Raw genomic sequence first — 56,643 nt, forward strand, 5'->3', positions numbered from 1 at the left:
TGAAAATCGCCTCGACCGCGCCCGCCGCACCCAACAGGTGACCGGTCATGGACTTGGTCGAACTGACCGCCAGCTTGTAGGCATGATCGCCGAACACGGACTTGATCGCACAGGCTTCGGCGAGGTCGCCAGCCGAGGTCGAAGTGCCGTGAGCGTTGATGTACTGAACCTGATCGCTATTGATCTTCGCATCGCGCAGGGCATTGGTGATGCAACGCGCAGCACCCGCGCCATCGGCCGGTGGCGAGGTCATGTGGTAAGCATCGCCACTGGTGCCGAAACCGATCAACTCGGCGTAGATGGTCGCGCCACGGGCCTTGGCGTGCTCCAGTTCTTCGAGCACCAGTGCGCCGGCGCCATCGGACAGCACGAAGCCATCACGACCCTTGTCCCATGGACGGCTGGCGCGGGTCGGCTCGTCGTTGCGGGTCGACAGTGCGCGGGAGGCACCGAAGCCGCCCATGCCCAGACCACACGCGGCCATCTCGGCACCGCCGGCGATCATCACGTCGGCTTCGTCGTACATGATGTTGCGTGCCGCCATGCCGATGCAGTGTGTACCGGTAGTACACGCGGTGGCGATGGCGTAGTTAGGTCCCTGTGCCCCCAGATGGATGGACAGGAAACCGGAAATCATGTTGATGATCGAGCCAGGCACGAAAAACGGAGAAATCCGTCGTGGGCCGGAATCATGCAGTGTGCGGCTGGTCTCTTCGATATTGGTCAGGCCGCCAATACCCGAACCCATGGCCACGCCGATCCGCTCGCGATTGGCGTCGGTGACCTCAAGGCCTGCGTTACGCACGGCTTGAAAACCTGCAGCCAGACCATATTGAATGAACAGGTCGAGTTTGCGAGCTTCCTTGACCGACAGGTATTCCTCGACATTGAAGCCCTTTACCGAGCCGCCAAAACGGGTGGAATAGGCAGAAAGGTCGGTGTGTTCGATCAGACCAATGCCACTGCGGCCAGCCAGAATGCCCTGCCAGCTGCTCGGCACATCCGTGCCCAGTGGCGACAACATACCCATACCGGTGACTACGACGCGTCTACGCGACACAGCACTCTCCTTTTTCAAATGACGACTTTGCATCAGGCCTAAAGAAAAAACCGCACGCCAGGATGGCAGTGCGGTTTTTCCATGACAGCGAGCGACGACTAAAAACTATTACGCCTGGTGGCTGGTAACGTAGTCGATTGCTGCTTGTACAGTAGTGATCTTCTCAGCTTCTTCGTCAGGGATTTCGGTCTCGAATTCCTCTTCCAGAGCCATCACCAGCTCAACAGTGTCAAGGGAGTCGGCACCCAGGTCTTCAACGAAGGAAGCAGTGTTGACCACTTCTTCTTCTTTAACGCCCAGTTGCTCAGCAACGATTTTCTTGACGCGCTCTTCGATGGTGCTCATACCTTGTTTTCACTCCTAATGGACAAATTCAGGCAGCTGGCCGGTGGGTAAGTGTATAGAAAGACTTTTCAGTTTTTCAACTGAAAGCTTCACTCCTCAAACCCGGCGACCCTCTGTCTATAAATAGATTGCAGCTTTATAACGGATTTTAGACAGCTCGTATGACATTTTTTTGAAGCAATCCGTCACATTTAACTCATGTACATCCCGCCGTTCACCGGGATTGTAGCCCCAGTAACGTAAGCCGCACCGTCGGATGCAAGAAAAGCGACCACAGACGCGATCTCTTGAGCTTGCCCCAGACGACCCAGCGGAATCTGCGTCTGCAAGGCTTCACGCTGCGCCTCGGGCAGTTCACGGGTCATATCGGTGTCGATGAACCCTGGGGCCACCGAGTTTACCGTAATCGAACGCGAACCGACTTCACGCGCCAATGCACGGCTGAAACCTTCCAGACCGGCCTTGGCGGCAGCGTAGTTTACTTGGCCTGCGTTGCCCATGGCACCCACAACCGAACCAATACTGATAATTCGTCCCCAACGGGCTTTGGTCATGCCGCGCAAAACGCCCTTGGACAGGCGGAACAAGCTGTTCAGGTTGGTATCGACAACGTCATGCCATTCGTCGTCTTTCATGCGCATCATCAGGTTATCGCGGGTGATACCGGCATTATTGACCAGGATCGCCGGCGCACCGAATTGCTCCTGAATGCTCGCCAGCACGGCCGCTACGGACTCATCGCTGGTGACATTGAGTTCCAGGCCTGTGCCCTGAATACCATTTTCTTTCAGGGTCGCAGCGATACGCTCGGCCCCCGAAGCGGAAGTCGCGGTGCCGATAACAACGGCACCCTGACGACCCAATTCCAGAGCGATAGCCTGGCCGATGCCACGGCTGGCACCGGTGACCAGTGCAACTTTACCTTGCAGACTCATGCAAGCTTCTCCTTGTTCAGGCCAGCGCTGCGCGGGCGGCAGCGAAAGCGTCTGGGGTATTGAGGTTAGAGGTCGACACGCCTTCGGCGCAACGTTTGTTCAGACCGGCAAGCACTTTACCAGGGCCGCACTCGACCAGTTGGGTCGCACCCTTGGCGGCCAGCGTCTGGACCGATTCGACCCAGCGTACAGGCTTGTAGAGCTGTTCGAGCAGATCGCGCTTGAGGGTTTCCAGATCGGCCGGCACGGTGGCGCTGACGTTCTGTACCACAGGGATCTGCGGCGCTTGCCAGTCGATCGCCGCGATCGATTCGGCGAACCGCTCGGCGGCTGGGCGCATCAATTCGCAATGAGACGGCACGCTGACAGGCAATGGCATGGCGCGCTTGGCGCCCCGCGCCTTGCAGCCTTCGATGGCGCGCTCGACCGCCGCCTTGGCGCCAGCGATCACTACCTGGCCCGGGGAGTTGAAATTGACCGCGCTCACCACTTCGCCTTGCGCCGCTTCGGCACAGGCTGCCAGCACGTCGGCATCTTCCAGACCAAGGATCGCGGCCATGCCGCCCTGCCCGGCCGGAACAGCCTCTTGCATCAGCTGACCGCGACGCTCTACCAGTTTCACTGCGTCGCCCAGGCTCAGACTGCCTGCAGCCACCAAGGCGCTGTATTCGCCCAGGCTGTGACCGGCAACGTACGCCGGACGCGCGCCGCCTTCAGCCAGCCACAGACGCCACAAGGCGATCGAGGCGGTCAGAATGGCCGGCTGGGTTTTATCGGTTTGATTGAGTTGTTCTTCCGGCCCTTGCTGGGTCAGTGCCCACAGGTCGTAACCCAGAGCATCGGAAGCTTCTTTGAATGTTTCGAGGACCACCGGATGTTGCGCGCCCAACTCGGCCAGCATGCCGAGGGACTGCGAACCCTGTCCTGGAAAGACGAATGCGAGGGAAGCAGACATGTAACAAGCCCCTAATGATCTTGTCGTCGGAGAATGACGTCCCGTTTCCGGAACGCAAGAAACTCACAGTTGGATGGCCCATTGAACTGAGCGGTCACATTTAAGCATTGTCCGACGAAAACGCCTAAGGCAACAAATCTTCCAGGCGCCCATGAAGCCGCTCCGGCAGGTTTTCCTGGATCTCGATCAGCGCTCGCTGTATCGCACTCTGAAAACCCTGCACCCCCGCCGAACCGTGGCTTTTCACGACAATTCCCTGCAAACCGAGGAAACTTGCGCCGTTATGTCGTGCCGGCGCCAGCTCAGCCTGCAAGCGTTTCATCAGCGGCAGCGCCAGCGCACCCACCACTTTGGACGCGAAATTTTTCTTGAATAACGCCTCGATGCGCCCGGCAATCATGGTCGCCAGGCCTTCGCTGGACTTGAGCAGGATATTGCCGACAAAGCCGTCACACACCACCACATCCGCCTCGCCACGGTACAAGCCGTCACCTTCGACAAACCCGATGTAGTTGATGCCACGAGCATTCTGCAACAACGTAGCCGCCAGTTTGACCTGCTGATTGCCCTTGATGTCTTCCGTACCGATGTTCAGCAATGCGACCCTCGGGCGAACGATGCCCAGGGTTTCTGCCGCGACCGAACCCATCACTGCAAACTGCAACAAGTGCTCGGCAGTGCAATCGACATTGGCACCCAGATCGAGCAACTGGCAGTAGCCCTTCTGCGTCGGAATGGCCGCGATCATTGCCGGTCGATCAATGCCCGGCAAGGTCTTGAGCACAAAACGCGACAACGCCATCAGCGCGCCGGTATTGCCGGCACTGACGCAGGCCTGGACCTTGCCGTCTCGCAGCAACTCCAGCGCCACGCGCATCGACGAATCGGGCTTGCCACGCAAGGCCTGGGCAGGTTTTTCGTCCATGGTGATGACTTCGGACGCCGGCACAATCGACAGGCGCGCGCGATCCACAGCCGATTGGCCAGAGAGCAGTTCTTCAAGAAGGGAGGGTTGACCGACGAGGGTCAGGTGCAGCGAGGGTGTAGCAGACAGACAAGCAAGGCTGGCCTGAACAATGCTGCGGGGACCGAAGTCCCCGCCCATTGCGTCAATCGCGATGACTTGAGCGGACAAGTGATTACTCGTCAGCGCCCTTGTCGATCACTTTACGGCCACGGTATACGCCTTCTGGCGATACGTGGTGACGCAGGTGAACTTCACCGGTGGTTTTTTCTACAGACAGGGTGCTAGCCTCGAGAGCGTCGTGCGAACGACGCATGTCACGGGCAGAGCGGGATTTTTTGTTCTGCTGAACAGCCATAATTGATTAACTCCTAAACGTTTGGGTCACGCTTTAACTGCGCCAATACACTGAACGGGTTGGACCGCGTTACCTCGTCCTCGCTCGGTTCGGGCTCATCGAGACCCGCCGGCTGCTGGCATTCTTCCGGATGATGAGCAGGCACAATGGGCAAGGCGAGCAAAAGCTCCTCCTCGATCAGTGACTGCAGATCCAAAGGATCTTCGCCCAGTTCCAGCACGTCATAACCTTTCGGCAACGACTGGGTATTCGCACCCTCCTTCACCACAGCATAACTGCATTCGCTATGGATCGGCAGGGTGACCAGCTCAAGACAACGCTGGCAAACCATTTTGACTTCGGTGTCGATAAAACTGTGAATTACCACAGATTTACGTTCATCTCGTTCAAAAACGAATTTAGCCTGCACCGTACCGACAGTATCGGAAAGCGGGTCGCAGAGTCTCTCCAAATCGGCCAGCAGCAGTTCACCTTGAAGGGTGGTGCCACGGTCAGCCAATTTGCGCGGGTCAACGTGAGGTGGAATCGGGTCATTCAACATAGGCGCAGCATTATAGGGATGCCCCCAGCCATGTCAAAGGAAATTCAGCCCTGCCCGTCACTTGAGCCTGCGCTAGAATTCGCCCCTGCCCTTTGGAGATGCGCATGCTGCCTTTATTACTCGCTTCAAGCTCGGCCTATCGCCGGCAATTGCTGGCCCGTTTGCAGTTGCCGTTCACGTGCAGCTCGCCGGATATCGACGAAAGTCATCGCCCGGGCGAGTCAGCCATCGAACTGGTAAAGCGCCTCGCCGAAGAAAAAGCCCGCGCACTGGCAGGCAGTCATCCGGCCCACCTGATCATCGGCTCGGATCAGGTCGCGGTACTCGGCGAGCGGATCATCGGCAAGCCTCACACCTTCGAAAAGGCCCGTGAACAACTATTGGCATCCAGCGGCGCGAGCGTGACCTTCCTGACCGGCCTGGCACTGCTCAACAGCCAGACCAGCCACTGCCAGGTCGACTGCGTGCCCTTTACCGTACACATGCGCGCACTCGACGCAGCGCGCATCGAACGCTATCTGCGCGCTGAACAGCCCTATGACTGCGCTGGCAGCTTCAAGGCCGAAGGTTTGGGGGTGAGCCTGTTTCAAAGCACCGAAGGCCCTGACGCCACCAGCCTGATCGGCCTGCCGTTGATACGCCTGATCGATATGTTGCTGGCTGAAGGCGTGCAGATACCTTAAAGATCAAACGAGGCTGCGATCTTTTGACTTAAAAAAAACCGGCAAAAGCCGGTTTCTTTATGCAGCCAGACGATCAGCGCAGCGAAGGCCCCTGGAAGCCCATCCACATTGCCAAATGCTCAGCCACGCTGGCCCCGAGCTTTTTCGAGAAGCGATCGAATGGCGACTCCTCAACAGTGAAATCCACCAGCTCTTTCTCGCCGATCACATCACGGGCAACCGAACTGGCATTGCCCAACCCATCGATCAAGCCCAGCGACAGGGCCTGCTCACCCGACCAGATCAGCCCGGAGAACAGCTCCGGATGCTCTTTATCCTTCAGGCGATCACCACGACCCTTCTTGACGCTATTGATGAACTGCTGATGGGTGGTATCGAGCACGCTCTGCCAGAATTGGATTTCCGCGGGCTTCTGCGGCTGAAACGGATCGAGGAACGATTTGTGCTCACCAGAGGTGTAGGTACGACGCTCGACACCCAACTTCTCCATGGTCCCGACAAAACCGTAGCCGGCCGCCGTCACACCAATGGAACCCACCAGGCTCGCCTTGTCGGCGTAGATCTGATCCGCGGCGCTAGCGATGTAATAGGCACCGGAAGCACCCAGATCCGAGATCACCGCATAAACCTTGGTATCTGGATGCAGGCCGCGCAAACGACGGATCTCGTCGTAGACATAACCCGACTGCACCGGACTGCCGCCAGGGCTGTTGATTCGCAGAACCACACCCTTGACCTTCTTGTCCTCGAAGGCTGCACGCAGACTGCCGACGATATTGTCGGCACTGGCCGGCTCTTTGTCGGCAATCATGCCCGTTATATCGATCAGCGCCGTGTAGCCAGAGCCGAGGGCGGCGCCTTTCTCCATGCTTATCATCGGCGATAACAGAACCAACAAGCCGAACAGGTACAGAAAAGTCAGCGACTTGAAGAATATCCCCCAGCGACGGGACCGTCGCTGTTCCTGCACGCCAGCGAGCAAGGTTTTTTCCAGTAGCTTCCAGCTTTTCTCGTCGCCCGTTTCCGCACTCGCCTTGGCGGGCGCTTTCCATTCGTCGGTCATGCCATATACCCCAGCAAAAAAACCCATTAAACCCGCTGATTCAGCCAGGCGTGCAACTCTGAAAAACGATCGATGGCCAGTTTCGGTTCGAACAGCTTCAAGGCTTCGATTGATTGAGCGCCATAGCTGACCGCCACCGAATCCACGCCCGCGTTGCGCGCCATCTGCAGGTCGAACGACGAATCGCCGACCATCAGCGCCTGCTCCGGACGAACCTCGCAATGGGCGAGAATCTGCTCAAGCATCAGCGGATGGGGCTTGCTGGCGGTTTCATCAGCGGCGCGGGTGACATCGAAATAATCCTCCCAGCCGTGAGACTTCAGCACCCGATCCAGCCCACGACGAGCTTTGCCGGTCGCTACTGCCAGATGATACCCCTCGACACGAAACGCTTCGAGAGACTCGACAACGCCCTCAAACAGTGGCGAAGGCACGGCTTCCGACGCAATGTAGTGATCCGCATAGTGCTGACGGAATGCTACCAGTTCGGAGTCGCCAATCTCGGGATACAGGGTGCGAATCGCTTCCGGCAAGCCCAGACCGATAATGCCTTTGACGGCAAAATCATCACGCAACTGAAAACCGGACCGCTCGGATGCGACATGCATCGCCTCGACAATCCGACCAATGGAGTCAGCGAGTGTGCCGTCCCAATCGAAAATCAGCAGCTTGTAATCAGTAGGGTGCACTCAAGCGCTCCACGGTTTTGGCCCACATCTCGTCGACCGGCGCCTGCAACTTGAGCTCACCGCCATCAGGCAGCGGCACCGTCAGCATGTAGGCGTGCAGAAACAGACGCTTGCCGCCGAGATCACGAATCTCTTTGCTGAAACCTTCATCGCCGTACTTGGTATCACCAGCAATGCAATGTCCGGCATGCAGAGTATGGACGCGAATCTGGTGAGTGCGACCCGTGATCGGCTTGGCTTCGATCAGGGTAGCGAAGTCGCCAAAACGACGCAGGACCTTGAACACGGTCACAGACTCCTTGCCCTCCTCCTCGTCCACTTCGACCATCCGCTCGCCGGAGCGCAGATTGCTCTTGCCCAGCGACGCACGGACTTGCTTGATCGAGGTCGCCCAGTTGCCGCGCACCAGCGCCATGTAGCGCTTATCGACGCCATCGCCGCGCAATGCCGTGTGCAAGTGGCGCAACATGCTGCGCTTTTTGGCAATCATCAGCAGGCCGGAGGTATCACGATCGAGACGATGAACCAGCTCGAGCTCCTTGCAATCGGGACGCAACTGACGAAAGGCTTCAATCACGCCGTAGGTCAAGCCACTGCCACCATGAACCGCAATGCCGCAAGGCTTGTTGACCACGATCAGCGCCTTGTCTTCATAGACAATCGCGGCCTCGAGCCGCTGCAGCAGACCTTGGGCCAGCGGCACAGGTTCGTCGCGCTCAGGCACGCGAACCGGCGGCACGCGCACGATATCGCCCGCCTGCAGCTTGTATTCGGGCTTGATCCGACCTTTGTTCACCCGCACTTCGCCCTTGCGCAAAATGCGGTAAATCAAGGTCTTGGGCACGCCTTTGAGCCGAGCGAGAAGGAAGTTATCAATACGTTGGCCGGCATATTCCGGCGAGACCTCCAGCAGTTGTACGGCTGGGGTCGAAGGGGCAGTAGTCGTCATGGTGCGGATGATAACAATTTTTTATGGAATTGAAGCACTTAATCATTGCTGCTATAGTCGCGAACGCCGCCAAAAGTGGCCTGGACAGCGGACTAACGGTCAAAAACCGGCCCTGACCAACGCAATTCACGAGGACGAGAGGCCGTCCTACGGGGCTTTCGCTACGTAACGGCAGAGTTTGCAGTTGTAACGAGCGCAGGTGACATAAGGCCTGAATCATGCCGCAAAGCAGAGTTTTCACTCGCCTTCCGAGCAAATATTCACGGCCAGTTCACAAAGTGCAGTCAGCTGCGAACGACCCCGAGCGAACGCTTCGGAAACACCGCCTAAATTAGCCATGATGCGTGACCTCCCCTTTCGGAGCTCACGGTAAATGCCAACCCGCTGCGGATTCTGCGCGCGGCAGCACCCGAATTATCAGGGATACGTGTAGGGTGGAGATGCACAACCGCTGGACTGTGTAGCAATAGGCTTTATCAAGACGCTTCATCTCGTCCACAGCCGCCGGTTGATTCCTCCTCCTGACTGAGTGCTTAAGTAGCCACAGCAAGCAGGACGCGTACGTCGCGACACCGGCCCAATTGGCCGGGGTTCGCTAGACACTGGAGTGGCCAACCACTCCTGACGCACCTGACACCGACCGTGAGAAGTCGTGTGTGCCGAACGCCGTTTCCGGCAGCCCGGAAACCGACGGTACTACATGAAAAGAATGCTGATTAACGCAACTCAACCCGAAGAGTTGCGTGTTGCACTGGTAGATGGCCAGCGCCTCTACGACCTGGACATCGAATCCGGTGCACGCGAGCAGAAGAAGGCCAACATCTATAAAGGCCGGATTACTCGCATCGAACCAAGCCTTGAGGCTGCCTTTGTCGATTTCGGCTCTGAGCGCCACGGCTTCCTGCCCCTCAAAGAAATCTCCCGCGAATACTTCAAGAAAGCCCCCGAAGGCCGCGTCAACATCAAGGACGTCCTGAGCGAAGGCCAGGAAGTCATCGTTCAGGTCGAAAAAGAAGAACGTGGCAACAAGGGCGCCGCCCTGACCACTTTCATCAGCCTGGCCGGTCGTTACCTGGTGCTGATGCCGAACAACCCGCGTGCCGGCGGTATCTCCCGTCGCATCGAAGGTGAAGAGCGCAACGAACTGCGTGAAGCCCTGAACGGCCTGGTTGCCCCGGCCGACATGGGCCTGATCGTTCGCACTGCCGGCCTTGGCCGCAGCAGCGAAGAAATGCAGTGGGATCTCGATTACCTGCTGCAACTCTGGACCGCCATCAAAGAAGCTTCGCTGGATCGCTCCGCGCCGTTCCTGATCTACCAGGAAAGCAACGTGATCATCCGCGCCATCCGCGATTACCTGCGCCAGGACATCGGCGAAGTGCTGATCGACAGCGTTGAAGCCCAGGACGAAGCCCTGACCTTCATTCGCCAGGTGATGCCGCAGTACGCCAGCAAAATCAAGCTGTACGAAGACAGCGTTCCGCTGTTCAACCGTTTCCAGATCGAAAGCCAGATCGAAACCGCCTTCCAGCGCGTCGTCGAACTGCCTTCCGGCGGCTCCATCGTTATCGATCCGACCGAAGCCCTGGTGTCCATCGACATCAACTCGGCGCGCGCCACCAAAGGCAGCGACATCGAAGAAACCGCACTGCAGACCAACCTTGAAGCCGCCGAAGAAATCGCCCGTCAGTTGCGCTTGCGCGACATCGGCGGCCTGATTGTCATCGACTTCATCGACATGACCCCTGCCAAGAACCAGCGCGCCGTGGAAGAAAAAGTCCGCGAATGCCTGGAAGCCGACCGCGCTCGCGTGCAAGTCGGTCGCATCTCGCGCTTCGGCCTGCTGGAAATGTCCCGTCAGCGCCTGCGTCCATCCCTGGGCGAAAGCAGTGGCATCGTCTGCCCGCGTTGCAACGGCACCGGCATCATCCGTGACGTTGAATCGCTGTCGCTGGCGATCCTGCGCCTGATCGAAGAAGAAGCCCTGAAAGACCGCACCGCCGAAGTTCGCGCACAAGTGCCGATTCCGGTTGCAGCTTTCCTGCTCAACGAAAAACGCAACTCGATCACCAAGATCGAACTGCGCACCCGTGCCCGCATCGTCATTCTGCCGAACGATCACCTCGAAACGCCGCACTTCGAAGTTCAGCGCCTGCGCGATGACAGCCCGGAAGCTGCCGTCGGCCAGTCCAGCTACGAAATCGCCGCTGCCGCTGCCGAAGTCGAAGAAGTCCAGCCAGCCGCCGCGACCCGCACCCTGGTTCGCCAGGAAGCCGCGGTCAAGACGGCTCCGGCCCGCGCCAACGCTCCGGTTCCGACCGAAGTCGTCGCGGCTCCGGTGGCTGCACCGGCCGTTGCCCCAGAGCCAAGCCTGTTCAAAGGCCTGGTGAAGTCGCTGGTCAGCCTGTTCGCCACCAAGGAAGAGCCTGCTGCGCCGGTTGTGGTTGAAAAGCCAGCCACCGAACGCCCTGCTCGCAACGAAGAGCGCCGCAACGGCCGTCAACAGAGCCGCAACCGTAATGGTCGCCGCGATGAAGAGCGCAAGCCTCGTGAGGAACGTGCACCGCGTGAAGAACGCGCACCACGTGAGCCACGTGAAGCCCGCGAAGAAGCTCCAGCAGTTGCCCAGGAACGCGCTCCGCGCGAAGAGCGCGCACCACGCGCCCCTCGTGAAGAACGTGCACCGCGCGCCCCGCGTGAAGATCGCAAGCCACGTGGCGAGCGTGAAGAACGTCCGGTTCGTGAATTGCGCGAGCCTCTGGATGCCGCTCCGGCCGCCGCTGCCAGCGCTGAAGAGCGTCCAGCCCGTCAGCCACGTGAAGAACGCGCTCCACGCCCACCGCGTGAAGAACGTCAGCCACGTACCGAGCAAGCCGCTGCTGCCGTTGCTGAAGAAGAGTTGACCACCAACGAAGAGCAACTGCAGGAAGACGGTCAGGAAGGCGCCGAAGGCGATCGTCCACGCCGCCGCTCCCGTGGCCAGCGTCGTCGCAGCAACCGTCGTGAGCGTCAACGCGATGCCAACGGCAATGTGATCGAAGGTTCGGAAGAGTCCGAATCGGCTGAAAACGCCGAAGCGCCAAGCGCTGCCGATCTGGCCGCCGGCCTGGCTGTTACCGCAGCCGTTGCCAGTTCCGTGATCAGCGCACCTGCTGAAGCACAAGCCAATGAGCAAGCTGAACGCGCCACTGCCGCCACGCTGGAAACCGCTCCGGTTGAAGCTCCAGTGGTTGAAGCGACCACACCTGTAGAAGTCACCGCTGCTCCGGAAATCGAAGTAGCACCGGTTCGTGAAGCACAGCCTGAAGTTGAAGCTGCCGCCGAGCCGGCCGTCGTCGCTGAACCAGTGGCTGCTACCGAGCCTGTGGTTGAAGCGCCGGCTGAACCGGTCCGTGAAGTTCGCGAAGAGCAAACCACGTTCAACTGGGTTGCCGAACCACCTGTAGCGGTCGAAGCTCCAGCGCCAGCCGCTGAAGCCCCGGTTGCTGAAGCCATGGTCTCCGAGCCAGTGGTCACAGCTGCCGAGCCTGCTCCGGTGGTTGAAGCGCCTGTGGTTGCCGAACCGGTGGTTGAAGCCGCCCCTGTCAGTGCCCTGACCCCAAGTGGCCGTGCGCCGAACGACCCGCGTGAAGTACGTCGTCGCAAGCGTGAAGCCGAGCGTCTGCAGAAGGAAGCCGAACTGGCTGCCGCTGCTGCTCCGGCCGCTGCCGAGCCAGCCCCGGTTGTTGCTGAAGTTGTCGAGGCAGCCCCTGCCCCGGCCGCTGAAGTCGCTGCCGAACCGGTTGAATCCGCGATCGACGAAGCACCGCGCTCCGTTCAGGAAGCGGTAGAGCAACACGAGCAAGCCCAGGAAAAAGAGCACGAGCCTAAACCCCTCGCCTGATTCCATCGGCCACTAAAAAGCCCCGCCTGGTGATCCAGGCGGGGCTTTTTTATGTTTGCAGGGAAGCAGCGGGACCGCGTTTTCGTTCATCGCGGGCAAGCCACGCTCCCACAGGTTTGTGGATCGTTCCCACGCTCTGCGTGGGAATGCAGCCCGGGACGCTCCGCGTCCCAAGCGGACGCAGAGCGTCCATTGAGGCATTCCCACGCAGAGCGTGGGAACGATCATCCATCAAGCGAAGATCAACGCCTCAGGCACATCCACATCCCACAACACCCCGGGATCCTCCACCGCCACCTCAACCACCCTCGCCTGCGCGAACAGCGACTTGGCGCCGTGATCACCGGTCAACGCCATCAACCCTGGACCGAAGCTTCGCCCGAACCCCACCGGATGCCCATATTGACCCTCATGTACCGGCACGCTGATCGCATCATCGGCAATATTCGCGACAACCCGCTCAATACTGGACGGCAGGATAAACGGCATATCCCCCAGCACGATGAGCCAGCCAGCGAGTTGTGAGCACGCCGCCACACCCGCCGCAATGCTGTCGCCCAGACCGGTCGACTCGATCCGCACAATCTCGCAGCCATAGGCCTGAGCCATGCGAATCACTTGTGGGCGATCCGCGGTGGTCACCAGTACGCGCTTCTCCAGCGTGGCCGGCAGATTCACCAGCACCTGCTCGATCACCGAATGCACGGTGACGCCGTCACGAGCGGTGCAGTCCACTAGCAGCTTGTCCTTATCGTCACCCGCCACCTGTCGAAACCGACTGCCCTGCCCTGCGGCCAGAACGATAACGCCGATGGAGTCGCTCATACGCCCTCCTGCAACGGCCTCTTCTGTTTCAGCTCGACGCCGTTCTTGATCGCCACAATTTCGGCCAGCAGCGACAAGGCGATTTCCGCCGGTGTATGGCTGCCGATGTGCAAACCGATCGGGCCGTGCAAGCGCTCGATGGCCTGTTGTGACAAGCCTAGCTGAGCCAGGTTGTCCCGGCGCTTCTGGCTATTGACCCGCGAACCCAGCGCACCGACATAAAACGCCTTGGAGTCCAGCGCCGTGAGCAGCGCCATGTCATCCAGGCGTGGGTCGTGGGTCAGCGCGACAATGGCTGTGCGCTCGTCGGTCTGGATGGTCAGCACCGCTTCGTCGGGCATGCCCGGGACGAAGCGACCATGTTGCTCTTCCCAGCCATAGACGAACTCGGTGCGCGGATCGCAGATCAGCACTTCGAAATCCAGCAGCCGCGCCATCTCGGCAACGTAGCGCGACAGTTGGCCGGCGCCGATCAGCAACAGCCGCCAGCGCGGACCATAAATGGCGCGCAAGGTCTGTCCGTCAAACACCAGCACATCAGTCTTGCTCGCTGGCTGCAGAATCACTTCACCGGTCGCCAGGTTCAGCTCACGCGCAACGATTTCATGGGCCTCGCAGCGCGTCAGCAATTCGGCAACCCACGCCGGATCGCCGACGCGCTCCTCGGTCAGGCGCAACGTGCCGCCGCACGGCAAACCAAACCGTGCGGCCTCCTCACGGGTGACGCCGTAGGTAATTAACTGCACCGGCGGCCCATCGGCCGGAATACGGCCATCGTGCAGCCGGGCAATCAGATCATCCTCGACGCAGCCACCGGACACCGAGCCAATCACCACGCCGTCTTCACGCAAGGCCAGCATGGCGCCAGGTGCCCGGGGCGCAGTGCCCCAGGTCTGGACCACGCTGTACAACATCACCCGCTGACCGGCGCGACGCCATTGCAGCACGCTGCGCAGGACGTTCAGATCGACGCTGTCCATCAGGCTTGCGCCTTCTGCCAGCCTTGCAGCTGATAGCGTACCGGCAGATTGCGGATGCGCTTGCCGGTGGCGGCGAAGATTGCGTTGCACAGCGCTGGCGCGATCGGCGGCACGCCCGGCTCACCGACTCCGCCCAACGGCACATCGCCCGGTGGCGTGACCAGATGCACGGCGACTTTTTTCGGCGCTAGAGACATGCGGGCCACTTCGTACATGTGGAAATTGTCCTGCTGGACCTTGCCGTCCTTGAAGCTGATTTCCCCCAGCGCCGCGTTGCCCAGCCCCATGACGCAGGCACCTTCGAACTGCGAGCGAATCCGCTCGGGGTTGATCTGCGGGCCGCAATCCACGGCGATGTCTGCCTTGTGCACGATCAGCGTGCCATCGTCTTTGACTTCCACCTCGATCACCGCCGCCACATAAGTGACAAAACTATAGTGCACCGCCAGGCCCAGACCTCGGCCCTTGGGCAACTCACGGCCCCAACCGGCCGCTTTGGCGGCGGTTTCCAGTACGGTGCGCATCCGTGCAGTGTCGATTGGATAACGCTCGGGAGATTCGCCGTAGTTCCACTCTTCACTCAAGGTGCGCGGATCGATCTGACGGTCCGGGCCGAGCAATTTGATCTGGTACTTGAGTGGATCCTGGCCAGCCTTGTGGGCCAGTTCATCGACAAAGCTCTGAATCGCAAAGCCGTGGGGAATGTTCGACACCGAGCGATACCAGCCGACCCGGGTATGGACTGTCGCTTCAGGGTTTTCCAGGCGCACGTTGGGAATCGCATAAGCCATGTTGGTAAAGCCCATGCCCAGTTCGAAAGCCGCCTCATGGTTCATGCCCGGCGCGAACAGTGCGGTGATACTCGGCGCCACCGTGCGGTGCAACCATCCGGACGGCAGGCCGTCCTTGTTCAGGCTGGCCTTCAGGTATTCGGCAGACACGGTGTGGAAATAGGAGTTGTGGATGTCGTCTTCACGGGTCCATTGCACCCGCACAGCCTTACCCGGGAACTCCTTGGCCAGGATCGCCGCTTCAACGACGAAGTCTGGCTTGGATTTGCGACCGAAACCGCCGCCGAGCAAGGTGACGTTGAACGTGACGTTATCGAATGGAATGCCGAGGCGCTCGCCGATCCGTTCGCGGGTGACTTGCGGGGCCTGGCTTGGGGCCCAGGCTTCGCACACGCCGTCCTTGAAGCGGGCGATGGCGACCATCGGTTCCATTGGCGATTGCGCCAGGTGCGGCAGGTAGTAAGAGGCTTCGAGGGTGCTGTCGGCGCTGCTCATGGCCTGGTCGATGCTGCCGGTATTGCGCACCACTTTGCCGGGTTTGAGCGACGCGGCTTCGAGTTCCTTGCGGTAGGCGATTGAGTCATAACTGGCGTTGGGGCCGTCATCCCACTCGATTTTCAGCGCTTCGCGGCCCTTGATCGCTGCCCAGGTATTGCTGGCCACCACGGCCACGCCGCCCAGAGGCTGAAATTCGGACGGCAATGGCCGGCTTTCGATTTGCAGAACCTTGATTACGCCCGGGACTTTCATCGCGGCGCTGGCATCGAAGGATTTGACCTTGCCACCGTAGACCGCTGGACGCGCGATGGTGGCGAAAAGCATGCCGTCGAAATGCACATCGGCGCCGTAGACTGCCCGGCCGTTGACGATGTCCGCACCGTCGATGGCTTTGGTGCCTTCCTTGCCGATGTAACGGAATTCCGATGGCTGCTTGAGCCGCAGGCTGTCGCGGGCCGGTACCGCCAGTGCCCCGGCAGCAGCGGCCAATGCGCCGTAGCCCAGTTCACGACCAGTCGGTTTGTGAATGACTTTATGCATTTGCGCACGACACTCGCTGACCGGCACTTTCCACTGCGCGGCGGCGGCTTGCTCAAGCATGGTCCGCGCGGCAGCACCGCAACGGCGCATCGGCTCGTACCAGTGACGCATGCTGCGCGAACCGTCAGTGTCCTGGTTACCGAAACGCACTTCGTCGCCCGGGGCCTGTTGCACTTTGACCAGCGCCCAGTCGGCGTCCAGTTCATCGGCCACCACCATGCTCAGGCTGGTGCGCACGCCCTGGCCCATTTCCGAGCGGTTGCAGACCACGGTCACGCTGCCATCGGCGGCGATGCTGACATAAACCTTAGGATCATCGATCCAGCCATTGGGCATGCCGTCGGCGCCGAACTTCTTGTCTTTTTCGGCGGCGAGCGCGTCCTGCCAACCCCAGCTGGCTGCCAGCACCAGCGCACTGGTGGCGCCCACGCCTTTGAGGAAACCACGGCGGCTGAGGTTGCTCAGCGCAAAATCATTCGGTAACCGGCTCATGCCTTGGCCTCCTTCAGGTGATTGGAGGCCTGGCGGATGGCGGTCTTGATCCGGTTGTAGGTGCCGCAACGGCAAATGTTACCGACCATTGCCTCTTCAATCTGCTCGTCGCTGGGGTTCGGATTGGTTTTCAGCAGCGCGGTGGCGGACATGATCTGCCCGCCCTGGCAGTAACCGCACTGGGCCACGGCGCTGTCGAGCCAGGCTTGCTGGACGATTTTGCCAACCGGGTCGTTGTGCAGCTCATCTATGGTAGTGACATTTTGCCCGGTCACGGAACTGATGGGCGTGATGCACGCCCGTGCGGGCTGGCCGTCGACATGAATCGTACAGGCGCCGCACAGACCCATGCCGCAGCCGAACTTCGTGCCGGGATGGCCCCCCGCCACATCGCGAATGGCCCACAGCAGTGGCATCTCGTCCGCTACATCCATTTTGTAAGGTTGACCGTTGAGAATCAGAGTATTCATGGGCACGCCCGCATAGTTATAGAGGTTATGGGGTCGAGCAATCTGTCGCCGGTTCCTTCACGCAGATCGACTCAGGCTAATGGGCTCTCTTACGCGGACGACAACGTCTGCATCGGGCCTTTGGTGGAGCAAATGCTTGCATCGTTAGGTGGCTAAGTTAACTGAGCATTAACAAAAAAGCCCTGCACATTGAAGATGTGCAGGGCTTTGGAATCAGCCTGAAAGCGTAGCCTCAATACTGATTGGGTTCCATTTCCAGGTCGACCTTGAATCGCTCCGAAATATCTTTCTGAATACGTTGCGCCAGGTTCAGCAATTGCTGGCCTGTTGCGCCGCCGTAATTGACCAGCACCAGTGCCTGTAATTTGTGTACACCGGCATCACCGTCGCGAAAGCCTTTCCAGCCGGCCCGTTCGATCAGCCAGCCCGCCGCCAGTTTCATTTGCCCGTCGGGTTGCGCGTAAGCCACCAGCTCCGGGTATTGCTCCTTGAGTTGCGCCACTAATGTCGCCGGCACCAAGGGGTTCTTGAAGAAGCTGCCGGCATTGCCGAGCACCGCCGGGTCCGGGAGCTTTTCGTTGCGAATGCTGCAAATGGCCTGGCTGACATCGGTGGCCGTCGGGTGATCGATACCCTGTTCAGTCAGGCGCTGACGCACCGGGCCGTACTCCAGATGCAGGTGTGCGGCGTGATCCAGGGCAAAACGAACGCGCAGGATCAACCACCGCCCCGGTTCCTGTTTGAACAGGCTGTCGCGGTAGGCGAAGTTGCACTCGGCCAGCGAGAAGTCGCGCAGCTCGCCGGTCTGGCGATCGAGGGCCGTCAGGCCGGCAAACACGTCTTTGATTTCGACGCCGTAAGCGCCGATGTTCTGCATCGGTGCCGCACCGACAGTGCCGGGGATCAAGCTGAGGTTTTCCAGCCCCGACAGCCCTTGCGCCAAGGTGTGCTGCACAAACGGATGCCAAGGCTCGCCGGCCTCGGCTTCAATCACGACCTTGCTGCCGTCATCACTGAGGATGCGAATCCCGCGTGTAGCCATGCGCAGTACCAGCGCCTGCACATCAGCAGTCAGCAGCAAATTGCTGCCGCCGCCGATCACCAGCACGGGCACATCATGTTCCAACCCATAGGCCAGGGCTTCGCGCACGTCAGTATCGCTATGCGCCTCGGCAAACAGCCGGGCCTGAACGTCCACACCAAAGCTGTTGTACGGCTTGAGCGAAACCTGGGGTTGAAGCTGCAAACTCATAGCCGTCCCTTCAATTCGATCACCAGCAAATCGCTGGCGCGCTCGATCAGGTCCAGTACCAGCTCGAAGCCCTGGTCGCTGTCGTGATAAGGGTCCGGCACTTCATCGATTTCCGACTGGTAGCGACGAAGGAACAGGTCCAGCTCGGCCTTGCCCTTGGCCGGTTGCAGGGCCTTGAGGTGGCGCAGATTGCTGTTGTCCATCGCCAGAATCAGGTCGTAGGTGGCGAAATCGGCGCGGGTCACTTGCTGAGCGCGCTGGGCGGACAGGTCGTAGCCGCGCAGTTTCGCCGCGGCCTGGCTGCGCTTGTCCGGGGGCTTGCCGACGTGCCAGTCACCGGTGCCGGCGGAGGCCACTTCGACTTGATCGGCCAGCCCCGCCTCACGCAGTTTGTGCCGCAATACGCCTTCGGCCGTGGGCGAACGGCAGATGTTGCCCAGGCAGACGAACAGAACCCGCATCAGGCCTCCAGCAAGCGACGAACGCGCTCGAGGTCTTCAATGGTATCGACACCGGTAGGCGGTGCGATCAGCGCATCGGCGACGTGAATCCGCACACCGTGCCAGAGCGCCCGCAGTTGCTCCAGAGACTCGGTGTTTTCCAGCCAGCACGGGCCCCAGATGACGAAGTCCTGCAGGAAACCGGCGCGATAGGCATAAATGCCGATGTGGCGGCGATACGGCACGCCTTCCGGCAATTGCTCGCGGCTCTTGGCGAACGCGTCGCGAGCCCACGGCAAAGTGGCACGACTGAACGTCAGCGCCAAGCCATTGAGGTCGCTGACCACCTTGACCACGTTGGGGTTGAACAAGGTTTCCACGTCTTCGATCGGCTCGGACAGGGTGGCCATGCGCGCTTCGGTGTGGGCGGCCAGGTTGGCGGCGACCTGATCGATCACGCTCGGCGGAATCAACGGCTCGTCACCCTGAACGTTGACCACAATGGCGTCCGGGGCCAGGCCCAGTTTCGCCGCGACTTCGGCCAGACGGTCGGTGCCGGAATTATGGTCTTCGCGCGTCAGCACCACGTCGGCACCAAAGCTTTTGCAGGCCTCGACAATGCGCGCATCGTCAGTGGCAACGACCACTTGCTGGGCACTGCTTTTGCTCGCTTGTTCCCAGACGTGCTGGATCATCGGCTTGCCGGCGATCAGCAGCAGGGGTTTGCCCGGCAGACGGGTGGAGGCATAGCGCGATGGAATGACAACGGTAAAGGCTGTGGTCATTTATCCAGACGCTCGTCGGTGGTCAGGGTGCGCGCTTCGCTTTCGAGCATCACCGGGATGCCGTCGCGAATCGGGTAGGCGAGGCCGGCGCCCTTGCTGATCAGCTCGGTTTTGTCGGCGCTGAGCTTGAGCGGGCCTTTGCAGACCGGGCAAGCGAGGATATCGAGCAATTTGGTGTCCATGAACATTCCCTGGATAGAAACGGATTTAAGGCAAAAGACGAGCCGGCAACAGGCGCATCAGCTGCGTATCGAACCAGGCCACGAAGGCCGGCGATGGCGCAGCATCGACCGCCAGGTACCACCAATCGGCGGCGGCGAAGGCACGGCACTTCACCGCGTCCTTTTCCGTCATCACCACTGGCAATGACGGTGTGAAATTCAAGGCCTGCACGCTGTACTCGGCGTGGTCGGCAAATGCATGCGGCACTGGCCGCCAGTGTAGCGTTTCGAGGGTCGTGAAGAAACGCTGGGGATTGCCGATCCCGGCCACGGCGTGAATAGCCTGGCCTGAGGGGAAGTGGTCAAGGGGCCGGCGTTCGCCGCTTTGCAGGTTCACCAGTGCCGTGGGTTGCAGCTGGAAGGCAAAACCGTCGATGCGGTCGGCCGTGGCACCGTTGTAAAGCACCGCATCGACGCTTTGCAGACGCTCGATCGGTTCGCGCAACGGCCCGGCCGGCAGGCAACGCTGGTTGCCCAGCCCCCGGGCGGCATCGATCAGCACCAGTTCCAGATGCCGGGCCAGCCGATAATGCTGCATGCCGTCGTCGGAGAGGATCAGGTCCAGCGGCTCGCTCGCCAGCAAGGCTTTGACTGCGCGGCTGCGGTCCGGATCGATCATCAGAGGCACGCCGGTGCGCTGGACGATCAGCAATGGCTCATCGCCCGCCACGTCCGCGCCTTGATCCGCCTCGACCCGCCACGGCAATTGCGCGGGTTTGGCGCCGTAACCACGGCTGACGACGCCAACGCGCAAACCGTTGCGCTGGCAATGCTGGATCATCCATAGAATCAGCGGCGTCTTGCCGGTGCCGCCCACCGTGATGTTACCGACCACGATCAACGGCACCGGCGGCTGATAGATCTCGCCCTCACCCGCCAGAAAGCGCTCGCGCTTGCCGATGACCACACGCCGATACAGCCATTCCAGAGGCTGCAGCAGCTTCAGCGCCGGATGGCCTTCGTACCACGCAGCGAGCAATCGATCGGACATGGCCATCAGGATGCCGGCGCCGCCTCGACAGTGGTCATGCGCAAGTGACTGAAACCGAGTTTGCCGGCAGCGTCCATTGCGGTGATGACGGACTGGTGGGGGGTCTTGCCATCAGCGCTGATGGACAACGGCAGGTTGGTATCGCCATTGGATTCTTTCTGGAGCGCTTCCATCAGGCTGGTCAGGTCATTCTTGGGCAACAACTGGTTGTTGACCGAGAACACCCCTTCAGCGCTGATAGCGATGTCCAGTTGCTTGGCCTGCTGGTCTTCGGCCGGGGAACCGCTGACCGCTTCCGGCAGGTCGACGCGCAACTGGGTTTCACGGGTGAAGGTGGTGGTTACAACGAAAAACAGCAGCAGGATGAACACCACGTCGATCAACGACGCGAGGTTGATGTCTATCGTTTCCCGTGGTTTACGACGGAATTTCACGCTTTACCCTCAGCCAGATCCACGTCGCGGTCACCCTGCACCACCTCAACCAGCTTGATCGCTTCCTGCTCCATGCCTACCACCAGCTCATCTATGCGGCGTTGCAGGAAGCGGTGGAAGAACACGGCCGGAATACCGACCATCAGGCCTGCAGCGGTGGTGATCAGCGCCTTGGAAATACCACCGGCCAGTACCGAGGCGTTGGTGCCCATGCCCGTGCCCATGAATGCACTGAAAATATCGATCATGCCCAGCACCGTACCCAGCAGACCCAGCAACGGGGCCATGGCAGCAATGGTGCCGAGGGCATTGATGTAGCGTTCGAGCTCGTGAATCACCCGCGCAGCGGCCTCTTCGATGCACTCTTTCATGATCTCGCGACCATGCCTGGAGTTCGCCAGACCGGCGGCCAGGATCTCGCCCAACGGAGAGTTGGCACGCAGTTCCTTGAGTTTTTCCTTATTGAGTTGTTTGTCCTTGATCCAGACCCAGACCTGCCCGAGCAAGTGCTCCGGGGTCACGCGGCTGGCACGCAGGGTCCAGAGACGCTCGGCAACGATCGCCATGGCGGCGATGGAACTCAGAATGATCGGCAGCATCATCCAGCCGCCGGATTTGACCAATTCCCACACAGTGACAGTCCCCTCGAAAAGTGCGCCACTCTAACATAGGGGGTGGACGCACCGAAGACCGCGATGTCGTATCCGGTCGGGCTTCGACAGTTCGGGTTACTGGCTGGATGGTGGCGGATCGCGCCAGAAGCGCCGTTCTTGAAGCATCGTCCACGGCGGCTTGAAGCGTCCCAGTTGCAGACGAATGGCACCTTGCTCGGCGCTGTCGTAGATCGCCACACCGCGTTTTTGATACCGCGCCACGACCGTGGGATGGGGGTGGCCGAAAGAATTGCCGTTGCCACGGGAGATCAGCACCGCGTTGGGTTGCAATGCGCTGAGCAACGCCATCGAAGATGAACTGCGACTGCCATGGTGTGGGGCCTGCAACCAATCCGTCGGCACCGCCAATGGACCGTCGAGCAGCGCCCGCTCGGCCGCGCTATCGATATCGCCAGTCAGCAGCAACCGCTCGCCATTGGCTTCGATCTGCAGCACACAGGACTTCTGATTGCTGTCGATGGCAGACGGCCACTGCCAGAGCTGAAACTTCACATCGTCCCAGGCCCATTGCCGACCGCTCTCGCAGCTCTCGGCGTGCAGTTCGTCTGGCAGGGCCTGGTGATCGCCGCTCAGTATTTGCTTCACCGGTATTCCATTGGCAATTGCTCGCGCACCGCCGGCGTGATCGGCGTCGGCATGACTGATCAGCATCAGATCGAGCCCGTTCACACCCAGTTTGTGCAATGACGGCAACACCACCCGCTCACCCAGATCGATATCGCCGAACCGTGGGCCTGCGTCATACAGCAAGGTGTGATGGCGGGTACGCACCAGGATTGCCAAACCCTGACCGACATCCAGTTGCCAGACCTCGGCCATGCCTTCAGGCAACGTGTGCCGGGGCGAAAAAACCAGTAACAGCAGCATCGGCCAGCCCAACGGGCGCAACGGCACGCCTCGCGGCAGTAACAGCAGAAAGGCGCCTAGCGTGCCGAGCGCCCATACCCACAACGGGACTGCCACCGGAACCCACGCGGGTAATTGCCCGGCGATCAACGCCAACCCCTTGAACAAAAGATCGATCAGACCGCCGGCCAACCACAGCAATCCTTCGCCCACATAAGGAACGGGCAACAACATCGTCCCAAGCAAGGCCGGCGGCAGGACAACCAGACTGACCCAGGGCACCGCCAGCAAATTGGCCAGCGGCCCGCTGAGACTGATCGGCAACCCCAACACCAACAGCAGCGGGCACAGACCGATCGCGATCAGCCATTGAGCGCGGGTCCAGGTTTGCCACCAGCGCCACGCCCCCAATCGCCCGCCAAAGGTGAAAATCAGCACCGCGACCGCCGCAAAGGACAACCAGAAACCCGGTTGCAGGCTCGCCAGCGGGTCCAGCAGCAAAACTCCATCAAGCGCCAGCAACAGCGGCCACCATGCGCCAAGGTGACGAAACCGTAGTCGCCACAACAGCACCAGACCGATCATCAGGCAGGCCCGCCGCACCGGCACCTCGAAGCCGACCAGCAACCCATAACCGAGCGCCGCCGCGAACGCCAGTCCGCATGCCCATGGCAGCCACGGCAAGCGCTTGGGCCACAAACCATAACGCGCCAACCCGGCAATCAGCAGATACACCACTCCCGCCAGCAAACCAATGTGCTGCCCGGAAATCACCAACAAATGCACGGTGCCGGTGTCTTGCAGCACCTGCCAGTCCTCACGACTCAACCCGGCGCCATCCCCCAGCACCAACGCCGTCAGCGCACCCGTTCGTCCCTGGGCATCCACCGCCTGCAAACGCTGACGGATGCCGTCGCGCCAGGCCCATTGCGCGTCCATCAGTCGCTGGCCATCCTTGACGGTCCCGGTGGCGCCGATGTGCCGGGCCAACAACCAGGCGTCGTAATCGAACCCATGCGGGTTGAGCAACCCGGCAGGACGCTTCAATTTGACCGCCAGCCGCCAATGCTCGCCGCTGTTGACGGGCGGCCCGCCATACCAGGCCAGACGCAAGTGCCGAGGCAGTCTGGTGCGACGCGACTGACTTTCCGTCAGTTCGAAACGCACTACGCCCTCGGCCTGCTGCGGTAATCCGGTCACACGACCTTCGAGCCAGCGAGTCTCGCCATCGAGCGTCGCTGCCAGGCGATCATTCAGCACCCACTGTGCATTCACGCCCGCCCAACTGAAACCAAATAGCAAGAACGCCAGGGGGAAGGTGCGAAACGGCAGCAACATCAAACCCACTACCGGCAACAACAACCACAACCCTGCCGGCGGTAATACCGGTAAAAAACGCAGCGCCAGCAAACCCAACGCCAGCGCCATCATCCCTGTGCGCATAAGCCCGTCCTTGAGAGTCCCCTCCCTAGGCTTAGCCGGTGCGCCGCACGTACGTCGTTATCAATTGTCACAAAGTCTGAATGGGCGGTTCGTAGAATCCAGACATACTTGCCGCCTGAACCGACCGAGAAGCCTTATGCCCCGGCGCTTATTCAAACGTTACATGCCAGACCCGACCAGCATCAGGGAACACAAATCCTTACGCTTTCTCGGCACCCTGCTGCATGACCCGAACCTCTGGCACCTCAATCGCCACTCCGTCGCGCGGGCCATGGCGGTCGGTCTGTTCGCGGCATTCCTGCCCGTCCCGTTGCAGATGCTGTTAGCGGCCATCCTTGCCATTGTGGTGCGCGGCAACATGCCGATTGCCGTCAGCCTGGTCTGGCTGACCAACCCGATCACCATGCCGGCGGTGTTCTTCTGTACTTACCAGACCGGCGCCTGGCTGATGGACGTCCCCGCCCGCAGCCTGCCGGATGAGCTGACCTGGGAATGGATCAGCGGCGAACTCTCGAGCCTGTGGCAACCGTTCTTGCTTGGTTCGGTGGTGACGGGGTTGGTGCTGGGTGCCCTCGCTTATTGTCTGGTGATGATGTATTGGCGCTGGTGGGTTGGGCGGCAGTGGAAGCGGCGTAAGAAAAGTCGAATGTGAGAATGTAAAACGGCCTCCGCTTGGGAGGCCGTTTTTTATTGGTCGGGGACATATCCATTGTCGCGGTGACGGCGGCTCTTTGGTTGCGTACATATCCGTTTCTGCGGTCACGGCGGCTGGTGGTTTCGTTTTTACAGCGAGTCACTTTCGAAAAGCGCGAAAGTAACCAAAGCGCTTTTTGCCCCGCCATTCGGTGCCTCGCTTAGGCTCGGCATGCCATAACGAAGGCATTGCTCCGGGGGCCCGCCGCCATCGGCCATCCATGGCCGGGGGCGGCTACCGCGGCATCCTTGCCGCGGTGCCCCCTACGCAATGCCTGCGTTCGGCCTCTGGGAAAGGGGCGGCAGATCAAGATCAAAAGCCAAAGCAACGGCAACGGCAACGGCAACGGCAACGGCAAGATCAACAGCTTCGCGAGCAGGCTCGCTCCCACAATTGGACTGGGTACATCCGGGGAAGATTGGTCGGTTGACAGGCCGCCATCGCAGGCAAGCCAGCTCCCACAGGGGATGATGTGCATCCGCAAGAGACTGGTCGGCTGTCAGGTCGCCATCGCAGGCAAGCCAGCTCCCACAGGGATCATGTACATCTGCAAGAGACTGATCGGCTGTCAGGCCGCCTTCGCAGGCAAGCCAGCTCCCACAGGGATCATGTACATCTGCAAGAGATTGGTCGGCTGTCAGGCCCCCTTCGCAGGCAAGCCAGCTCCCACAGGGATCATGTACATCTGCAAGAGACTGGTCGGCTGTCAGGCCGCCTTCGCAGGCAAGCCAGCTCCCACAGGGATGATGTACATCTGCAAGAGATTGATCGGCTGTCAGGCCCCCTTCGCAGGCAAGCCAGCTCCCACAACGGAGCGGCGTACCACGGCGCTTTTCACCACTCAACAGGCCGAGCGTTAGCTCGCCTGCAGCTTTTGATTTTGACGCACCGCCCCCTCGAGAGGCTGAGTGGAGGTTCTGCGCAGTGGGCAACCCGGCATGGATGCCGGGTTAGCCGCGCACGGCCATGGATGGCCGATCGCGGCGGGCCCACGGAGCAGGACCGGAGCGAGGGCATGCCGAGCCTGGGCGAGGCACCGAACGACAGGGGCAGAAGCGCTTTGGTTACTTTGGCGCTTTTCCAAAGTGACCCGCTGTAAGAGCGGAACCGTTAGCCGCCGTTACCGCAGTAATGGATATGTACACCATCAAAAACCACATCGCCTGACACCCAGCCTTCGCGGGCAAGCCTCGCTCCTACAAGACCTTTAGGAGCGAGGCTTGCCCGCCACGGTATAGATCAGGTACGCATCCCGCGCCCACTCACCAGCAACCGCGCACAACCGATATACAGCACAACGGTCGCTATCAGCATGAAGGTGATCGCCACGCTGATCCGGATATCCGACACACCGAGGATGCCGTAACGGAAAGCGTTGACCATGTGCAGCACCGGGTTGGCCAGCGACACGGTCTGCCAGAACGGTGGCAGCAAGCTGATCGAGTAGAACACCCCGCCCAGGTAGGTCAACGGCGTCAGTACGAACGTCGGGATGATCGAGATATCATCGAAGTTGCGCGCAAATACCGCGTTGATGAAACCCAGCAGCGAGAAAATCGTCGCCGTCAGCACCACCACCAGAACGGTCACGCCCAGGTGATGCACCTGCAATTGAGTGAAGAACAACGACAGCAGGGTCACGATGATCCCGACCATCAACCCGCGCAGCACGCCGCCCAAGGTGTAGCCAATCAGAATCGTATGCGGCGACACCGGCGACACCATCAATTCTTCGATGGAACGCTGGAACTTGCTGCCAAAGAAACTCGACACCACGTTGCCGTAGGAGTTGGTGATCACCGACATCATGATCAGCCCCGGCACGATGTACTCCATGTAGGTGAAACCACCCATGTCGCCGATCTGCCGACCGATCAGGTTGCCGAAGATCACGAAGTACAAAACCATGGTGATGGCCGGCGGCAGCAGGGTCTGCGGCCAGATCCGGGTGAAGCGCCTGACCTCACGGTAGACGATGGTATTGAGGGCAACGAGGTTAGGTTGCAGCTCGGAACTCATACCGCCACCTTCGACAGATTTTTCTCCACCAGGGACACGAACAACTCCTCGAGGCGATTGGTTTTGTTACGCAGGCTCAACACTTCGATGTTCTGCTGCGCCAATTGGGTGAACAGCGCGGTAATGCCCATGGCCTTGTCGACCTGGACTTCCAGGGTATGACTGTCGATCAGTTTGGCCGGGTAACCGAGCAACTGCGGGACCACTTGCAAGGTGTTCTTCAAATCCAGCAGGAAGGTTTCGACATGCAGTTGGCTGAGCAACTGCTTCATGCTGGTGTTCTCGACAATGGTGCCGTGGTCGATGATGCCAATGTTTCGGCACAACTGCTCAGCCTCTTCCAGATAGTGGGTGGTGAGGATGATGGTGATGCCTTTCTTGTTCAGCTCGGTGAGGAAAGTCCACATCGAGCGACGCAATTCGATGTCCACCCCCGCCGTCGGTTCGTCGAGGATCAGCAGTCGCGGTTCGTGAACCAGCGCTCGGGCGATCATCAGTCGGCGCTTCATGCCACCGGACAGAGAGCGCGACGGCACATCGCGCTTGTCCCATAGGCCCAGTTGGGTCAGGTACTGCTCGGCACGTTCCTTGGCGATTTTCGCCGGGATGCCGTAGTAACCGGCCTGGGTCACGACAATATCGAACGTCTTTTCGAACTGGTTGAAATTGAATTCCTGGGGCACCACACCAATGGAGCGCTTGAGCTGCGCAGGATTCTTGTCCAGGTCGTGACCGAAGATATTCACCGTCCCGCTGGTCTTGTTCACCAGGGTCGAGAGAATGCCGATGGTCGTGGATTTGCCGGCGCCGTTGGGGCCGAGCAAGGCGAAAAAGTCACCTTCGGCGACGTCCAGATCGATACCACTCAAGGCCTGGAAACCGTTGCCGTAGGTTTTGGTTAGCTGCCGGATGGACAGAGCGGAACTCATATCGGATTACGCACCAAGAAGGGAAGAAAGGAATAAATAAGGGCGGGCGGCGAGCAATACAACCGCGGCGCATGAGCGCAATGGTGCTTGTCGCTGCCGCACAAGTACAGTCAAGTGTGTCGATAGTGAGTATTAAGTCAACGCGGTCATGACCGCCTTCTGATAGGCCGGACGCTGTTTCAATCGCGTATACCAGGCTTGGAGATGAGGCTGCGGCGCGCGCTCGATCGGCATCTCGAACCAGGCATAAATGAAACTGCCCAGGGGAATGTCGCCCATGCCGATCTCATCGCCCGACAGATACGGTTTGGCCGCCAGCGCTTGATCGGCCATCGACAGCAGATCGTCGCACTCCTTGATCGCAGCCTTGATGGCCGGCCAGTCCTGCTGGTCTTCCGGGGTGCGCAACACGCCCCAGAACACCGTGCGGAACGGGGCGGCAAAACTTGAGGTGGTCCAGTCCATCCACTTTTCGGCAGAGGCTCGGGCTTGCAGGTCTGTCGGATACCAGGCAGTACCGCTGGCATGACGGGCCATCAGGTAACGGACGATGGTGTTGGATTCCCACAGCACAAAACCGTCGTCTTCGATCACCGGCACGCGGCCGTTGGGATTCATCGCGCGGTACTCAGGCGTGTCGACTACACCAAAGGCGCCACCGGCATCGATGGCTTCATAGGCCAGGCCCAGTTCTTCGGCCGCCCACAATGGCTTCCTGACATTCGACGAATTTTTCCGACCCCAGATCTTCAGCATGACCGCCCCTTTTTGGATGAATGCGCAGGCAGCATACGCCGGATCAGGCGCGACTCAAATCGCTCTGCATATCCCCCAGCAGCACCGGCAATTGCTCGCCGAACAGATGCGGATAGCACTTTTCCAGGTGTTCGAAAAAGAACGCTTCCGGCACATCGGTGAACTGGCCGTGATCGATCAGATATTCCATCAACTGCTCGCCGTCACGGTTGTAGGGGTGGAACACACTGTCATTGATCCCGTCGAACTCCAGCGGCGCGACATTGAACAGTTCGCAGAGTTGTTGATTGAAAGCCGGCGTGGCTTTGACCCAACGATCGTTCAGATATAACTCGGTGTAGCCGTGCATGGCGAACACATCGCTTTTGAGCAGTTCGAGCAGACGAGGCGTCGACAGATGATTACGCACATCTGCCAGACCGATACGCGCCGGGATCCCGCAATGCCGGGCTACACCTGCCAACAGCGTGGCTTTGGGCACGCAATAACTCTCCCCCGCCGCCAGCGCATAGCTGCCGCGCAAGGTTTCTGGGTCGCGGCTGAAGGTGTAAGGGTTGTAGCGTACGGCCTCGCGCACCGCGTAATAGAGATTGATCGCCTGTTCGAGCGGATCGCGCCCGGCGCCACGATGTTTTTCGGCGAACGCCATCACCGAGGGATGGTCACTGTCGATGAAGCGGCCGGGGCTCAGATACGCATGCATGGCAACAATCTCCAGGGGGAAGCCACGAGTCTAGCGACACCTTCAGCACAGAGATAACGACGTTTCGGCCAAAGATCAGCGTTTACCGCGCTGTCGATAACAGCGCTTAACCGTCCGCCCTCGAAATAACTGACGAATTTCAGCCGTTGCTTCCTACACGCTCAGACTCATGCTCTGGCCCCCCACTTTTATGGATGCCGTCTAAGCTCTGAAAGTGGTTTTGCCCCTGGCTTCATGGAGAATTGAATATGTTGCTGTTGTGGATACTGGTTCTGGTGGTCGGGATTGCCTACCTGGCACATCGCCGCACCGCGCCTCTGCCCGCCTTGGGCATCATTGCGGCCTATCTGCTGGCGATGGGCATCTTCAGCCATGCCCCCGTCTGGCTCATGCTGATTTTCTGGGTGCTGCTCGCAGTCGTGGCCGCTTTCCTGTTGCTGCCGGATCTACGCCGAAAACTCTTCACGGCGCCAATATTTGGCTGGTTTCAAAAAAACCTGCCGCCGATGTCGCAAACCGAACGTGAAGCCATTGAAGCTGGCACGGTCTGGTGGGACGGCGAGTTGTTCAACGGCCGCCCGGACTGGAACAAGCTGCTGGCCTATCCAAAAGCGCAGCTGAGCGAAGAGGAACAAGCGTTCATCGATGGCCCGACCGAAGAGCTCTGCGCCATGGTCAGCGATTGGCAGATCAGCCAGTTGATGGATCTGCCGCCCAAGGCTTGGGATCACATTAAACAACATGGCTTTTTTGCCCTGATCATCCCCAAGGAATACGGTGGCAAAGGCTTCTCGGCTTATGCGCACTCCCAGGTAGCGATGAAACTGGCCACCCGCAGCGGCGACCTGGCCTCGACCGTCATGGTGCCCAATTCCCTCGGCCCGGCGGAACTGCTGCTGCATTACGGCACCGACGAACAACGCAATCACTACCTGCCACGGCTGGCACGCGGCGACGATATCCCCTGCTTTGCCCTGACAGGCCCGATGGCGGGCTCCAACGTCGGCGGGATGACCGACACCGGGGTGATCTGCAAAGGTGAATGGGAAGGCAAGGAAACCCTCGGCCTGCGTCTGAACTGGGAAAAACGCTACATCACCCTCGGCCCGGTGGCGACCTTGATCGGCCTGGCGTTCAAGGCTTATGACCCGGACCATTTACTGGGCGACAAAGTCGACCTGGGGATCAGTCTCGCCTTGATTCCAACCCAGACCCCCGGTGTAGAAATAGGTCGGCGTCACCTGCCGCTGGGCGCCTCATTCATGAACGGCCCGAACTCCGGCAAGGATGTATTCGTACCGCTGGAATTCATCATTGGCGGTCAGGAGATGCTCGGCGAGGGCTGGATGATGCTGATGAACTGCCTGTCGGTCGGGCGTTCCATTTCGCTGCCTGCCATCGGTACCGCTGCGGGCAAGTTCACCAGTCTGGTGACGGGCCAATACGCGCAGGTTCGCGAACAATTCAACGCACCGCTGTCAGCCTTCGAAGGGATTCAGGAAGCACTGGCGCGGATCGGCGGCAGTACCTGGCTGATGGACAGCGCACGGATGCTCACCGCCAACGCGGTCGATCTCGGTGAAAAGCCGTCGGTACCTTCGGCCATTATCAAATACCACCTCTCCGAACGCGGCCGCGAATGCATCAGCCACGCCATGGATGTTCACGGCGGCAGGGCCATCATCATGGGCCCGAACAACTACCTGGCGCGTAGCTGGCAAGGTGCGCCCATTTCCGTCACGGTCGAAGGTGCGAACATCCTCACACGCAATTTGATGATCTTCGGCCAGGGCGCTATTCGCTGCCATCCGTTCGTGCTCAAGGAAATGGCCCTCGCCCACCGCGAAGACAAACAACAGGCACTGATCGAGTTCGACGCACTGCTGCTCGACCACATTGGTTTTGCCGTGAGCAACGCCGCCAGCACGCTGGTGCTGAACCTCGGCCTCGGGCATTTTGAACACATGCCCGGGGACAAGCTCAGCCAAGGCTATTTCCGTGCCCTCAACCGTCAAGCCGCGGCCTTTGCGCTGCTTGCAGACCTGAGCATGATGCTGCTGGGCGGCGAACTGAAACGCCGCGAACGGCTGTCCGCACGTCTGGGCGATGTACTCAGCTACCTGTATCTGGCCTCCGGCGCACTCAAGCGTTATCACGATCTCGATTCGCCGGAGCATATGCGTCCGCTAGTCGCCTGGGCCATGGAAGAGAGCCTCGGCCAGTCCGAACGTGCGCTGGACGAACTGCTGACCAACTTCCCGAACAAGGTACTTGGATGCCTGCTGCGGGTGATGGTGTTCCCGTTCGGTCGTCGCCACAGAGGCCCGTCGGACAAGCTGGCGGCCGAAGTTGCAGCCGTCACCGGCCGCGCCAAGGGCGACCCAACCCTTGAGGAGTTACTGGGCGGCTGCTATCGCCCGCAATCGCCAGAGGATTCGGTCGGCGCCCTGCAGCACGCCTGCGACTTGTTGAACGCTGCCAAGCCGCTACAGAAAAAACTCAATACCGCACTGAGAAGTCGCCAGGTCAAACCCACCATCGGAGAATCGGCCATCGATGCCGCCCTGGAGGCTGGTGTCTTGCAACCACTTGAAGCCCAGACCTTGCGCGAGGCAGAAGCGGCGCGACGCAAGGTGATCGATGTCGATGATTTCGATCCAAAGGAGTTGGTATTGGCCAAAGGCAAGGTCCGCTGATCCGGCGGACCCTGTGTCTTGCATGGGGCTCTTTAATATGTGAAAAGGGGCTCAGGAGCTTTATACTCCTGCGCCCGTTTTGCTCTTGAGGACTTATCTCGTGTCCAATGTCGTTGCCGATCATCTCGTCTTGCTCGACCACCTGCGCAGCATCCTGGTCGCTGTAGGTGAGGCCGAACAGGTTCCCGAAGAAAGCCATGCCTTGTTCCTGGAGCGCTTCGACGAACTGCGTGCATTGCTGCCGGTCGACCCGATCGAAAGCCAATACCTGGGCCAGGACATCCTGTGTCAGGTGATCACTCGCTACCCGCAAATCGCCCACCTGGTCCCGCGCGACCTGCTGTGGTACTTCGCCGGCGACTGCCTGCATTACATGCCCGATGATGAAATCGACCTGTACCAGGCCCTTGAAGAACGTCGCTTCGAAGCCGAACAGAACGACGAACCGTTCGACTGGAATCAGGAAAAACAGCTACTGGCGATGTCGAACCAGGACAGCAAGCACTGATCCCACTGTCAGCAAATGCAAAGGCCCGCATGGTTATTCATGCGGGCCTTTTTTTTGTGGCATTTGCCGAGTGATGTGGTGTTTGGGCTGCCGTCTTCGCGAGCAAGCCCGCTCCCACATTTGATCTTCAGTGGACACAGATTCTGTGTACGAGAGAAATCCACTGTGGGAGCGGGCTTGCTCGCGAAAGGGCTCTTCAGAGCAACCCATCACTCTCGGGCAACTCATACTCTGCCGCGACCTTGCCCAACGCACCCGGCTTGTCCGGCCTGCTCAAGGTCGGTTCCTTCTCCAGACACTCCACCAGGTAGTCGATGAGCACCCGTAACTTGGGCGGTAGATAGCGGGTGGGCGAATGCAGCAGCCAGGCGCCTCCGTGGTAGGACGCCAGAAAAGTCCAGTCCGGCAAAACCTGCACGATCAGCCCTTGTTCCAGCGCATAACGGGCGGTGAAGTACGGCAGGCTGCCGATTCCAATGTGTTGCAATACCGCGCCCAGTCGCACGCCCGTGTGATTGGCGGCATAACGGCCGCGCACGCCGACAGTCACGGCTTTGCTGCCTTTCTTGAATTTCCAGCGCGCATCGCTCGGGGTTTCCCCCAGATAGATACAGCTGTGGTTGAGCAAGTCGTGGGGATGAGTCGGGGTGCCGTGTTCGGCCAGGTACTGCGGCGTTGCACAGAGTAGATGATCGATGGTCAGCAACTGCCGCCCCACCAGCCCCGCGGGCGGGCGGTCGGTAATACGGATCGCCAGATCGACGTTGTCGTCGATCAAATCCACCTGACGGTCCTCGAGCAACAACTCCACATTCACTTTGGGATAGCGCCGCAGAAATTCGGGCATGTGCGGATGAATCACGAATCGCCCGACGGCCTTGGGCACGCTGACACGCACCAGCCCTTCCGCCTCATGGGTGAACTGACCGCTGATTTCCATCACCGACTTCGCCGCGCTGACCATCTCCTGGCAACGCTTGAACACCTCCTCGCCACCGTCACTCAGGCGCAGCTTGCGCGTGGTTCGCTGCAGCAGCCGCGTGGCGAGTGCCTTCTCCAGCCGCGAAATGCTGCGACTTACCGCCGAGGGGGAAGAACCTAATTGGCGTGCCGCTTCGGAGAAACTGCCGGTCTCGACAACCTTGACGAAAATCGCCATTTCACCGAGCAGCGGCAGGGGAAGATTTATGCTCACAGCGCAACAGTCCTTTGATGATTGAACGGATTATCACGCAATTCCACGGTTCATATAATAAAAATAGAAACTTTAATAAGGGCATGGAATATGACGCTTCGCCTCTTTTTCCATAGTGATGACCTCAAGGCCAATGTGGAAGTCCTGGATTGCACGCCCTACGAGAACGAATTCGCAGTAGTGCTGCGCGCCACACTGTTTCACCCCCAAGGCGGTGGGCAACCCTGGGATACCGGCTGGATCGGTGAAAGCCAGGTGCTGCGCGTGGTTCAGGATCCGGACCGGATCATCCATTTCGTCGACCACCCGGTAAAACTCGGCATGACCCAGATTCGGGTCGACGAGCAACGCCGTCAGTTCAATACGCGCATGCATTCGGCGGGGCACCTGATTGGTCACTTCGTCCAGGCGATGGGCTGGATGCCGATCAAGGCTCATCACTGGCCCGATGAAGGACGCGTTCAGTTCAAACCGGGTGATAGCGCGCAGGAGGTCGATGCGCAGACGATTCAGCACGGCATCAAGCAATGGATCGCCCATGACCTGCCGCGCCTGACGTCGTTGCGCGAAGGCGCCCGGGAAATCGGTTTCGGTGAACTGCCCGCCTACGGTTGCGGCGGCACCCATGTACGGAGCCTGAAGGATTTGGGCACGGTCACGATCGCTTCCCTTTCACAGAAAAAGGGAACGCTGTCAGTCCACTACAGCGTGGACTGAACATTTGGGCGATGTCGGCCCCGTCATCGCCTGACGCCGGGGGAGTCTGCGTTCGCGGGCTCTGTTGACTATCGATAGATGGACCTAAAGACATGATGCTTGACGTCGAGCGTCTCGATGAGACGTGCATACAAAAACTGGCCAATGAAGAAGTCCTCGCCATTCGCGTCAAAGGCTTGTTGCCTGGGCCGCTGGCGATCCAGATCGGCGACAAGATCCTCGCCCCCGGCTTCGAAGGCTACATCAACGCGCCGAGCATCGGTCGTATTGGCATGGCGTTTTATGAAGCGGAAAACCAGCCGCTGCTGATCGAGGATTACTTCGAGCGCGCCACCAGCAACATCGCCGAATTGCGCAGCCGTTGTGCGCCCTACTCCTCTCCTGTCGACACGTTGCGCTGCATGCTCGACGAGTCCTGGCCGGCGGGGGCGCACCTGGAAAATCTGTATGGCCGCAAGATGTATGTGGGCCTGTCCCGGGTCGTGAAGCCCGGGGTGTGCTTCCTCGCCCATCACGACATTTTCGCCAAGGACGCCCCGGACAGCTTCCAGGCCAGAAGCCTGGAAGCGCAGTTCGCCTGCAACGTCTACCTGAACATGCCGACCGAGGGCGGCGCATTGCAGATGTGGGACCACGACATTTCTCCAGACCAGTTCGACGAAATGCGTGGCGACAGTTACGGCATCGACCCGGCATTGCTAGGCCCTCCGACCCTGGAGATTCGTCCTGAGCCGGGTGATTTCATCATGTTCAATTCGCGCTGCATGCACTCGGTGACCCCGGGGGTGGACGACCCGCGATTGAGCCTTTCCTTCTTTGTCGGCTATCGCGGCAATGCTTCACCCCTGACTTTCTGGAGCTGAGATGTTTTCGAATTACCTGGGCGAGTTTCTGGCGCTGGCAACCATCCACTTTCTGGCCGTGGTCGCCCCCGGACCGGATTTTGCCGTGACCATCCGCCAAAGCGTGCGTTTCGGTCGCTTAGTGGGGATTTGCACAGCCCTGGGCATCGGCGCGGGCATTTCCGTGCATGTGCTTTACACCTTGCTCGGCGTCGGTGCGCTGATGCACACCACGCCCTGGTTGTTGACGGTGGCCAAGGTTGTGGGGGGTGCCTACATTTTGTACCTCGGCGTGAGCCTGATACGCAGCAAACCCAAATCAGCGATTGAAGGTGACAAGGGCGCAGAAACGTCAGCTGAACGGCAGACCTTGTTCAAGGCCTTCAGCACGGGGTTTCTGACCAACGCCACCAACCCCAAGGCCACCCTGTTCTTTCTGGCAATCTTCACGACCATCATCAGTGCCACGACACCGCTGCAGATTCAGGCGCTGTACGGCCTGTGGATGTGTTTCGTGAATGCCTTGTGGTTCGTGATCGTGGCGCTGTTTTTTTCCAGCGCCCGGGTACGGTTGCTGTTCATGCGCATGGGGCACTGGTTCGAACGAACCATGGGGGTGATCCTGATTCTGTTCGCTGGCCGGTTGATTCTGTCGATGTAAAACAAACGGCCCGCCAGTCTGACTGGCGGGCCGTCGATATCATTTCCTCGATAACCCAGACACTTACCAAAGCGCCAAGGTATAGCTGACGATCAAGCGATTCTCATCCAGATCATTGCCAAAGTTCGAACGCACCGACGCGTTGCGCCATTTAAAGCCCAAGCCTTTCAACGTACCGTCCTGCACCACGTAAGCGATATCGGTGTCGCGCTCCCACTCCTTGCCTTCACCCGCGGCACTGCGCTGCACGTTATCGCCCGAGATATAGCGGGTCATAAAGCTCAACCCCGGCACACCCAATGCGGCGAAGTTATAGTCGTAGCGCGTTTGCCAAGAGTGTTCGTCAACGTTGGCGAAGTCATTGATCTGCACGAAGTTGACCAGGTACGGATCGCTGCGGCCGATGTACGGAAACGGATCATCGCCGCTCATGCGCTGGTAGCCGAAGCCCAGCGCGTGACCGCCGCGACTGTAGGTAAACATCGCACCAAAAGCCTGGTTATCGAGGTCACGGAAGTTGCCATCTTCGATGCTGCGCGCATAGCGCACGTCGCTCTTGAGCGACTGGCCGCCCCCCAGATCCAACAGGTGGACCAATCCGAGGTAGTTTTGCTGGTAGATATTTTCCAGCTTGCCGTAGCGGTACTGCGCTGTCAGGTTCGGCAGGAATTGATAGTCAGCCCCGGCGAACTGGAATTTGTCGCTTTGCCCGCCGATGCGATTGGCGGTCATGTCCTGATAGTCAGTGGAATCGACAAAATTGATCTGCGTGAGTTGACCGGCGGTGAGCTTCAAACGGTCGATTTCCTGCACATTGACCAGGCCGCCCTTGAAAGTTGACGGCAACAGGCGAGTGTCGTTGGAGTTCACCACCGGATCCTTGATCTGCAACGTCCCCAGCTTCAGGGTGCTCTTGGATAAACGCACTTTGGCGGTCAGGCCCAACTCGCCATAGCGATCCTGCGAGCCGCCCGACGAATCCGGCGGCAACAGATTGGTGCCCGCCGTGCCGCCGCCGGAGTCCAGTTTAAAACCGGCCATGCCCAGCGCATCCAGACCAAACCCCAGCGTGCCAGCGGTATACCCGGACTCCATCCGCAACAGAAAACCCTGTGCCCATTCCTCGGCTTTGTCTCGCGAGCCTTCCTGGCGGAAATCGCGATTGAAGTAAAAGTTGCGTGCTTCCAGGCTGCCTTTACTGTCGGTAATGAAATCCGCCTGAGCGGCCGGTGCGCCGAGCAAGCTCAACCCGAGCAATGTGCCGACCGGGAGGTACAACCGTTGGGTGGAAAGCGAATAGTTCATGCCTGCTCCTGTTACGGGCGCGAGCGAGCCCTCTCGGGGGCGTTGCGATCGCGGCCGATGTTTGTCGATTAGCAATGGATCAGCGACGTCTGGGCACAATGGCCCAGACGTGTCGGGGTTCAGGATTCGAGTTGGCGACCGCGGGTTTCCGGCAGGCTTAACGCGGCCAGAATCACCACGCCGTAGGCACCGGCAGCGAAGATTCCGATCCCCGTACCAATCGGCAACGTTTCGCTCAGCGCACCGATGAACAACGGAAACAGCGCCGCAATGGAACGCCCGGCGTTATAGCAAAAGCCCTGGCCCGAACCGCGCATGCGGGTCGGAAACAACTCGGTCAGAAAAGCGCCCATGCCGGCAAAAATGCCCGAAGCGAAGAAACCCAACGGAAAGCCCAGCCAGAGCATCCAGGTGTTGTCGATGGGCAGTTGGGTGTAGGCCAGAACGATCGCCATGGAGCCGACGGCAAACAGGATGAAGTTCTTCTTTCGGCCGATGGCATCGGTCAGCAATGCACTGGTCACATACCCAATGTAGGAGCCGACGATCACCATCGCCAGATAGCCGCCAGTGCCGAGCACGCTCAGGCCTCGCTCGGTTTTCAGGTAGGTCGGCAACCAGGTGGTGATCGCGTAATAACCGCCCAGCGCGCCAGTGGTCAGCAACGAAGCGCGCAAGGTGGTACTAAGCATCCGAGGCGCGAAAATTTCGAAGAAGGCCCAACGCGAATCCTTTTCAGGCTTGGCCTTGCGCTCAATGCAGGCCTGCTCGAAAGTGTCCGACTCCTTGACCAGCCGGCGGATCACCAATACGAATAGCGCTGGCACCAACCCGATCATGAACAGCGCCCGCCAGGCCTCTTCTGGTGGCAGAAAGCTGAATAATCCGGCATAGAGCAATGCCGTCAGCCCCCACCCCAGCGCCCATCCGGCCTGCACCATGCCCACTGCCTTGCCGCGATCCTTGGAACGAATCACCTCGCCAATCAGCACCGCACCCGCTGTCCATTCACCACCGAAACCAAAGCCCATCAAAGTCCGGGCCACCAGCAGTTGCTCGTAGTTCTGTGCCAGCCCGCAGAGGAAAGTGAAGAAGGCGAACCACAGCACCGTCAGTTGCAAGGTGCGCACCCGACCGATGCGGTCAGACAGTATTCCGGCGATCCAGCCACCCGCCGCCGAGGCCAGCAGCGTGCAGGTGCCGATCATCCCGGCATCGCCCTTGGAGATGCCCCAGGTGGCGATGAGGGTCGGAATGACGAAACTCAGCATCTGTGTGTCCATGCCATCCAGGGCATAGCCGATCTTGCAACTCCAGAAGGTACGCTTTTCATTTTTCGACAGGGGGCCGTACCAACTGAACGGGCCGGTGCGGCCCGAACCTGAAAGCACGTGGTCAGTCATGGTCTTTTCCATGGGAGTTCCTGCGGCAGCAAGCGAAGATGACGGACACGCCTCATTATTTTTTTGTGAAGGCGTTGTCGTGGGGGGCAGACGCAGTGGCAGCGTCGTGGAGCGGATTCTTCGCGCCAAGGCCAAACTGCGTCAAACGGGAAAAAAACGAGGTTATGCATAAGAAAATTTGATACCCCCGGCGACGAACTCTGGAGTAACAATTACTGCACCCCCACCACGGTTCTCTGTGGAAAAACAGTGAACGCCCCACCACGAGAACCGCCATGAACCTCAAATTTCTCGAAACCTTCGTCTGGGTCGCACGCCTGCAAAGCTTCAGCCTTACCGCCGAGAAAATGTTCAGCACTCAGGCGGCTATCTCCAGCCGGATTGCCTCGCTGGAAGAAGAGTTGGGCCTGCGTTTGTTCGTGCGCGATTCGCGCGGGGTATCACTAACGCTGGAAGGCCTCAAAGTGCTCGACTACGCCGAGCAGATGCTCGAGGTTCAGCGAGCATTGAAACACTCACTGGATAACACCAACCCGCAACAGGGCCTGGTGCGCATCGGTGTGATGGATACGGTGATCCACACCTGGCTCAGCCCGTTGATGTCGACCTTGATGCAGACCTTCCCCGCCGTGGAAATCGAGATCACGGCCGACGCCGCACGCAATCTGTGCGATCAGCTGCAAAAGGGCTATCTGGACATCGTGTTCCAGACGGACCTGATCCGCCACGAAAGTGTGCGCAACCTCGAACTGGCGCACTACCCCATGCACTGGATCGCCGCCAGCAATTCAATCTATGCCCGCCCCTATGCTTCGCTGGCCGAAATGGCCAGCGAGCGCATCATCACCTTCGTCAAAAACTCCCGGCCGCATCAGGATGTACTCAACCTGCTGCACGCCCACGGCATCAGCACGCCACGCGTCAGTTGCGTCAACTCGGTGTCGGCCATGACCCGGCTGATTCGTGACGGCTTCGGCATTGGCGCCTTGCCGGCCGCGCTGGTGGCCAAGCCCTTGGCCAGCGGCGAGCTGATTCAGCTGGAACCAGGCACTCGCTTGCCGCAGCTGGATGTCGTGGCTTCATGGCGCGCCGGCGTCGGCCTGGAGTTGATCGAGAGCATCGTCGACATGAGCCGCCAAGTGGTCTCCCAATACGCAGCGGATGTCGGCCCGCTTCGAATGGTTCCGGCACCCGGTCTCAACAGCCGACGGTCCCTTGAATAACTTTTAGTTGTCGGGGGGTAACAACATTCCTGGTTGGACGGCATCGTCATGGTTTTCTAAAAAGGGTCATCGAACCTGAAGAGATGCCGTGATGAGCCAACCCACCCTGTCGTTCGAACAACTGAAGCACAGCGTTCCACAGGCCCTGCGCCAATGCATCGCTGCCGGACAATATCAGGGCCACACCAGCGGCTTGGCCCAAGGTCGGGTGCAAGCCAATATCGTGATTCTGCCCAACGATTGGGCTAACGAGTTTCTGCGGTATTGCACGCTCAATCGGCAGGCTTGCCCGGTGCTCGACGTTACCGAACCGGGTGATCCGTATTTTCGCAATCTCGGCACAGCCATTGATATCCGCCACGAGGTGTCCCGATACAGGGTCTATCGCCATGGCGAACTGAGCGAAGAACCGTCGGATATCGGACATTTGTGGCAGGACGATCTGGTGGCCTTCGCCATCGGTTGCTCGTTCTCCTTCGAGCAACCGCTGCTGGATGCCGGCATCGCCCTCAGGCACATCGATCTGGGGCTCAATGTTGCCATGTACCGAACGAACATAGACACTCGCCCTACCGCTCGCCTGAGCGGCAAGCTGGTGGTGAGCATGCGCCCGATGAAGGCCGCCGCGGCGATCCAGGCGATCCAGATCACCGCACGCATGCCCAACGTCCACGGCGCGCCTGTGCACATCGGTGATCCGGCGCTGATCGGCATCGACTCACTAAGCAGCCCGGACTACGGCGATGCCGTGCCAGTCGAAGCCGACGAAATCCCGGTGTTCTGGGCCTGCGGTGTGACCCCGCAATCGGTGGTACAAACTTCACGTCCGCCGCTGTGCATCACCCACGCCCCCGGATGCATGCTGGTAACGGATGTGTGGAATAGCGCTTTGTAAATGAGGGCGGGCTCGCGTGGAGGAGTAACGTGAGCCCCGGATAAGGATGTTCTCAACCTGATAGGGATTCGACGGACAAACAATGAACACTGCTCAACTATCGATTCGACAGTACATAAAAGCCAAGGACAGTAATCGCCCACATTTGTTACGCCAGGCCTTTGCGCCAGACGCGATACTGGACATGGTCGTGCACACCGGATCTATCTCGTTTCCACCCCACGTTGAAGGCCTCGGATCTATCGGCGATGTACTCGTCAGGCGATTCGGCCAGACTTTCGAAAACGTCTATACCTTTTGCCTGGGACTCCCACCTGAACCGCAGACCAAAACATTCCAGTGCAAATGGCTGGTCGGCATGTCCGACAAGAGCTGCGGCGAAGTCCGAGTCGGTTGCGGTCTGTATGAGTGGCAGTTCAGCCCCGAGTCGGGGCTTGTCGAGAGGCTCACTATCACCATTGAGCACATGAAAACCCTGCCGGCGACTGATCTGCACTGCATCATGGAGTGGGTATCGCAACTGGATTACCCATGGTGCAGTTCGCAAGCGTTAGTGAACAATGCTCCTGACATAGACACGCTTGAAGAGGTGATCCAGTACCTTACGGCCAATACTCCAACCTGCACTTGGCAGGTGTAGAGCTACACAATCAGTCGTATTCAGCTTTCTAGTCATATCCCGCCAGATGCCATTGTTACGATTGGTCAGCATTCGAAAAGTACAAACCGGCACGCCTGAAAACGCCACTCAATGAGTGGTGTTTTTGTGAAATATGCAGCGCAAAACCCAAAGAAAAACTCGCGGGCCCGTGGAGCACCCCTTATTTCATCAGCATCCGCCGCATTTCCAATGATTGCGTGGCCTGACCGTGGCTTTCAGAAAAAAACCAGTATCTGTATCGAAAGTTTTCGTTCAAAGCATGGCGCTTTGCCTTGGTTGAACTACCTTTCAAACAAGAAGAAGACATAACGGTTCGAAATGCCACGTTAGGTTCAGCGATCAGATAGCGGATTGGCAAAAGGAGTTACCTCACTATGATCCTGACAAGCGTTTTCCGGCTCAGTGCGTTAATTGCCGGTTGCTTTTTAGGGGAGTCAGGTCGGCGCACAGTGCCGTCTTTAGCTGCTGCTGTCGAGCCTGCGTATATCGTTCGGGTTGACAGCCCAGGCATCTGGATCACTAAAAACCGTTATAGCGAAGGTCGCTCGCCGTTCAGTCAGAACAGCGTATTGCAGCTGTTTGCATGTAGCACCAAGGAATATTGCCGGGGCCATTAGTCAGGGGTCTGGCGGGGTAGAGGGCCGACCGAGGCCCCTTGTAGTGATCCGAGGCAACCTGGTTTTGCCTCAAAGATGGCCTATTCAGCGAGGATGCACTTAATGAGCTATCGTACCGTGCCCGCTTTCAAGCGAATTATCCATGGTCTGTTCTGGATGGGCCTTGGTGTGGATGCGGCTCAGGCCGCGGCGGCCAATTGTTCGCAGTTGGATAACTTACCGGCAACGTTCGAGGTCGGTCAGGGACTTCAGAACGAACTGCGCGTCCCCGTCCCGGTGACACAGTTGGCGGTAGGCGACCCGAAGATTGCCGACGTGCAATCCAGCGGCAGCAACGCCTTCATACTCACGGGCGTCGCGCCGGGGGCCACCAGCCTGATGGTCTGGACCGCCTGTTCGAAAGAGCCGCGCCAAAGCATGGTGTTCGTCAAGGGCAAGGCCACCGCTGCGCTGACCAGCATCTCGACAGTGCCTTCCGAAGACCCGCTGTTGCCGATCCAGGTGCAAACCGACATCCGCTTCGTAGAAGTCAGCCGGACCAAACTCAAGGAAGCCAATGCCTCGATTTTTGCCCGTCAGGGCAACTTCCTGTTCGGCTCGCCGAGAACCTTTCCCACCATCGACGGCATTGTCACGCCATCGTTGCCGGTGAACAACGGCATGTTCAACTTCGCTTTTGCGTCCAGCGATACGCTGGTGTCGATCAACGCACTGGAAGGCAGCGGTTTCGCCTACACCCTGGCACGGCCAAGCCTGGTAGCGCTCAGCGGGCAGAGTGCGAGCTTCCTGGCCGGTGGTGAGGTGCCGATTCCGGTACCCAGTTCAGGCAGCGATAACGTGTCCATCGAGTACAAGGAATTCGGTATCCGCCTGACCCTGACGCCGACCATCATCGGGAAAAACCGTATCGCGCTGAAGGTGGCACCGGAAGTCAGTGAACTGGACTTCACCAACGCCGTGAGCATCGCCGGTACCATTGTTCCAGCGCTGACCATACGCCGTACCGATACCAGCATCTCCCTGGCCGACGGCGAAAGCTTCGTCATCAGCGGCCTGATCAGCACCCGCAACAATTCCCAGGTGAACAAGTTTCCGGGGCTGGGCGATATCCCGATTCTGGGGGCGTTCTTTCGCGACAACACCGTCAACCGTGAAGAGCGTGAACTGCTGATGATCGTTACCCCGCATCTGGTCCAGCCACTGGCTGTCAACGCACAACTACCGTCATTGCCTGGCGAACAGCTGCGCAATTACGACCCGAACTTCTACCGCATGTTCTTCCTTGAAAATGGCGACTTCGACAGTCGCTCCGGGCTTTCGCAATGAGCCAGAGCAGCCTGAATCTCGCCCTCATTCGTAACGGTGACCTTGAGCGCTTGCCGGGCCAGCTTTCCTGCCATTGGCCAGGCGTTCAACGTGTTGTAGCCAAAGGACATTCGATGAAAGCAGTCATTGCAGTCATGGCGACATTGATGCTCGCAGGTTGTGCCACTAATGGTTTGTCTTCGCGACCGGCTATCTGTGCCAAGCCCGATTCGGAACAAGAGTTGGCCCTGAGTCTGGCCGACAACATGGCCAACGATGGCCGTTTGTATGCCAGCCTGGCGAATCTGGAAGGTTTGCCCGAGAACCTGGTTCAGGTTCGCCTGCGCAAGGCTCGGGTGCTGCGCTTGATGGGGCGTAACGAGGCGGGGCCGTTGTATCAAAGCTTGCTCGGCACCTGTCTGGCCGCCGACGGGGAGCATGGCCTGGGCCAGTTGGCCGCGGCCAAAAATGATTACGCCACCGCGACCAAACACCTTGAGCGTGCGGCCAAGATGGCCCCCACCGATGACAAGATGCGCAATGACCTGGGGGTCGTTTACCTCAATCAACGACGTATCCCTGAAGCACGCTTCGAGTTCATGACCGCCATGGAGCTCAAACAGTCCAATTCATTAGCGGCACTCAATATGGTGACGCTGCTGATCTATCAGGATAACTGGAAGTCGGCTGCCGAACTCGCGAACCGTGCCAGCTTGAGTCCCCAGCAAATCGCCGAGGCTCAAAGCCGCGCGGAAAAACTCAAGGCCTCCGCAAAAAAAGTGGCGGCTTCGCAGGACAATCGTAGAACTGAGGTAGCCACTGCCTCATCCAGTGCGACCAAGTAAAACGTACGAGGAGTCGAGATGAATACCAAGAGGCTGTTGATCGTGTGCATGGCTTGCCTGTCCACCAGTGCCTGGGCTATTGAACCGGGTCCCTCTTCGAAGGAGCAAAAAGGCACCGAGCAGTGGTTGGTGTTACAGAGTCGCGGTGTAGTTGCCTCCCCTAAACTGCAAACCGCTTCGGCCACCGAACGTGACTTGGCCATGCAGCGTTGGCTGAACAGCTTCAACTACCCGATTCCGGAGTTTTTTGACCAGGATGCAGCGGGTGAAATGACCACCGGTGACTGAGGCGCATCAATGAGTGAGCAGTCTCTGGCGTCGTCTAAAGTGGCCTGGCTTGCAAAGCCGGGCTAGACGTCGTGTGCAAGTAAAGCAGCGGCATCTGCGCATTATCCAAGCCTGGCCGGATCACCCTAATGTGGAGCTGCCGCAGGCTGCAATCTTTTGCTCTTCAGCGATTCCACGGCCATCAAAATCAAAAGATCGCAGGCTTCGCCAGCTCCTACGCTTGACTGCAGTGTTCGTTAAAGGGGGACTTGGCAACCATTGCTTGCGCCTTGACCAACCTGTCACCGAGCGTATCGCGACAATCAGCGCCAGGTCGTGATGAACAGACGTACGCAAATCTCTGTAGGAGCTGCCGCAGGCTGCGATCTTTTGCCCTTCAGCGATTCCTCGGCCATCAAAATCAAAAGATCGCGGGCTTCGCCAGCTCCTACGCCTGACCGCGGTGCTCCTTAAAAGAGTGCCTGGCAACCATTGCTTGCGCCTTGACCAGCCTTTCACCGAGCCTATCGCGACAATCAGCGCCCGGTCGTGATGAACAGATATACGCAAATCCCTGTAGGCGTTGCCGAAGGCTGCGATCTTTTGACTCAGAGGCCTGGGCAACGAATTGCCTGCCAGAAAAATCAAAAAATCGCAGCCTTCGGCATCTTTTACAGGGATGTGGATCTATGTGAAGGAAAGTGCAGATCAGGGTCGGGCGAAGGCCATCGTACTCGACAGCCTTCGCCCGTTATTTCACCCGAAGGCTTTCATTACTCCAATCATGGCCGGGCCAATGGCTATCAGAAAGAAGCTCGGCCAAAGGCAGAAAATCAGCGGAAATATCAGCTTGGTACCGATTTTCGCCCCCATCTCTTCGGCAGCCTGCATACGCCGGTCACGGAACTCATCGGCATAGATGCGCAGGGTATCGGCCACGCTGGTACCGAAGCGAATACTCTGCGCCAGCAGGCTGACCAACCCTTGTACATCATCCAGCCCAGTGCGCACGGCCAGTTGCTTGAGCGCCTCGGTACTGGAAATGCCGGCGCGGATTTGCGCATTGACCAGGGCCAGTTCTTCAGCCAGTTCGACCTGACTGACCGACATTTCTTCAGCCACCCGCTCGATGGTCGTGGGCAGGGCCAGACCCGACTCCACGCACACCACCATCAGGTCCAGTGCATCCGGAAACGCGGCGCGCAGCCGGTTTTGACGCGCCTGCTTGCGCTTGCCGACATACAGGGCCGGCAGCAGCCATCCGATACCCGCCATCAAGAGCACCAACAGCAGGCCAATGGTCAGCGAAACCTTGGGGATCAAAGGCAATAGCAACAATGCAACGCCAACCAGCAACAGCGGTAACATCAAACGCACCGCCCAGTACATCTGCACCGCCGAAGCAGAACGGTACCCCGCGTGCGTCAACAAGGTCTGCGTGGCGGATGCCTGAGCCGATTCGCTCGAGGCAAAGCGTTGACCGACCCGCTCCAGCAACAATTGCAGATTACCCGGAGCCTCCTGCCCGCTCGTATTGCCTAAATGACCACGCTTGATCAACGCCAGGCGACGCTGCACCGGGTCTTGAAGGCCCAGCATCAGCAAGATCACGGCGACCATCGCAAGCACCGTACTGATCCCAATGGCGCCGAGAAACAACAGACGCCCCATCTCCTCGTTTCCCGTGACCCGACTGAACAACCCGAGTAAAAAGTCCATGAACTGTACCTCCCGGTAGCGAATACCGCTTTAAACCTGAATCCGGATGATTTTTTTTATCCAGAAAATCCCGATCAACATGGCGCAGAAAGCCCCGATGATCAGCTTGTGTCCTATGGGATCATTGAGCAGCACAGGCATGTAGGTGGGGCTTGTAACGATGATCGCGATCGCCAGCACGAAGGGAATGGCCACCAGTATCCAGGCCGACATCCGCCCTTCGGCCGACAGGGTTTTGATCTTGCGCTGGAAGCGGTAACGCCCGCGAATCAGCCGGCTCAAACGCTCCAGCACTTCTGTCAGGTTGCCGCCGGTCTCGCGATGGATAAGGATCGAGGTCACCAGCATCATCACCGTCATGCTTGGCATACGCTCCAGCAGGCCGAGCATGGCCCGGCGCACATCATTGCCATAGTTGATATCGGAGAAAGTCAGGCCGAACTCATGAGCAACCGCTCCCTTATGCTCCTCGGCGACCAGGCGCAAGGTTTCGTTGAACGGGTGTCCGGCGCGCAGGGCCCGGCACATGGCATCCAGCGCATCCGGCAGACCTTCCTCAAACTCAGCGAAACGTTTGCCACGGTCACGAGAAATTTTCAGCAGGGGTAACCAGAACACCCCGAAACCCGCCAACAGCGCCATCCACCAGACCGCCGAAATCATCCAGATCGAGATAGCCGCACAAACGCCCAGAAACAGCCCGAGCAATAGCACCCGATAAGCCCGGTATTCGTGGCCGCCCTGCTCAATCACCTGGGTCAGGCTCGCCATAAACGGCAACTGCTCGAGCATGGCCTCCAGGGGCGACAAGCGCGTCAGGTATTTCTGCCGCAACACCGTCTGCATGTTGGGCAAATTATTGGCTTTCTCCAGTACATTCAGACGACCGCGGATGCGCTTGCGCATCTTGCCGGCCTCGCCGAATACAGGCACCACCACGCCCTGGGACAGAAGGAACACGGCGATAAACACCATGCCGAGGAATATCAGAATGAATTCACCAGGAATATTGTTCATGACTGCCGTGCCTCCATCCATTCAGGCCTGAACATCGTCAGCGGCAACTCGATACCGCGCTTGGCCAGCACATCGCGGAAGGCCGGGATCATGCCGCTGGGGCGATAATCGCCAAGCACCTCGCCGTTCTCGCCCATGCCTTGACGCGCAAAGGAGAAGATTTCGGTCATGGTGATGATCTCACCTTCCATGCCGTTGATCTCTTGCACGCTGACCAGGCGGCGCTTGCCGTCCTCCTGACGTTCCAGCTGGATCACCACATCGATGGCCGACGCGATCTGCTGCCGCATGGCCTTGATCGGGAAAGTCGCCCCGGTCATCGACACCATGTTTTCGATTCGGCCCAACGCATCACGCGCGGTGTTGGCGTGAATGGTGGTCAATGAGCCGTCGTGGCCAGTGTTCATCGCGGTCAGCATGTCCAGCGCCTCGGCGCCGCGCACTTCGCCGATCACAATGCGGTCCGGGCGCATCCGCAGACTGTTGCGCACCAACTCCCGCTGACTCACCTCGCCTCGCCCCTCGATATTCGAAGGCCGGGTTTCCAGGCGTACCACGTGGGGTTGCTGCAGTTGCAGCTCGGCCGAGTCTTCGATGGTGACGATCCGCTCGTTCTGCGGAATGAAACTGGACAGCACATTGAGCATGGTGGTCTTGCCGCTGCCGGTACCGCCGGAAATCAACACGTTCAAGCGTCCACGGACAATTGCCTTGAGCAGCAGGGCAATGGCCGGGGTCAATGTCCCCACCGAGATCAGGCTGTCGGTATTGAGCAGGTCCACCGCAAAGCGGCGAATCGACATGCTCGGGCCGTCGATCGCCAGCGGCGGGATAATTGCGTTCACCCGCGAACCGTCCTTGAGCCGGGCGTCCACCAATGGCGAGGACTCGTCGATACGCCGACCCAGGCTGGAGACAATGCGGTCGATGATGTTCAGCAGATGCTGATCATCACGAAAGCGCACATCGGTCCGTTGCAATTTGCCGAAGCGCTCGACATAGACCGAGGCATGGCCGTTGACCAGAATGTCGGACACGCTGTGATCGGCCAGCAACGGTTCCAGGGGACCCAGGCCAAGCACTTCGTCAGTGATTTGCTTGATGATCAACTGGCGGCTGACAGAACTCACCGGCGCCGAATGTTCATCGAGCAAGCGCTGGCAAATATCGCGAATCTGCCGCGTGGCCTCGGCCTGTTCAAGGGAGTCCAGCAAGGACAGGTCCATGACCTTGAGCAACTGCTGGTAAATCCTTTCCCGCCACTCGGCCTCCACCGGGGTGACCTGGCTTCTGGTTTCGTACAGAACGTCCGGCGCCGCACGTTCCCACGCCATTATTTCCTCTGCCGGGTCCAGCAAGTCGTCGCCCAGCTGAGTAGCCGACGAAGCGGCGGGTTTACCGGACTGTTTGCGCAAACGGTTACGAAAGTCGCTGATCATGGGTCATCCCCCGAAAAAACGGTTGAAGGCGCGTTTGAGTAAGCCTTTGTTCCCGGCTACTTGTTGACCGACCAGGTCCTCGGTCATGTCGCGCAGAGCGGTAGTAATCGCTGCCCTCGGCGCATGCAGCCCCAACGGCACGCCAGTGTTCTGACTCTGGCTGACCAGGTTGAAGTCGTTGGGTAATTTCGACAGATTGGTGCAGCGCAGCGCCTCGCCGATGTCTTTGAGGCTGATGGCGGCTGCCTTGTCATAGCGGTTGACCACGATCTGCAATTGATCGCCGCGCACACCCAGGTCATCGCGAAGAATTCGCACCAGGGAGCTGGCATCGCGCAGATGGCTGACGCTCTGCTGCACCACCACGTACACCCGATCCACCTGTTCCAGCACCGAGCCGGTGAGGTGGTCGATTTGCCGCGGCAGGTCGATTACCACCCAGTCATAGCTGGCGCGGGCCAGTTTCAACAGGGCATCAAGCTGTTCGGGCTGGGCATCTTGCGGCAGGCACAGCTCACCGGCCCGGCCACCCAGCACATGCAAGGTCGGGCTGAAGTGACTGCAAAAACCGCGTAACGCGACGCTGTCCATGCCGTCGATCTGATGCAACACCTCCAGATGGCTGTGCGTCTGCGCCACATCCAGGTAATGCGTGACGCTGCCAAATTGCAGGTCCATATCCAGTAACAGAGTACTGCCGCCCTTGGCGCTGAGTTGTTGGGCCAGGTTGCAGGCCAGCAAGGTTCCGCCGGAGCCACCCTTGGCGCTCATCACGGCGATCAATTTGCCTTCTGCTCCACTGCCGGTCCGAACCTCCATGACCAGCCGATTCAAGGCGGCAACCAGCTCGGTCTCGGCAATGGGCTCGGGCAGCACGTCCCGGGCGCCGGCCTGCATGGCCAGGCGCATGGCTTCCTGTTCGCTCAACAGACCGCACACCAACATCGGTGGACGTTCATGGGCTGGACGCTGCAACAACGCCGACAGCTCTTCACGCCACAGATGGCTGACGCGCAACAGCAGCAGATCGGGCATCCGGTCCAGGCCGTAGAGCGGGTCGACATGTCCATTGCTCACCAGGCGAGTGCTCACCTCCAGGCAAGGCATGCGTTGGCAGACACTCTGCAGATCGCGCAAAGAGGTGGCATCGCGGCTGCTGATCAGCAACCGGAGCCCAGTTTTACCGGTCGAACTGGAGACTGGAGTTTCCTTGGTATTCAGCATGGTGTGATCTCCCCGGAATCGGAATGACGCCCAAGGCTTTCGCGTGGCAAGGTTGCCCTGAATGTAGGCAGGGTAATGGGCACGCCGAACCCGGGAATGAACAGATTGAAAACGAAGTTTTGCAGGCTCAGCTGGACATAGCGGATGGCACGAAATCCGTTGACTCCACTCGTATCGGCGGGGTTGCCCACCTGAGCGCCGTTGGCATCCAGATAGGTCAGCGTCAAGTGGGTGGTGGCCAGATCGGTAATGATCTGGCTCGCACCGGCGTCGGTCGCTGCGTTGAAGATCGCCCGCCGTAACACCACCGGGTCGCTGATATTGCACACCGATGCCAGACGCACACCACGACGCACGACTTCATCCAGTGTATTGATCGTGTAGTACAGGCGACCGAATTCCAACGTGCCGAACAACAGCGTGAATACCAGCGCGCCAATGATGGCGAACTCCACGACATAGGTGCCGCGCATGCGTTTGCGATTCATCACAGTGCCCTCATGACAGTGGTGGCGACCAGCGGAATGCTCAGCGCAATCGGATTACCGAAGAAACCCGGAATCGAGCCGGTGCAATTGCCACTGCCAATCACCGGGCAGAACGTATAAGTGATGGTGACCCGCACATGGTCAGTGCCCACTGCAGCGACCTCCACCATGCTGGTCGTCAACCCTGGCACCACCGCGGTCCCGGTATTTGCAGGCACGCCATAGACCGCAACATTTCTCGTCTGGGCCTTCAGCGCATTGCTCAGAGCGACAGCGCCAAGCGTTGAGTTCCAGGCCTGGTTGGCGACGAAACGGTCGGCATCACGGCTGGCCTGCAGCAACATGTTGTACTGATAGAGCATGCGACCGAACTCGCCGAAAGCCAGCAACAGCAGGAGCAACAACGGCAGCACGAGGGTGAATTCCACCATGGCCAGGCCTTGCTGGCGCTGCGACTGTTTAAACGTGTGAAGTCTCATGACGCCCCCTCCTACGAGTCGGTGCTCGGAGTGCCGCTACCGTTGAGATAGGTTTTGTAGAGCTGAATGATCTGCGGGCCGGAATCGTTCGACGGGTCAGGACCGGACACATTGTCACCTTCGCACTCTTTCACAAACTGTCCGAAGATCTGCGCTTCGGTGCCGCCCCCGTTCATGGGCTGTACCACGAAATAGCAGCCAAAACCCAGGACAGGGATCGAGGTTGAACCGCCCTGTTTCCCGGTGCATTCACCCACCACGATTTTCAGCATCCGGCGCTCGAACACCCCATTGCTCTCACAGCCACTGCCGGTCCCTGCCACGCACGCGGCCACGCTGGCACGCCAGTCGTTGTAATCCATTATTGCTTCACCACCCGCCGTAAGATCGCCATCGTTCGATGTGACAGGCTGCCCCTTGTATTGGGTTTGTGCCGGGGTAACTGAATCGTTGTAAGTAATCCGAGGGTTGCTGGATGCGGTCACCAGGTCTGGCGGATAGTTCGAAGCGCTGACCGGACCGTTGTAGATGCCAAAGCGCGTATTCAGGCCTTGAGACGCAGGGCCGACCATGTTGCCGGGAGAGGTCTGGACGTTATCTCCCACATTGCGGCAGACTGAGCCGCCTCCAGCCAGATCCTGCCTGACCGTACTGCCGCCCGAGCCGAAATCGAGCAACTGGAAGTTGCCTGGGCCAATGGCGGACGAATTGCCAGCCGCCGACTTCAATACCTGCAAATCACCAAACTGGAAGCCCCAGAACATACCGGCGTCAGGGTCGTATTGGGTTGGATCACCACAGACCATCAACGGGGCAAGATCACACGGGCTGGTAGGGCTGGGGCCAGCAGTGGCGATCGCCGCCACTCTTTTGTTCCCCAAGCCGCTGGTGCCGAATGTCTGGACGAAGCTCCAGAAAAACCCCATCAGACTATAGTTCGGTACCGATACCCGAACGTATTTGGCATCCGACGGGCCGGGAAAGGAAAACGGGCCATAGACGCTGCTGGACAGTTCTACCACCGCAAAGGTGCCTGGGCTGCCGGCGACTGCCGTGGCCAGTTCGTTATTGCCCGCGGCATTGGCATTTTGCGCCAGAGTATTGAGCGCCGCAGCCTGCGTCGCGCTGGCAGAGTTGATACCACCCATCACCTGACTGAGGGTTTTGGCACCACTCAGGGCGGCGGCATCCACCGCATTCTGCAAGCGCGTTTTGTTCAACAACATGTGGCCCATGTCGAGCGTCAGCCCCGCTACCATTAAGATCGCCGCCAATGCAATCACCATCAATACGCTCACCGAACCTTCCTGGCGCCTTGGCGTCGCAGTGAACGGCTGCTGAATTCGAAGATTCATCATCAAGCCCTCATTTACCGAAACTGATCCGGATCGGCTCCGCCAATACCTTGATGCCCAGGCACCCTTATCGCCGTGTCAACGTTTGACTACACTGGTTTGGGTCCCACGGATAATGGTGATAGACCCACCACCCTCGCCATTGCCGCGGCGCACCACGCGTTTTGGCGCCGGGGCAGTGGCCATCGCCATGACCGGTGCCGCAGGTGCAGGCGCAACGGTTGCGACTTTCTTCTGGTCGTTCAGCGGATTGCGCAAGGTCAGTTGCAGTTTGCCTTCCGTTTGTGCGGTAACCAGGGTTTCAGCCTCTGCAGTCGTCATTTCCAGCGTCACTGCACGTACCACTACCGGCTGGGTCTTGTCGGTACCTGCGGTCTGGTCCACTGCCAATACCCGCAGGTTCTCGAGGATGGTCCTGGACACAGCGTTATTGCCGGCGCCATCAGTTTTTTTAGTCGCCAGCACATCGACCCGGTTACCGGGTAACAGGAACCCACCCACGCCGACCACATCGTCTACACGTACCGAAATGGCACGTTTGTCTGTCGCAATCAGCGAGGCCAGGGTACTGCCGCCCAAATGCTCGCTCAGGCGTGCGCCACGCATCACGTCGCCCCGCAAAATGTCGAACGTTGCGATCTTGCCCACGGCCTTGTCGGTTGAATCGAGAGCATCGTCCGGAATTGTGTCCATCGGCATGCGTACGGTCGTGACTTGCTGAGCCTCGACCATCTGCCCGAAGGGAATTTCTACCGTGGCGACCACCACACTTCGAAGGTGATCATCCGGGGTGGCATTGAGCCGTGCGCTCAGCCAGGAATCGGCCATCCATGCAGCCCCAAGGCCCATGACCAGAGAAATGCCTATCAGGGAAACAGTACGAGAGCTCATGTCAGTATCTCCGCTTCAAAGAAAGTCGAGCTGGACGAAATAGTTGTGCCAGGCCCATTCCAGCTCCTGCGGCGACAGGGCTCCGGAACCGCCCAGGTAACGCTGACGGTCGAGGGCCATGTTCAGGAGATCGCGGGGGTGGCAAGGCACCAGGGGCATGCCTTCACTTGCATAAAGCCTTTGCAATACATAACGCAGCAGCAGCGGGTCAAAAGGAATGCCCAGGCGCTCGCTTTCCTGACGCCAGATCTTTTCGTACTCCTCAGGCTTCAGGTAACCGAACTGCAGCTTGTAGCCAATCCGGCGAAGAAAGGCCTCATCGGCCAGCTCCAGGGGATTGAGGTTGGTTGAAAACACCAGAACCAAATCGAACGGCAGCTCGCAATGCCGACCGCCGCCCAGATTGATGAAGTCACGCTTCTCTTCCATGGGTACAATCCAGCGATTCAACAGCTCGGCCGGAGCCATGCGCTGGCGTCCCATGTCGTCGATGATGAACAGGCCATTACTGGCCTTGAGCTGCAAGGCGGCCTGGTACTGACGGGTGTAGGGGTCATAGCGAACGTCCAGCTGTTCCATGCTCAGCTCGCCGCCCGTGATAACGATCGGACGTTTGCAGCACAACAGTCGACGGTCGATCCCTTCGTTGAGCATCAGATTGTTCGATTGACTGTTGTCATCCAGACGCTGATGCACCTGCGGGTCATAGATCTCGATCACCGACTCGTTGATGACGATGGCATGAGGCACCCAGATCGCTTCAGCGAACAGACGAATCAGCCGACTGCTGACATACGTCTTGCCGGTACCCGCGGGGCCATAAATCATGATCGCGCGCCCGGAGTTCAGTGCCACACCCAACTGATCGAGCATCCCTTCGGTGAGTACCACGCCAGCAAGGGCGTTGTGCATATCGTTGGCGTTGATGCGACCGTGATGAATGGTCTGGATTTTGATCAGGGAACGGTAAGTACTCACCGGGAAAGGTGCCGCGCCGATGTAGCCACTGCGCGACAGGGCATCGCGGGCGGCGCTGCGGCCGCGTTCGGTCAGGCCATAACGCAGCATCTGCCCACTCGTGGTTTGCGCCCCCATCTGGCCTAATACTTCAACACGGCCGTCCTTGCGCAGAAACGCCAGGACTTCTTCCAGTACAGCGCCGGTCAGCGCCAAGCGCTCCACCAGCCGCGACATGTCCAGCACACCGGCGTCATGCAAATGCTTGCACACCAACTCACCGAGAAAACTGTCGGTCAGACCGGTTTCGCGGATGGTGCATGGCTGAGGAGCCAGCCGTTGCACCGCCTCCCGATCGCTGGAGTAAGCATCACTATCGACAATGACGTGCATGACTAACCTCCAAATCCACCGGCAACGAGTAGCCAGTAGACGCTGTTCAACGTCCCGAGCAGGATCGCAACCGAATAAGGAAAGGGCTTGCTGGCCACGTCGTCCGAGCTCGGCGCCATATAGGCCCGCGCCCGAAGCATCAACCGATAGCGCCCCAGAGTCTGCAACAATTGACCGCGCACCAGCACGATCAGGAAACCGCACAACCCTCCCCATAGCAGACTGAAGAACACAGCCCACAAGGCGTAATGAGGGGGTAAAAAACTGCCAACCATGGCCATCAGCTTGACGTCACCGGCAGCCATGCCGCCCAAGGCATACATGGGCAAGAACAGCGAAAAACCGATCAGGAGGCCCAGTAGGCCATCCCCCATCCCGCTGAGCCCCCCTGAATAAGTCTGGCCGGCCAGTCCCAACGCCAGACCTACCAGGATCAGCAGATTGGGAATGCGGTGGCGACGCAAGTCGCTCACCACCGCCACGCCCAGCAGTCCTATCAGCACAATGGTAGCAACCAGCTGTTCCATGGACATCGCACATCTCCCTATTAGAGTTGTTATTAGCAAGTACCAGGAAGAACGGCGTTGCAAAGAGCGATCATCCTGGTGTTTACGGCCCCGCCAAGAAGCGTGAACGTTGCAACAACAGCTACCGTAATCAGCCCACCCGCCACTGCGTATTCCACAATGGTCAGGCCGTCTTCGTCTTTGGCGAACTTCACTACCGAAGCCTTAATTGTTTGCATGATCATTTTGCCCACCTCACTCGAATGTTGTTTTTTCCGGAGGCAGTGCGTTCTGCTCTGCCTGGATGCAACACTAGTCAGGGGCAAGGCATGGGCGTTAGGAAGATTTTGCACATCACTAGGACTTTTTTGCGGGGGTGCCCAATTACCGTTTATTGGCTTTTGGAAGGAACGACGGGGTAAAGAAGTGAAATGACTTGCGAATGCGATTGCCGTTGATTCACAAGCGACGAGCGGTTGCGGCTCGGAACATCGATCCACGCTAACAAACAACTGGGTGTAACGGCTTTGCAACGAAATATAGAGCGTATAGAACTAAAGCATCAGTTCCTTATAAGCATTTAATCTGCAAAGTCAGTGCACGTTGACAATACTACTCAGCGAAGAGCGGCGCTAAGAACCCCAGAGTAGAGACATGACGTCCAATTTGACCAGAAGGCCATCGCTACTGTGGTTCGATCTGACCCACGATCATTCCACGAAGGAACTCATCGCGCAGTTCGAGGGTGCTTGCGACTGCAAATTGGCGAAAAATTCCGCGTTACCCATCGGGGAACAGGCGGACATGATCTGCATCCATTTTGATCGCCCCGACACGCCGGGCTTGAGGCTGTTGTTGGAGATCAAGCGCACAACACCCACCATCCCGATCACCATGTTCACTGTGCAACATTCAGAAGAACTGGCGGTATGGGCCATGCGTTCCAGTGTCTGGGAATACATGGTGTTGCCGTTCTCATCCAACGAGAGAAAGCGTTACCTGACGGCCGTGGTGCAGCTGTGCGAGTTGCGCCGAAATGCGAACGGCCAGGGCCAGACATCGCTGATCGATCACTCCCCGACCCTGCCGGACAGCATCCGGTTGACCTCGGGGCACCAAAAACACCAGGCGCTGAGCAACATCATGCTGTACATCGATCAGCACTTTCGGGACAGCATCGATCAGAGGGATTTGGCGAAGCGCTGCGGCATGACGACCTTTCGCTTCAGCCGACTGTTCAAGGAAGCCAATGGCGTTGGCTTCACCGATTACATCCTGGACAAGCGCATGAGCTTCGCCAAGGAACTGCTCGACAATAGCCAGATGCCTATTACCAGTATCGGCTATGAAGCCGGCTTCAAGGACCCGTCCTACTTCGCTCGCGCCTTCAAGCAGTTCGTCAACTGCACGCCCAGCGAATACCGTTTGACCTGCCAACTCAGAGCGGTAGCAGCACAACCGGCGCTGGAGGATACAACCGCTGAAGTGCTCGAAAGTCTGGTGCAGAGCCTCGGAAATTGAGAGTGTAATACCAGTTAAGCGCAATTCATGTGGGAGCGGGCTTGCTCGCGAAGGCGGTGTGTCAGGCGATATCAATGTTGACTGTGCCGCCGTCTTCGCGAGCAAGCCCGCTCCCACAGGTTCAGCGCCTTAACTGACTGGCTTTGCCCGAAGGTTTTTATTCCAATCAATGAAAATGACAAATAACGCGCATAAAAAAACGCCGCTCAATGAGCGGCGTTTTTTTTGAATTTGGAGCGGGAAACGAGACTCGAACTCGCGACCCCGACCTTGGCAAGGTCGTGCTCTACCAACTGAGCTATTCCC

Annotated in this window: 55 protein-coding genes (1 of these 55 cut by a window edge); 15 read left to right on the plus strand and 40 right to left on the minus strand. The window is 59.1% G+C overall.

Annotation, left to right across the window (positions count from 1 at the left end; genetic code table 11):
- The 7 genes from fabF to AC1RQB_RS16090 all read right to left on the minus strand — a co-directional run.
- A protein-coding gene (gene fabF / locus AC1RQB_RS16060; protein WP_063341211.1) for a beta-ketoacyl-ACP synthase II crosses the window boundary here: on the minus strand, positions 1 to 1,060 show its 5' portion. 185 nt of this gene lie to the left of the window's left edge; 1,060 of the gene's 1,245 nt are visible here — the first part of the coding sequence; it begins with the start codon at positions 1,058 to 1,060; its stop codon lies off the left edge, out of view.
- A gap of 108 nt (positions 1,061 to 1,168) precedes the next feature.
- Positions 1,169 to 1,405, minus strand: coding sequence for an acyl carrier protein (acpP, locus tag AC1RQB_RS16065; protein ID WP_003175607.1), 237 nt, complete (start codon positions 1,403 to 1,405; stop codon positions 1,169 to 1,171).
- A gap of 191 nt (positions 1,406 to 1,596) precedes the next feature.
- Positions 1,597 to 2,340: a 3-oxoacyl-ACP reductase FabG gene (gene fabG / locus AC1RQB_RS16070; RefSeq protein ID WP_063341212.1), complete on the minus strand. Its 744-nt coding sequence runs from the start codon at positions 2,338 to 2,340 to the stop codon at positions 1,597 to 1,599.
- Between the two features lie 16 nt (positions 2,341 to 2,356).
- Positions 2,357 to 3,295: an ACP S-malonyltransferase gene (gene fabD, locus AC1RQB_RS16075; protein WP_008067777.1), complete on the minus strand. Its 939-nt coding sequence runs from the start codon at positions 3,293 to 3,295 to the stop codon at positions 2,357 to 2,359.
- Positions 3,296 to 3,419: 124 nt separating this feature from the next.
- Entirely contained in the window at positions 3,420 to 4,430 is a 1,011-nt protein-coding gene (plsX, locus tag AC1RQB_RS16080; RefSeq protein ID WP_081235231.1) for a phosphate acyltransferase PlsX, read from the minus strand.
- Between the two features lie 4 nt (positions 4,431 to 4,434).
- Positions 4,435 to 4,617 (minus strand): 50S ribosomal protein L32, encoded by a 183-nt coding sequence (gene rpmF / locus AC1RQB_RS16085; protein WP_003179396.1) that lies wholly within the window; start codon positions 4,615 to 4,617, stop codon positions 4,435 to 4,437.
- A gap of 13 nt (positions 4,618 to 4,630) precedes the next feature.
- Positions 4,631 to 5,158 (minus strand): YceD family protein, encoded by a 528-nt coding sequence (locus AC1RQB_RS16090; protein WP_004371317.1) that lies wholly within the window; start codon positions 5,156 to 5,158, stop codon positions 4,631 to 4,633.
- A 104-nt stretch (positions 5,159 to 5,262) separates the two neighbouring features.
- Here AC1RQB_RS16090 and AC1RQB_RS16095 point away from each other — a divergent pair, with 104 nt between their 5' ends.
- Positions 5,263 to 5,841: a Maf family protein gene (locus tag AC1RQB_RS16095; protein WP_063341213.1), complete on the plus strand. Its 579-nt coding sequence runs from the start codon at positions 5,263 to 5,265 to the stop codon at positions 5,839 to 5,841.
- Positions 5,842 to 5,914: 73 nt separating this feature from the next.
- Here AC1RQB_RS16095 and sppA read toward each other — a convergent pair whose 3' ends face one another.
- From sppA to rluC, 3 genes are read right to left on the minus strand one after another with little or no spacing between them, the layout of a single operon-like run.
- Complete coding sequence (gene sppA / locus AC1RQB_RS16100) at positions 5,915 to 6,904, minus strand: signal peptide peptidase SppA (protein WP_063343879.1); 990 nt, start codon at positions 6,902 to 6,904, stop codon at positions 5,915 to 5,917.
- Between the two features lie 26 nt (positions 6,905 to 6,930).
- A complete protein-coding gene (locus tag AC1RQB_RS16105; RefSeq protein ID WP_063341214.1) occupies positions 6,931 to 7,593 on the minus strand; it encodes an HAD-IA family hydrolase in 663 nt (220 codons plus the stop codon).
- On the minus strand, positions 7,580 to 8,542 hold the full coding sequence (rluC, locus tag AC1RQB_RS16110) for a 23S rRNA pseudouridine(955/2504/2580) synthase RluC (RefSeq protein WP_063341215.1): 963 nt from the start codon (positions 8,540 to 8,542) through the stop codon (positions 7,580 to 7,582). Before rluC ends, AC1RQB_RS16105 begins: the two co-directional genes overlap by 14 nt.
- Positions 8,543 to 9,242: 700 nt before the next feature.
- On the opposite strand from rluC, the gene rne reads away from it, so the two are divergent.
- Complete coding sequence (rne, locus tag AC1RQB_RS16115; protein WP_063341216.1) at positions 9,243 to 12,425, plus strand: ribonuclease E; 3,183 nt, start codon at positions 9,243 to 9,245, stop codon at positions 12,423 to 12,425.
- A gap of 231 nt (positions 12,426 to 12,656) precedes the next feature.
- Here the strand turns inward: rne and AC1RQB_RS16120 are convergent, their stop codons facing one another.
- The 12 genes from AC1RQB_RS16120 to AC1RQB_RS16175 form a co-directional block, all read right to left on the minus strand.
- Positions 12,657 to 13,250 (minus strand): nucleotidyltransferase family protein, encoded by a 594-nt coding sequence (locus AC1RQB_RS16120; RefSeq protein WP_063341217.1) that lies wholly within the window; start codon positions 13,248 to 13,250, stop codon positions 12,657 to 12,659.
- Entirely contained in the window at positions 13,247 to 14,230 is a 984-nt protein-coding gene (locus AC1RQB_RS16125) for an XdhC family protein (RefSeq protein ID WP_063341218.1), read from the minus strand. Before AC1RQB_RS16125 ends, AC1RQB_RS16120 begins: the two co-directional genes overlap by 4 nt.
- Positions 14,230 to 16,551: a xanthine dehydrogenase family protein molybdopterin-binding subunit gene (locus AC1RQB_RS16130; protein ID WP_063341219.1), complete on the minus strand. Its 2,322-nt coding sequence runs from the start codon at positions 16,549 to 16,551 to the stop codon at positions 14,230 to 14,232. Before AC1RQB_RS16130 ends, AC1RQB_RS16125 begins: the two co-directional genes overlap by 1 nt.
- Complete coding sequence (locus tag AC1RQB_RS16135) at positions 16,548 to 17,021, minus strand: (2Fe-2S)-binding protein (protein WP_063341220.1); 474 nt, start codon at positions 17,019 to 17,021, stop codon at positions 16,548 to 16,550. Before AC1RQB_RS16135 ends, AC1RQB_RS16130 begins: the two co-directional genes overlap by 4 nt.
- Before the next feature lie 232 nt (positions 17,022 to 17,253).
- The gene (gene murB / locus AC1RQB_RS16140) at positions 17,254 to 18,273 is read right to left on the minus strand and encodes a UDP-N-acetylmuramate dehydrogenase (protein ID WP_063341221.1); all 1,020 of its coding nucleotides are present in this window, start codon (positions 18,271 to 18,273) and stop codon (positions 17,254 to 17,256) included.
- Positions 18,270 to 18,734, minus strand: a complete 465-nt coding sequence (locus AC1RQB_RS16145; RefSeq protein ID WP_007904041.1) for a low molecular weight protein-tyrosine-phosphatase — start codon at positions 18,732 to 18,734, stop codon at positions 18,270 to 18,272. Before AC1RQB_RS16145 ends, murB begins: the two co-directional genes overlap by 4 nt.
- A complete protein-coding gene (kdsB, locus tag AC1RQB_RS16150) occupies positions 18,734 to 19,498 on the minus strand; it encodes a 3-deoxy-manno-octulosonate cytidylyltransferase (RefSeq protein ID WP_063341222.1) in 765 nt (254 codons plus the stop codon). The genes AC1RQB_RS16145 and kdsB overlap by 1 nt, the downstream gene beginning before the upstream one ends.
- Entirely contained in the window at positions 19,495 to 19,680 is a 186-nt protein-coding gene (locus AC1RQB_RS16155; protein WP_003179363.1) for a Trm112 family protein, read from the minus strand. Before AC1RQB_RS16155 ends, kdsB begins: the two co-directional genes overlap by 4 nt.
- 25 nt (positions 19,681 to 19,705) lie before the next feature.
- On the minus strand, positions 19,706 to 20,716 hold the full coding sequence (gene lpxK / locus AC1RQB_RS16160) for a tetraacyldisaccharide 4'-kinase (protein WP_008067749.1): 1,011 nt from the start codon (positions 20,714 to 20,716) through the stop codon (positions 19,706 to 19,708).
- Positions 20,716 to 21,144: an ExbD/TolR family protein gene (locus tag AC1RQB_RS16165; RefSeq protein WP_007904055.1), complete on the minus strand. Its 429-nt coding sequence runs from the start codon at positions 21,142 to 21,144 to the stop codon at positions 20,716 to 20,718. The genes lpxK and AC1RQB_RS16165 overlap by 1 nt, the downstream gene beginning before the upstream one ends.
- Entirely contained in the window at positions 21,141 to 21,776 is a 636-nt protein-coding gene (locus tag AC1RQB_RS16170) for a MotA/TolQ/ExbB proton channel family protein (RefSeq protein ID WP_008067747.1), read from the minus strand. Before AC1RQB_RS16170 ends, AC1RQB_RS16165 begins: the two co-directional genes overlap by 4 nt.
- A 96-nt stretch (positions 21,777 to 21,872) precedes the next feature.
- Positions 21,873 to 24,107 (minus strand): DNA internalization-related competence protein ComEC/Rec2, encoded by a 2,235-nt coding sequence (locus AC1RQB_RS16175; RefSeq protein ID WP_063341223.1) that lies wholly within the window; start codon positions 24,105 to 24,107, stop codon positions 21,873 to 21,875.
- Positions 24,108 to 24,243: 136 nt separating this feature from the next.
- Between AC1RQB_RS16175 and AC1RQB_RS16180 the strand changes: the two genes are divergently transcribed.
- On the plus strand, positions 24,244 to 24,759 hold the full coding sequence (locus tag AC1RQB_RS16180) for a DUF2062 domain-containing protein (protein ID WP_008067743.1): 516 nt from the start codon (positions 24,244 to 24,246) through the stop codon (positions 24,757 to 24,759).
- Between the two features lie 1,281 nt (positions 24,760 to 26,040).
- Here the strand turns inward: AC1RQB_RS16180 and AC1RQB_RS16185 are convergent.
- The 4 genes from AC1RQB_RS16185 to AC1RQB_RS16200 form a co-directional block, all read right to left on the minus strand.
- The gene (locus AC1RQB_RS16185) at positions 26,041 to 26,820 is read right to left on the minus strand and encodes an ABC transporter permease (RefSeq protein WP_008070196.1); all 780 of its coding nucleotides are present in this window, start codon (positions 26,818 to 26,820) and stop codon (positions 26,041 to 26,043) included.
- Positions 26,817 to 27,749, minus strand: a complete 933-nt coding sequence (locus tag AC1RQB_RS16190) for an ABC transporter ATP-binding protein (RefSeq protein WP_007905222.1) — start codon at positions 27,747 to 27,749, stop codon at positions 26,817 to 26,819. Before AC1RQB_RS16190 ends, AC1RQB_RS16185 begins: the two co-directional genes overlap by 4 nt.
- Before the next feature lie 132 nt (positions 27,750 to 27,881).
- The gene (locus AC1RQB_RS16195; protein ID WP_063341225.1) at positions 27,882 to 28,505 is read right to left on the minus strand and encodes a glutathione S-transferase family protein; all 624 of its coding nucleotides are present in this window, start codon (positions 28,503 to 28,505) and stop codon (positions 27,882 to 27,884) included.
- A 43-nt stretch (positions 28,506 to 28,548) separates the two neighbouring features.
- On the minus strand, positions 28,549 to 29,208 hold the full coding sequence (locus AC1RQB_RS16200; RefSeq protein WP_063341226.1) for a transglutaminase-like domain-containing protein: 660 nt from the start codon (positions 29,206 to 29,208) through the stop codon (positions 28,549 to 28,551).
- Positions 29,209 to 29,456: 248 nt separating this feature from the next.
- Here AC1RQB_RS16200 and AC1RQB_RS16205 point away from each other — a divergent pair, with 248 nt between their 5' ends.
- Positions 29,457 to 31,904, plus strand: a complete 2,448-nt coding sequence (locus tag AC1RQB_RS16205; RefSeq protein ID WP_207267256.1) for an acyl-CoA dehydrogenase — start codon at positions 29,457 to 29,459, stop codon at positions 31,902 to 31,904.
- 100 nt (positions 31,905 to 32,004) lie between these two features.
- Positions 32,005 to 32,412, plus strand: a complete 408-nt coding sequence (locus AC1RQB_RS16210) for a PA2817 family protein (RefSeq protein ID WP_007905217.1) — start codon at positions 32,005 to 32,007, stop codon at positions 32,410 to 32,412.
- 196 nt (positions 32,413 to 32,608) lie between these two features.
- On the opposite strand, the gene AC1RQB_RS16215 is transcribed toward AC1RQB_RS16210, so the two are convergent.
- Positions 32,609 to 33,607 (minus strand): LysR family transcriptional regulator, encoded by a 999-nt coding sequence (locus tag AC1RQB_RS16215; protein WP_063341227.1) that lies wholly within the window; start codon positions 33,605 to 33,607, stop codon positions 32,609 to 32,611.
- Positions 33,608 to 33,697: 90 nt separating this feature from the next.
- Between AC1RQB_RS16215 and AC1RQB_RS16220 the strand changes: the two genes are divergently transcribed.
- From AC1RQB_RS16220 to AC1RQB_RS16230, 3 genes are all read left to right on the plus strand, one after another.
- Positions 33,698 to 34,324, plus strand: coding sequence for an alanyl-tRNA editing protein (locus AC1RQB_RS16220; protein ID WP_063341228.1), 627 nt, complete (start codon positions 33,698 to 33,700; stop codon positions 34,322 to 34,324).
- Between the two features lie 92 nt (positions 34,325 to 34,416).
- On the plus strand, positions 34,417 to 35,187 hold the full coding sequence (locus AC1RQB_RS16225) for a 2OG-Fe(II) oxygenase (protein ID WP_008070203.1): 771 nt from the start codon (positions 34,417 to 34,419) through the stop codon (positions 35,185 to 35,187).
- A gap of 1 nt (position 35,188) precedes the next feature.
- A complete protein-coding gene (locus tag AC1RQB_RS16230) occupies positions 35,189 to 35,827 on the plus strand; it encodes a LysE family translocator (protein WP_008070204.1) in 639 nt (212 codons plus the stop codon).
- A gap of 63 nt (positions 35,828 to 35,890) precedes the next feature.
- On the opposite strand, the gene AC1RQB_RS16235 is transcribed toward AC1RQB_RS16230, so the two are convergent.
- Positions 35,891 to 37,132: an OprD family porin gene (locus AC1RQB_RS16235; protein WP_063341229.1), complete on the minus strand. Its 1,242-nt coding sequence runs from the start codon at positions 37,130 to 37,132 to the stop codon at positions 35,891 to 35,893.
- A 119-nt stretch (positions 37,133 to 37,251) separates the two neighbouring features.
- Positions 37,252 to 38,535 carry an MFS transporter gene (locus AC1RQB_RS16240; protein WP_185022051.1) on the minus strand — a complete coding sequence of 428 codons (1,284 nt, stop codon included), beginning with the start codon at positions 38,533 to 38,535 and terminating at the stop codon, positions 37,252 to 37,254.
- Positions 38,536 to 38,810: 275 nt separating this feature from the next.
- Between AC1RQB_RS16240 and AC1RQB_RS16245 the strand changes: the two genes are divergently transcribed.
- The 6 genes from AC1RQB_RS16245 to AC1RQB_RS16270 all read left to right on the plus strand — a co-directional run bounded on the left by AC1RQB_RS16245 (position 38,811) and on the right by AC1RQB_RS16270 (position 44,369).
- Positions 38,811 to 39,758, plus strand: a complete 948-nt coding sequence (locus tag AC1RQB_RS16245) for a LysR family transcriptional regulator (RefSeq protein WP_008070207.1) — start codon at positions 38,811 to 38,813, stop codon at positions 39,756 to 39,758.
- 91 nt (positions 39,759 to 39,849) lie between these two features.
- The gene (locus tag AC1RQB_RS16250; RefSeq protein ID WP_063341231.1) at positions 39,850 to 40,653 is read left to right on the plus strand and encodes a putative hydro-lyase; all 804 of its coding nucleotides are present in this window, start codon (positions 39,850 to 39,852) and stop codon (positions 40,651 to 40,653) included.
- A gap of 82 nt (positions 40,654 to 40,735) precedes the next feature.
- Complete coding sequence (locus tag AC1RQB_RS16255) at positions 40,736 to 41,293, plus strand: hypothetical protein (protein ID WP_063341232.1); 558 nt, start codon at positions 40,736 to 40,738, stop codon at positions 41,291 to 41,293.
- A 740-nt stretch (positions 41,294 to 42,033) separates the two neighbouring features.
- Positions 42,034 to 43,257 (plus strand): type II and III secretion system protein family protein, encoded by a 1,224-nt coding sequence (locus tag AC1RQB_RS16260; RefSeq protein ID WP_063341233.1) that lies wholly within the window; start codon positions 42,034 to 42,036, stop codon positions 43,255 to 43,257.
- Positions 43,258 to 43,370: 113 nt separating this feature from the next.
- Entirely contained in the window at positions 43,371 to 44,081 is a 711-nt protein-coding gene (locus tag AC1RQB_RS16265) for a tetratricopeptide repeat protein (protein ID WP_063343880.1), read from the plus strand.
- A gap of 18 nt (positions 44,082 to 44,099) precedes the next feature.
- Positions 44,100 to 44,369, plus strand: a complete 270-nt coding sequence (locus AC1RQB_RS16270) for a DUF3613 domain-containing protein (RefSeq protein WP_063341234.1) — start codon at positions 44,100 to 44,102, stop codon at positions 44,367 to 44,369.
- 735 nt (positions 44,370 to 45,104) lie between these two features.
- On the opposite strand, the gene AC1RQB_RS16275 is transcribed toward AC1RQB_RS16270, so the two are convergent.
- From AC1RQB_RS16275 to AC1RQB_RS16325, 11 genes are all read right to left on the minus strand, one after another.
- Positions 45,105 to 46,067 (minus strand): type II secretion system F family protein, encoded by a 963-nt coding sequence (locus AC1RQB_RS16275; RefSeq protein ID WP_063341235.1) that lies wholly within the window; start codon positions 46,065 to 46,067, stop codon positions 45,105 to 45,107.
- A 30-nt stretch (positions 46,068 to 46,097) separates the two neighbouring features.
- Positions 46,098 to 47,084 carry a type II secretion system F family protein gene (locus AC1RQB_RS16280; protein WP_063341236.1) on the minus strand — a complete coding sequence of 329 codons (987 nt, stop codon included), beginning with the start codon at positions 47,082 to 47,084 and terminating at the stop codon, positions 46,098 to 46,100.
- A complete protein-coding gene (locus AC1RQB_RS16285) occupies positions 47,081 to 48,523 on the minus strand; it encodes a TadA family conjugal transfer-associated ATPase (RefSeq protein WP_063341237.1) in 1,443 nt (480 codons plus the stop codon). The genes AC1RQB_RS16280 and AC1RQB_RS16285 overlap by 4 nt, the downstream gene beginning before the upstream one ends.
- Before the next feature lie 3 nt (positions 48,524 to 48,526).
- Positions 48,527 to 49,747 carry an AAA family ATPase gene (locus AC1RQB_RS16290; RefSeq protein ID WP_063341238.1) on the minus strand — a complete coding sequence of 407 codons (1,221 nt, stop codon included), beginning with the start codon at positions 49,745 to 49,747 and terminating at the stop codon, positions 48,527 to 48,529.
- Positions 49,741 to 50,235, minus strand: a complete 495-nt coding sequence (locus tag AC1RQB_RS16295) for a TadE/TadG family type IV pilus assembly protein (RefSeq protein ID WP_063341239.1) — start codon at positions 50,233 to 50,235, stop codon at positions 49,741 to 49,743. Before AC1RQB_RS16295 ends, AC1RQB_RS16290 begins: the two co-directional genes overlap by 7 nt.
- Positions 50,235 to 50,714: a TadE/TadG family type IV pilus assembly protein gene (locus AC1RQB_RS16300; protein ID WP_063341240.1), complete on the minus strand. Its 480-nt coding sequence runs from the start codon at positions 50,712 to 50,714 to the stop codon at positions 50,235 to 50,237. The genes AC1RQB_RS16295 and AC1RQB_RS16300 overlap by 1 nt, the downstream gene beginning before the upstream one ends.
- Before the next feature lie 11 nt (positions 50,715 to 50,725).
- The gene (locus AC1RQB_RS16305; protein WP_063341241.1) at positions 50,726 to 52,072 is read right to left on the minus strand and encodes a TadE/TadG family type IV pilus assembly protein; all 1,347 of its coding nucleotides are present in this window, start codon (positions 52,070 to 52,072) and stop codon (positions 50,726 to 50,728) included.
- 75 nt (positions 52,073 to 52,147) lie between these two features.
- Positions 52,148 to 52,960 (minus strand): Flp pilus assembly protein CpaB, encoded by an 813-nt coding sequence (gene cpaB / locus AC1RQB_RS16310; RefSeq protein WP_063341242.1) that lies wholly within the window; start codon positions 52,958 to 52,960, stop codon positions 52,148 to 52,150.
- Positions 52,961 to 52,975: 15 nt separating this feature from the next.
- On the minus strand, positions 52,976 to 54,310 hold the full coding sequence (locus AC1RQB_RS16315; RefSeq protein ID WP_063341243.1) for a DUF8689 domain-containing protein: 1,335 nt from the start codon (positions 54,308 to 54,310) through the stop codon (positions 52,976 to 52,978).
- Between the two features lie 2 nt (positions 54,311 to 54,312).
- Positions 54,313 to 54,843 (minus strand): A24 family peptidase, encoded by a 531-nt coding sequence (locus tag AC1RQB_RS16320; protein ID WP_063341244.1) that lies wholly within the window; start codon positions 54,841 to 54,843, stop codon positions 54,313 to 54,315.
- Between the two features lie 26 nt (positions 54,844 to 54,869).
- Positions 54,870 to 55,061, minus strand: coding sequence for a Flp family type IVb pilin (locus tag AC1RQB_RS16325; RefSeq protein ID WP_030131923.1), 192 nt, complete (start codon positions 55,059 to 55,061; stop codon positions 54,870 to 54,872).
- Positions 55,062 to 55,470: 409 nt separating this feature from the next.
- Between AC1RQB_RS16325 and AC1RQB_RS16330 the strand changes: the two genes are divergently transcribed.
- Complete coding sequence (locus tag AC1RQB_RS16330; protein ID WP_063341245.1) at positions 55,471 to 56,337, plus strand: AraC family transcriptional regulator; 867 nt, start codon at positions 55,471 to 55,473, stop codon at positions 56,335 to 56,337.
- Positions 56,338 to 56,643 lie beyond the last annotated feature (306 nt).

This window comes from Pseudomonas sp. GW822-FHT02E03, assembly GCF_058802325.1.

Excerpts from the sequence above, each read along its gene's own strand:
- AC1RQB_RS16285 (WP_063341237.1), bottom strand. The coding sequence starts at position 48,523 with ATGATCAGCGACTTTCGTAACCGTTTGCGCAAACAGTCCGGTAAACCC.
- rpmF (WP_003179396.1), bottom strand. The coding sequence starts at position 4,617 with ATGGCTGTTCAGCAGAACAAAAAATCCCGCTCTGCCCGTGACATGCGT.
- AC1RQB_RS16290 (WP_063341238.1), bottom strand. The coding sequence starts at position 49,747 with ATGCTGAATACCAAGGAAACTCCAGTCTCCAGTTCGACCGGTAAAACT.
- AC1RQB_RS16090 (WP_004371317.1), bottom strand. The coding sequence starts at position 5,158 with ATGTTGAATGACCCGATTCCACCTCACGTTGACCCGCGCAAATTGGCT.
- AC1RQB_RS16270 (WP_063341234.1), top strand. The coding sequence starts at position 44,100 with ATGAATACCAAGAGGCTGTTGATCGTGTGCATGGCTTGCCTGTCCACC.
- AC1RQB_RS16265 (WP_063343880.1), top strand. The coding sequence starts at position 43,371 with ATGAAAGCAGTCATTGCAGTCATGGCGACATTGATGCTCGCAGGTTGT.
- AC1RQB_RS16250 (WP_063341231.1), top strand. The coding sequence starts at position 39,850 with ATGAGCCAACCCACCCTGTCGTTCGAACAACTGAAGCACAGCGTTCCA.
- AC1RQB_RS16325 (WP_030131923.1), bottom strand. The coding sequence starts at position 55,061 with ATGATCATGCAAACAATTAAGGCTTCGGTAGTGAAGTTCGCCAAAGAC.
- AC1RQB_RS16155 (WP_003179363.1), bottom strand. The coding sequence starts at position 19,680 with ATGGACACCAAATTGCTCGATATCCTCGCTTGCCCGGTCTGCAAAGGC.
- AC1RQB_RS16240 (WP_185022051.1), bottom strand. The coding sequence starts at position 38,535 with ATGACTGACCACGTGCTTTCAGGTTCGGGCCGCACCGGCCCGTTCAGT.
- AC1RQB_RS16225 (WP_008070203.1), top strand. The coding sequence starts at position 34,417 with ATGATGCTTGACGTCGAGCGTCTCGATGAGACGTGCATACAAAAACTG.
- cpaB (WP_063341242.1), bottom strand. The coding sequence starts at position 52,960 with ATGAGCTCTCGTACTGTTTCCCTGATAGGCATTTCTCTGGTCATGGGC.
- AC1RQB_RS16305 (WP_063341241.1), bottom strand. The coding sequence starts at position 52,072 with ATGATGAATCTTCGAATTCAGCAGCCGTTCACTGCGACGCCAAGGCGC.
- rne (WP_063341216.1), top strand. The coding sequence starts at position 9,243 with ATGAAAAGAATGCTGATTAACGCAACTCAACCCGAAGAGTTGCGTGTT.
- AC1RQB_RS16320 (WP_063341244.1), bottom strand. The coding sequence starts at position 54,843 with ATGTCCATGGAACAGCTGGTTGCTACCATTGTGCTGATAGGACTGCTG.
- AC1RQB_RS16275 (WP_063341235.1), bottom strand. The coding sequence starts at position 46,067 with ATGGACTTTTTACTCGGGTTGTTCAGTCGGGTCACGGGAAACGAGGAG.
- AC1RQB_RS16260 (WP_063341233.1), top strand. The coding sequence starts at position 42,034 with ATGAGCTATCGTACCGTGCCCGCTTTCAAGCGAATTATCCATGGTCTG.
- AC1RQB_RS16235 (WP_063341229.1), bottom strand. The coding sequence starts at position 37,132 with ATGAACTATTCGCTTTCCACCCAACGGTTGTACCTCCCGGTCGGCACA.
- AC1RQB_RS16175 (WP_063341223.1), bottom strand. The coding sequence starts at position 24,107 with ATGCGCACAGGGATGATGGCGCTGGCGTTGGGTTTGCTGGCGCTGCGT.
- AC1RQB_RS16145 (WP_007904041.1), bottom strand. The coding sequence starts at position 18,734 with ATGCGGGTTCTGTTCGTCTGCCTGGGCAACATCTGCCGTTCGCCCACG.
- AC1RQB_RS16135 (WP_063341220.1), bottom strand. The coding sequence starts at position 17,021 with ATGAATACTCTGATTCTCAACGGTCAACCTTACAAAATGGATGTAGCG.
- rluC (WP_063341215.1), bottom strand. The coding sequence starts at position 8,542 with ATGACGACTACTGCCCCTTCGACCCCAGCCGTACAACTGCTGGAGGTC.
- kdsB (WP_063341222.1), bottom strand. The coding sequence starts at position 19,498 with ATGACCACAGCCTTTACCGTTGTCATTCCATCGCGCTATGCCTCCACC.
- AC1RQB_RS16255 (WP_063341232.1), top strand. The coding sequence starts at position 40,736 with ATGAACACTGCTCAACTATCGATTCGACAGTACATAAAAGCCAAGGAC.
- AC1RQB_RS16280 (WP_063341236.1), bottom strand. The coding sequence starts at position 47,084 with ATGAACAATATTCCTGGTGAATTCATTCTGATATTCCTCGGCATGGTG.
- AC1RQB_RS16200 (WP_063341226.1), bottom strand. The coding sequence starts at position 29,208 with ATGCATGCGTATCTGAGCCCCGGCCGCTTCATCGACAGTGACCATCCC.
- lpxK (WP_008067749.1), bottom strand. The coding sequence starts at position 20,716 with ATGGCCATGTCCGATCGATTGCTCGCTGCGTGGTACGAAGGCCATCCG.
- fabD (WP_008067777.1), bottom strand. The coding sequence starts at position 3,295 with ATGTCTGCTTCCCTCGCATTCGTCTTTCCAGGACAGGGTTCGCAGTCC.
- AC1RQB_RS16315 (WP_063341243.1), bottom strand. The coding sequence starts at position 54,310 with ATGCACGTCATTGTCGATAGTGATGCTTACTCCAGCGATCGGGAGGCG.
- AC1RQB_RS16180 (WP_008067743.1), top strand. The coding sequence starts at position 24,244 with ATGCCCCGGCGCTTATTCAAACGTTACATGCCAGACCCGACCAGCATC.
- fabG (WP_063341212.1), bottom strand. The coding sequence starts at position 2,340 with ATGAGTCTGCAAGGTAAAGTTGCACTGGTCACCGGTGCCAGCCGTGGC.
- AC1RQB_RS16300 (WP_063341240.1), bottom strand. The coding sequence starts at position 50,714 with ATGAGACTTCACACGTTTAAACAGTCGCAGCGCCAGCAAGGCCTGGCC.
- AC1RQB_RS16125 (WP_063341218.1), bottom strand. The coding sequence starts at position 14,230 with ATGGACAGCGTCGATCTGAACGTCCTGCGCAGCGTGCTGCAATGGCGT.
- murB (WP_063341221.1), bottom strand. The coding sequence starts at position 18,273 with ATGAGTTTGCAGCTTCAACCCCAGGTTTCGCTCAAGCCGTACAACAGC.
- AC1RQB_RS16245 (WP_008070207.1), top strand. The coding sequence starts at position 38,811 with ATGAACCTCAAATTTCTCGAAACCTTCGTCTGGGTCGCACGCCTGCAA.
- AC1RQB_RS16195 (WP_063341225.1), bottom strand. The coding sequence starts at position 28,505 with ATGCTGAAGATCTGGGGTCGGAAAAATTCGTCGAATGTCAGGAAGCCA.
- AC1RQB_RS16120 (WP_063341217.1), bottom strand. The coding sequence starts at position 13,250 with ATGAGCGACTCCATCGGCGTTATCGTTCTGGCCGCAGGGCAGGGCAGT.
- AC1RQB_RS16330 (WP_063341245.1), top strand. The coding sequence starts at position 55,471 with ATGACGTCCAATTTGACCAGAAGGCCATCGCTACTGTGGTTCGATCTG.
- AC1RQB_RS16095 (WP_063341213.1), top strand. The coding sequence starts at position 5,263 with ATGCTGCCTTTATTACTCGCTTCAAGCTCGGCCTATCGCCGGCAATTG.
- sppA (WP_063343879.1), bottom strand. The coding sequence starts at position 6,904 with ATGACCGACGAATGGAAAGCGCCCGCCAAGGCGAGTGCGGAAACGGGC.
- AC1RQB_RS16185 (WP_008070196.1), bottom strand. The coding sequence starts at position 26,820 with ATGAGTTCCGAGCTGCAACCTAACCTCGTTGCCCTCAATACCATCGTC.
- AC1RQB_RS16205 (WP_207267256.1), top strand. The coding sequence starts at position 29,457 with ATGTTGCTGTTGTGGATACTGGTTCTGGTGGTCGGGATTGCCTACCTG.
- AC1RQB_RS16295 (WP_063341239.1), bottom strand. The coding sequence starts at position 50,235 with ATGAATCGCAAACGCATGCGCGGCACCTATGTCGTGGAGTTCGCCATC.
- AC1RQB_RS16220 (WP_063341228.1), top strand. The coding sequence starts at position 33,698 with ATGACGCTTCGCCTCTTTTTCCATAGTGATGACCTCAAGGCCAATGTG.
- AC1RQB_RS16230 (WP_008070204.1), top strand. The coding sequence starts at position 35,189 with ATGTTTTCGAATTACCTGGGCGAGTTTCTGGCGCTGGCAACCATCCAC.
- AC1RQB_RS16130 (WP_063341219.1), bottom strand. The coding sequence starts at position 16,551 with ATGAGCCGGTTACCGAATGATTTTGCGCTGAGCAACCTCAGCCGCCGT.
- AC1RQB_RS16190 (WP_007905222.1), bottom strand. The coding sequence starts at position 27,749 with ATGAGTTCCGCTCTGTCCATCCGGCAGCTAACCAAAACCTACGGCAAC.
- acpP (WP_003175607.1), bottom strand. The coding sequence starts at position 1,405 with ATGAGCACCATCGAAGAGCGCGTCAAGAAAATCGTTGCTGAGCAACTG.